Annotated in this window: 45 protein-coding genes (2 of these 45 cut by a window edge); 21 read left to right on the forward strand and 24 right to left on the reverse strand. The window is 66.5% G+C overall.

Annotation, left to right across the window (positions count from 1 at the left end; translation table 11 throughout):
• Positions 1-17 carry the 5' portion of a hypothetical protein gene (locus tag AC3D24_RS01510; RefSeq protein WP_489027557.1) on the reverse strand. Its footprint begins 208 nt before the window's first position, so the window shows 17 of its 225 coding nt (coding positions 1-17); its start codon is at positions 15-17; its stop codon lies beyond the left edge, outside the window.
• A 114-nt stretch (positions 18-131) separates the two neighbouring features.
• A complete protein-coding gene (locus AC3D24_RS01515; RefSeq protein ID WP_489027559.1) occupies positions 132-503 on the reverse strand; it encodes a hypothetical protein in 372 nt (123 codons plus the stop codon).
• A gap of 193 nt (positions 504-696) precedes the next feature.
• Between AC3D24_RS01515 and AC3D24_RS01520 the strand changes: the two genes are divergently transcribed.
• From AC3D24_RS01520 to metH, 4 genes are all read left to right on the forward strand, one after another.
• Positions 697-1,650 carry an ArsR/SmtB family transcription factor gene (locus AC3D24_RS01520; protein ID WP_489027561.1) on the forward strand — a complete coding sequence of 318 codons (954 nt, stop codon included), beginning with the start codon at positions 697-699 and terminating at the stop codon, positions 1,648-1,650.
• Positions 1,647-2,591 carry a methylenetetrahydrofolate reductase gene (gene metF, locus AC3D24_RS01525; protein ID WP_489027563.1) on the forward strand — a complete coding sequence of 315 codons (945 nt, stop codon included), beginning with the start codon at positions 1,647-1,649 and terminating at the stop codon, positions 2,589-2,591. Before AC3D24_RS01520 ends, metF begins: the two co-directional genes overlap by 4 nt.
• Before the next feature lie 127 nt (positions 2,592-2,718).
• Positions 2,719-3,777, forward strand: a complete 1,059-nt coding sequence (locus AC3D24_RS01530) for a homocysteine S-methyltransferase family protein (RefSeq protein WP_489027565.1) — start codon at positions 2,719-2,721, stop codon at positions 3,775-3,777.
• A 143-nt stretch (positions 3,778-3,920) separates the two neighbouring features.
• On the forward strand, positions 3,921-6,644 hold the full coding sequence (gene metH / locus AC3D24_RS01535; protein WP_489027567.1) for a methionine synthase: 2,724 nt from the start codon (positions 3,921-3,923) through the stop codon (positions 6,642-6,644).
• 33 nt (positions 6,645-6,677) lie between these two features.
• On the opposite strand, the gene AC3D24_RS01540 is transcribed toward metH, so the two are convergent.
• Positions 6,678-8,138, reverse strand: a complete 1,461-nt coding sequence (locus AC3D24_RS01540) for an aldehyde dehydrogenase family protein (protein ID WP_489027569.1) — start codon at positions 8,136-8,138, stop codon at positions 6,678-6,680.
• A gap of 106 nt (positions 8,139-8,244) precedes the next feature.
• Between AC3D24_RS01540 and AC3D24_RS01545 the strand changes: the two genes are divergently transcribed.
• From AC3D24_RS01545 to AC3D24_RS01565, 5 genes are all read left to right on the forward strand, one after another.
• Positions 8,245-9,219: a quinone oxidoreductase family protein gene (locus tag AC3D24_RS01545; protein ID WP_489027571.1), complete on the forward strand. Its 975-nt coding sequence runs from the start codon at positions 8,245-8,247 to the stop codon at positions 9,217-9,219.
• Between the two features lie 96 nt (positions 9,220-9,315).
• Positions 9,316-9,660 carry a hypothetical protein gene (locus AC3D24_RS01550; protein WP_489027573.1) on the forward strand — a complete coding sequence of 115 codons (345 nt, stop codon included), beginning with the start codon at positions 9,316-9,318 and terminating at the stop codon, positions 9,658-9,660.
• Positions 9,657-11,186 carry a methyl-accepting chemotaxis protein gene (locus tag AC3D24_RS01555; protein WP_489027575.1) on the forward strand — a complete coding sequence of 510 codons (1,530 nt, stop codon included), beginning with the start codon at positions 9,657-9,659 and terminating at the stop codon, positions 11,184-11,186. The genes AC3D24_RS01550 and AC3D24_RS01555 overlap by 4 nt, the downstream gene beginning before the upstream one ends.
• 66 nt (positions 11,187-11,252) lie before the next feature.
• Entirely contained in the window at positions 11,253-11,933 is a 681-nt protein-coding gene (locus tag AC3D24_RS01560) for a response regulator transcription factor (RefSeq protein ID WP_489027577.1), read from the forward strand.
• Complete coding sequence (locus AC3D24_RS01565; protein WP_489027579.1) at positions 11,930-13,270, forward strand: sensor histidine kinase; 1,341 nt, start codon at positions 11,930-11,932, stop codon at positions 13,268-13,270. Before AC3D24_RS01560 ends, AC3D24_RS01565 begins: the two co-directional genes overlap by 4 nt.
• A gap of 63 nt (positions 13,271-13,333) precedes the next feature.
• Here AC3D24_RS01565 and AC3D24_RS01570 read toward each other — a convergent pair whose 3' ends face one another.
• Positions 13,334-15,937 (reverse strand): TonB-dependent receptor, encoded by a 2,604-nt coding sequence (locus AC3D24_RS01570; RefSeq protein ID WP_489027581.1) that lies wholly within the window; start codon positions 15,935-15,937, stop codon positions 13,334-13,336.
• 251 nt (positions 15,938-16,188) lie between these two features.
• On the opposite strand from AC3D24_RS01570, the gene AC3D24_RS01575 reads away from it, so the two are divergent.
• From AC3D24_RS01575 to AC3D24_RS01585, 3 genes are all read left to right on the forward strand, one after another.
• Positions 16,189-19,251, forward strand: a complete 3,063-nt coding sequence (locus tag AC3D24_RS01575) for a TonB-dependent receptor (protein WP_489027583.1) — start codon at positions 16,189-16,191, stop codon at positions 19,249-19,251.
• The gene (locus AC3D24_RS01580; RefSeq protein WP_489027585.1) at positions 19,251-20,273 is read left to right on the forward strand and encodes a phytase; all 1,023 of its coding nucleotides are present in this window, start codon (positions 19,251-19,253) and stop codon (positions 20,271-20,273) included. The genes AC3D24_RS01575 and AC3D24_RS01580 overlap by 1 nt, the downstream gene beginning before the upstream one ends.
• 149 nt (positions 20,274-20,422) lie before the next feature.
• Positions 20,423-21,124, forward strand: a complete 702-nt coding sequence (locus tag AC3D24_RS01585; protein ID WP_489027587.1) for a hypothetical protein — start codon at positions 20,423-20,425, stop codon at positions 21,122-21,124.
• A 33-nt stretch (positions 21,125-21,157) separates the two neighbouring features.
• Here AC3D24_RS01585 and AC3D24_RS01590 read toward each other — a convergent pair whose 3' ends face one another.
• Positions 21,158-22,066 (reverse strand): hypothetical protein, encoded by a 909-nt coding sequence (locus AC3D24_RS01590; protein WP_489027589.1) that lies wholly within the window; start codon positions 22,064-22,066, stop codon positions 21,158-21,160.
• Positions 22,067-22,380: 314 nt separating this feature from the next.
• On the opposite strand from AC3D24_RS01590, the gene AC3D24_RS01595 reads away from it, so the two are divergent.
• The 3 genes from AC3D24_RS01595 to AC3D24_RS01605 are packed head-to-tail and all read left to right on the forward strand — an operon-like array spanning position 22,381 to position 24,901.
• Entirely contained in the window at positions 22,381-22,818 is a 438-nt protein-coding gene (locus tag AC3D24_RS01595; RefSeq protein ID WP_489027591.1) for a TadE/TadG family type IV pilus assembly protein, read from the forward strand.
• A gap of 16 nt (positions 22,819-22,834) precedes the next feature.
• The gene (locus tag AC3D24_RS01600; RefSeq protein WP_489027593.1) at positions 22,835-24,514 is read left to right on the forward strand and encodes a pilus assembly protein TadG-related protein; all 1,680 of its coding nucleotides are present in this window, start codon (positions 22,835-22,837) and stop codon (positions 24,512-24,514) included.
• Between the two features lie 30 nt (positions 24,515-24,544).
• On the forward strand, positions 24,545-24,901 hold the full coding sequence (locus AC3D24_RS01605; protein ID WP_489027595.1) for a PilZ domain-containing protein: 357 nt from the start codon (positions 24,545-24,547) through the stop codon (positions 24,899-24,901).
• Between the two features lie 108 nt (positions 24,902-25,009).
• On the opposite strand, the gene AC3D24_RS01610 is transcribed toward AC3D24_RS01605, so the two are convergent.
• The 8 genes from AC3D24_RS01610 to aroQ all read right to left on the reverse strand — a co-directional run bounded on the left by AC3D24_RS01610 (position 25,010) and on the right by aroQ (position 33,196).
• Positions 25,010-26,503, reverse strand: a complete 1,494-nt coding sequence (locus AC3D24_RS01610; RefSeq protein WP_489027597.1) for a tryptophan halogenase family protein — start codon at positions 26,501-26,503, stop codon at positions 25,010-25,012.
• Positions 26,504-26,533: 30 nt separating this feature from the next.
• Positions 26,534-27,871 (reverse strand): ABC1 kinase family protein, encoded by a 1,338-nt coding sequence (locus AC3D24_RS01615; protein WP_489027599.1) that lies wholly within the window; start codon positions 27,869-27,871, stop codon positions 26,534-26,536.
• Positions 27,872-28,365: 494 nt separating this feature from the next.
• Positions 28,366-29,778, reverse strand: a complete 1,413-nt coding sequence (glnA, locus tag AC3D24_RS01620) for a type I glutamate--ammonia ligase (RefSeq protein WP_056062965.1) — start codon at positions 29,776-29,778, stop codon at positions 28,366-28,368.
• A 143-nt stretch (positions 29,779-29,921) separates the two neighbouring features.
• The gene (locus AC3D24_RS01625; protein ID WP_055875939.1) at positions 29,922-30,260 is read right to left on the reverse strand and encodes a P-II family nitrogen regulator; all 339 of its coding nucleotides are present in this window, start codon (positions 30,258-30,260) and stop codon (positions 29,922-29,924) included.
• Between the two features lie 184 nt (positions 30,261-30,444).
• Positions 30,445-30,780, reverse strand: a complete 336-nt coding sequence (locus AC3D24_RS01630; protein WP_489027603.1) for an arsenate reductase family protein — start codon at positions 30,778-30,780, stop codon at positions 30,445-30,447.
• 102 nt (positions 30,781-30,882) lie between these two features.
• Positions 30,883-32,235: an acetyl-CoA carboxylase biotin carboxylase subunit gene (gene accC / locus AC3D24_RS01635; protein WP_489027605.1), complete on the reverse strand. Its 1,353-nt coding sequence runs from the start codon at positions 32,233-32,235 to the stop codon at positions 30,883-30,885.
• Positions 32,235-32,723 (reverse strand): acetyl-CoA carboxylase biotin carboxyl carrier protein, encoded by a 489-nt coding sequence (gene accB, locus AC3D24_RS01640; RefSeq protein WP_489027607.1) that lies wholly within the window; start codon positions 32,721-32,723, stop codon positions 32,235-32,237. Before accB ends, accC begins: the two co-directional genes overlap by 1 nt.
• A 14-nt stretch (positions 32,724-32,737) precedes the next feature.
• Positions 32,738-33,196 carry a type II 3-dehydroquinate dehydratase gene (aroQ, locus tag AC3D24_RS01645; RefSeq protein ID WP_489027609.1) on the reverse strand — a complete coding sequence of 153 codons (459 nt, stop codon included), beginning with the start codon at positions 33,194-33,196 and terminating at the stop codon, positions 32,738-32,740.
• A 183-nt stretch (positions 33,197-33,379) separates the two neighbouring features.
• On the opposite strand from aroQ, the gene thiS reads away from it, so the two are divergent.
• From thiS to AC3D24_RS01660, 3 genes are all read left to right on the forward strand, one after another.
• Positions 33,380-34,372 (forward strand): sulfur carrier protein ThiS, encoded by a 993-nt coding sequence (gene thiS / locus AC3D24_RS01650; RefSeq protein WP_489027610.1) that lies wholly within the window; start codon positions 33,380-33,382, stop codon positions 34,370-34,372.
• Positions 34,373-34,495: 123 nt separating this feature from the next.
• Complete coding sequence (locus AC3D24_RS01655; RefSeq protein WP_056050734.1) at positions 34,496-34,678, forward strand: CsbD family protein; 183 nt, start codon at positions 34,496-34,498, stop codon at positions 34,676-34,678.
• A gap of 253 nt (positions 34,679-34,931) precedes the next feature.
• Positions 34,932-35,588: an HAD-IA family hydrolase gene (locus AC3D24_RS01660; protein ID WP_489027613.1), complete on the forward strand. Its 657-nt coding sequence runs from the start codon at positions 34,932-34,934 to the stop codon at positions 35,586-35,588.
• A 198-nt stretch (positions 35,589-35,786) separates the two neighbouring features.
• On the opposite strand, the gene AC3D24_RS01665 is transcribed toward AC3D24_RS01660, so the two are convergent.
• Positions 35,787-37,457 carry a formate--tetrahydrofolate ligase gene (locus AC3D24_RS01665; RefSeq protein WP_489027615.1) on the reverse strand — a complete coding sequence of 557 codons (1,671 nt, stop codon included), beginning with the start codon at positions 37,455-37,457 and terminating at the stop codon, positions 35,787-35,789.
• A gap of 82 nt (positions 37,458-37,539) precedes the next feature.
• On the opposite strand from AC3D24_RS01665, the gene AC3D24_RS01670 reads away from it, so the two are divergent.
• Entirely contained in the window at positions 37,540-38,769 is a 1,230-nt protein-coding gene (locus AC3D24_RS01670; RefSeq protein ID WP_489027617.1) for an MFS transporter, read from the forward strand.
• Here the strand turns inward: AC3D24_RS01670 and AC3D24_RS01675 are convergent.
• The 6 genes from AC3D24_RS01675 to AC3D24_RS01700 all read right to left on the reverse strand — a co-directional run bounded on the left by AC3D24_RS01675 (position 38,745) and on the right by AC3D24_RS01700 (position 50,211).
• Positions 38,745-39,806, reverse strand: coding sequence for a lipocalin-like domain-containing protein (locus AC3D24_RS01675; RefSeq protein WP_489027619.1), 1,062 nt, complete (start codon positions 39,804-39,806; stop codon positions 38,745-38,747). The genes AC3D24_RS01670 and AC3D24_RS01675 overlap by 25 nt on opposite strands.
• Positions 39,806-42,313, reverse strand: a complete 2,508-nt coding sequence (locus AC3D24_RS01680) for an FtsX-like permease family protein (protein ID WP_489027621.1) — start codon at positions 42,311-42,313, stop codon at positions 39,806-39,808. The genes AC3D24_RS01675 and AC3D24_RS01680 overlap by 1 nt, the downstream gene beginning before the upstream one ends.
• Positions 42,310-42,987, reverse strand: a complete 678-nt coding sequence (locus tag AC3D24_RS01685) for an ABC transporter ATP-binding protein (protein WP_489027623.1) — start codon at positions 42,985-42,987, stop codon at positions 42,310-42,312. The genes AC3D24_RS01680 and AC3D24_RS01685 overlap by 4 nt, the downstream gene beginning before the upstream one ends.
• Before the next feature lie 353 nt (positions 42,988-43,340).
• Positions 43,341-44,936, reverse strand: coding sequence for an isocitrate lyase (locus tag AC3D24_RS01690; protein ID WP_489027625.1), 1,596 nt, complete (start codon positions 44,934-44,936; stop codon positions 43,341-43,343).
• Between the two features lie 246 nt (positions 44,937-45,182).
• Positions 45,183-48,317, reverse strand: coding sequence for a response regulator (locus AC3D24_RS01695; protein ID WP_489027627.1), 3,135 nt, complete (start codon positions 48,315-48,317; stop codon positions 45,183-45,185).
• A 340-nt stretch (positions 48,318-48,657) separates the two neighbouring features.
• Positions 48,658-50,211 carry an aldehyde dehydrogenase (NADP(+)) gene (locus AC3D24_RS01700; protein ID WP_489027628.1) on the reverse strand — a complete coding sequence of 518 codons (1,554 nt, stop codon included), beginning with the start codon at positions 50,209-50,211 and terminating at the stop codon, positions 48,658-48,660.
• 193 nt (positions 50,212-50,404) lie between these two features.
• On the opposite strand from AC3D24_RS01700, the gene AC3D24_RS01705 reads away from it, so the two are divergent.
• Both AC3D24_RS01705 and AC3D24_RS01710 read left to right on the forward strand, forming a co-directional pair.
• The gene (locus tag AC3D24_RS01705) at positions 50,405-51,496 is read left to right on the forward strand and encodes a LacI family DNA-binding transcriptional regulator (protein WP_489027630.1); all 1,092 of its coding nucleotides are present in this window, start codon (positions 50,405-50,407) and stop codon (positions 51,494-51,496) included.
• Between the two features lie 64 nt (positions 51,497-51,560).
• Positions 51,561-53,339, forward strand: coding sequence for an IlvD/Edd family dehydratase (locus AC3D24_RS01710; protein WP_489027632.1), 1,779 nt, complete (start codon positions 51,561-51,563; stop codon positions 53,337-53,339).
• 367 nt (positions 53,340-53,706) lie between these two features.
• Here AC3D24_RS01710 and AC3D24_RS01715 read toward each other — a convergent pair whose 3' ends face one another.
• The 4 genes in view from AC3D24_RS01715 to xylB are tightly spaced (at most 48 nt apart) and all read right to left on the reverse strand, a layout consistent with a single transcriptional unit that may run on beyond the window.
• Positions 53,707-54,549: an aldose 1-epimerase gene (locus tag AC3D24_RS01715; RefSeq protein ID WP_489027634.1), complete on the reverse strand. Its 843-nt coding sequence runs from the start codon at positions 54,547-54,549 to the stop codon at positions 53,707-53,709.
• A complete protein-coding gene (locus tag AC3D24_RS01720; protein WP_489027636.1) occupies positions 54,549-55,964 on the reverse strand; it encodes a sugar porter family MFS transporter in 1,416 nt (471 codons plus the stop codon). Before AC3D24_RS01720 ends, AC3D24_RS01715 begins: the two co-directional genes overlap by 1 nt.
• Positions 55,965-56,012: 48 nt before the next feature.
• Positions 56,013-56,891 (reverse strand): SMP-30/gluconolactonase/LRE family protein, encoded by an 879-nt coding sequence (locus tag AC3D24_RS01725; protein ID WP_489027638.1) that lies wholly within the window; start codon positions 56,889-56,891, stop codon positions 56,013-56,015.
• Position 56,892: 1 nt separating this feature from the next.
• Positions 56,893-57,671 carry the 3' portion of a D-xylose 1-dehydrogenase gene (gene xylB / locus AC3D24_RS01730; RefSeq protein ID WP_489027640.1) on the reverse strand. The gene runs 7 nt beyond the window's last position, so 779 of the gene's 786 nt are visible here — the last part of the coding sequence; its start codon lies beyond the right edge, outside the window — the gene reads right to left on this strand; it ends in the stop codon at positions 56,893-56,895.

A 57,671-nucleotide genomic window follows, 5' to 3' on the forward strand; every position in this document is an offset into this window, starting at 1 on the left:
AACAGCGCCCCCACCACCACACCGTCATGCCAGCGAAAGCTGGTATCTTTCCGTGCCGGTCGTCGTGACCTGAACCGGGAGATCCCAGCGTTCGCCGGGATGACGGGGAGGTGGGGGCGCCTTGGCAAGGCTTAGTCCTTGATCGCGTTGCCGGCGCGGGTCAGCGCGTTGCCGGTGGCGTCGGCGGCGCGGTCCGCACCATTGCTGATCGAGGCGCCTGCGCGGTCTGCGCCGGCTTCGATCCGGTCACCGGCGCGGTCGGTCTTGGCACCAAGGTTGTCGGTCGCGCGGTCGAGATGGTCGCCGGCATTGTCCATCGTCGCTTCGGCCGAGCCGAGTGCGCGGTCGCTGGCGGCGCTGACGTCGCTGACGGCGTTCTGCGTGGTCGCGCTGGCATCGGCGGCGATCGCGTTGGCGGCCTGGGCGGTCTGGTCCTGCGCGTTGTTGCTGCACGCTGCCAGGCCGGCGGTCAGGGCCAGGGCGGGGATCAGGAACTTCTTCATGCTTACTACTCCCGTTGAGACTATGGCTTATCCCGGGGGGACATGGCCTTGTGGACCAGCGACAGGCCAGCCCATAGCGCAATCGAACGCGGGTAAAGCGTTTCCGATCCGTCATGGTCGGCCACTATGCGATAAGCCGCAGACGCTCACGCTCGCGTTGACCTCATATAAAGAATTCTTTATATGTCCTGGCATGACGATGGCGCTCGAAATCTTCCGTGCTCTGGCGGACGCGACCCGGTTGCGGATCCTTGCGCTGTTGCGACGGATGGAACTGTCGGTCGGCGAACTCGCTCAGGTGCTCGGGCAGAGCCAGCCACGGGTCTCGCGGCACGTAAAGATCCTGTGCGATGCCGGGCTTGCCGAGCGTCGCAAGGAGGGCAGCTGGGTGTTCGTCGCACTGGGAGCGCCGACTGTGGTCGAACCCGTCGCGGGCGCGCTCGATGCGTGGGCGAAGACCGAGCCGGATCACTGGGCGGTGGCGGATGCAGCACGGCTCGCAGCCGTGCGCGCGGACCGGGCCGCGAGCGCGGCGGCGTGGTTCGAAGGGCATGCCGACGAGTGGGACGCGATCCGGTCGTTGCATGTCGCCGACAGCGAGGTCGAGGCGGCTATGGCGGCTGTGCTGGGTGACGCGTCGATCGGTACGTTGATCGATATCGGCACAGGGACGGGCCGCATGCTCGAACTGTTCGGGGGGCGGGCAACGGTCGCGCTCGGGATCGATCGCAGTTCGGAGATGTTGCGGCTGGCGCGGGCGAAACTGCACGACATGACGCATGCCGAATTGCGGCAGGCGGATCTGTATGCGCTGCCGATGGCGGATGCCGCGGCGGACGTCGCGATCCTGCATCACGTGCTGCATTTCGCGCAGCAGCCGGGTGCGGCGGTGAGTGAAGCGGCGCGAGTGCTGGCTCCAGGCGGACGGTTGCTGATCGCCGACTTCGCCAGCCACGACCGCGAGGAACTGCGGTTGCGCGACGCGCATACGCGCCTCGGCTTTGCGGACGAGCAGATGGCGGCGTGGTTCGAGGCGGCAGGCTTGCAGACGGCACGGGTCGAGACGCTCGAGGGTGGCGAGTTGACGGTGAAATTATGGCTCGGCCGGAAGATCGGCGCGAGCTTGCGTGAGGTGAAGGCGGCATGACGAACATTTCCATTCCCCAGTTGGCCGAAGCGCGCCGCGCGCTCGAAGAACCGCTGTTCGCGGATCTTGCGGGTGATGTCGGGCTGAGCTTCGAATTCTTCCCGCCCAAGAGCGAGAAGATGGAGACTCAGCTCTGGGAAGCGATCCGCACGCTGGAGCCGCTCGCGCCCGATTTCGTGTCGGTGACGTACGGTGCGGGTGGGTCGACGCGCGAGCGGACGCATGCGACGGTGGCGCGGATCCAGCGCGAGACGTCGATGAACGCCGCGGCGCATCTGACGTGTGTCGAGGCAACCAAGGCCGAGATCGACCAGGTGGCGGAGGAATATTGGGCGGCGGGCGTGCGGCATATCGTTGCCCTTCGTGGCGATATGCCTACCTTGGGCCAGCCGTATCAGGCGCATCCGGGCGGGTATGAGAATGCGGCGGCCTTGGTCGCTGGGTTGCGGAAGCTGCATCCGTTCGAGATCTCGGTCGCGGCGTATCCCGAATGCCATCCGGAATCGGGTGGACATGACGCGGATATCGACAATCTGAAGCGCAAGATCGATGCCGGTGCGACCCGCGCGATCACGCAATTCTTCTTCTCGCCCGAAGCATATTTCCGATTTCGTGACCGGGTCGCGGCGGCGGGTATTACCGCGCAGATCCTGCCGGGTATCCTGCCCGTGTCGAACGTCGCGCAGACGCGGAAATTCGCGGGGCTTTGCGGTGCGGAGATTCCGGCGTGGATGGATCGGCTGTTCGAGGGCCTCGACGATCATCCCGCCGCACGACAGCTCGTCGCGGCGACGATCGCGGCCGAGATGTGCCGGCGGTTGTATGCGGGCGGCGTGAAGGATTTCCACTTCTACACGCTCAACCGCGCGGAACTGGCGTACGCGATCTGCCACATGCTGGGCGTGCGCGCGAAGCCTGTCGACAAGGTCGCCGCGGCGTAATTCTGCTCCCCTCCCGTACGCGGGAGGGGCCGGGGGTGGGCTCGCGCTCGCCTCCAACGATACCGCCCGAGGATAGCGGGCGCCCACCCCCAGCCCCTCCCGCTTGCGGGAGGGGGGAGTGAAAACGATGACACCACGTGAACGTTTCAACGCGGAAGCCGCCAAGCGCATCCTGATCACCGACGGCGCGTTCGGCACCGAGATCCAGAACTGGAAGCTCGACGAGGCGGCTTACGCAGGGTCGCTCGGGCTGAGCCACGACCAGAAGGGCAACAACGACATCCTGGCGATCACCAAGCCGGAAGTCCCCGAGACGATTACGCGCGAGTATCTCGACGCAGGCTCGGACATCGTCTCGACCAACACGTTCAGCGCCAACGTGATTAGCCAAGCCGATTACGGCGCCGAGCATCTGGTCCGCGAGATCAACGTCGAATCCGCCCGCATCGCGCGTGCGCTCGCGACCGAGTACGAGGCAAAGGACGGCCGTCCGCGCTTCGTGGCCGGGGCGATCGGGCCGACCAACAAGACGCTGTCGCTGTCGCCCGACGTCAACGATCCCGGCTTTCGCGAGATCGACTTCGATTACCTCAAGGGCGTCTACCGCGAGCAGATCGACGCGCTGCTCGAAGGCGGCGAGGGGGTTGGCGTCGACTTCATCCTGATCGAGACGGTGTTCGACACGCTTAACGCCAAGGCGGGCATCATGGCGGCGATCGAGGCGGGCGACGACCTCGGCCGTGATGTACCGATCATGCTGTCGATGACGCTGACCGATCTCTCGGGCCGCAACCTATCGGGGCATACCGTCGAGGCGTTCTGGCACGCGGTGCGGCATGCCAAGCCGGTGACGATCGGGCTCAACTGCTCGTTCGGCGCGGAGCAGCTTCGGCCGCATGTGAAGACGCTGTCGGCGATCGCGGATACGCTGATCATGATCTACCCGAACGCCGGGCTTCCCAACGAACTCGGTGAGTATGACGAGCAGCCGGCGACGACGGCCGGGTTGGTCGGCGAGTGGGCGGTGGCCAAGCAGGTCAACGTGCTCGGCGGCTGCTGCGGGTCGACCCCGGCGCATATCAAGGCGATGGCCGACGGCGTGCGCGGGCTCGAGCCGCGGGTCGTGGCGCGACCTGAAGTCCGGACCAAGCTCGCCGGTCTCGAACCGTTCACGATGGCGGCGTAAATCCTCCCCGGCACGGGGAGGGGGACTGCGCCTGAAAGGCGTGGTGGAGGGGGCTCTCCACCAGGCGTAACGTTCGTGGAGAGCCCCCTCCACCGCTCTGCGAGCGGTCCCCCTCCCCGTACCGGGGAGGAATTGGAAAACCGATGACCACGACCACCTCCTCCTCCACCTCCTTCGTCAACATCGGCGAGCGCACCAACGTCACCGGCTCGGCGCGCTTCAAGAAGCTGATCATGGCGGGCGACTATCCCGCCGCAGTCGAGGTCGCGCGGCAGCAGGTCGAGAGCGGCGCGCAGGTGCTCGACGTCAACATGGACGAGGGGCTGCTCGACGCGCACCACGCGATGACGACGTTCCTGAAACTGATCGCTGCCGAGCCCGACATCGCGCGCATCCCGTTCATGGTCGACAGCTCGAAATGGAGCGTGATCGAGGCCGGGCTGAAGTGCGTCAGCGGCAAGCCGATCGTCAATTCGATCAGCATGAAGGAAGGCGAGGAGCAGTTCCTGGCGCAGGCGCGCAAGTGCATGGCGTACGGTGCGGCGGTCGTCGTGATGGCGTTCGACGAGGTCGGACAGGCGGACACCAAGGCGCGGAAGGTCGAGATCTGCGAGCGCGCCTACAAGCTGCTCGTCGGGATCGGCTTCCCGCCCGAGGACATCATCTTCGATCCCAACGTCTTCGCGGTCGCGACCGGAATCGAGGAGCACGACAATTACGGCGTCGACTTCATCGAGGCGTGCCGCGAGATCAAGGCGCGCTGCCCGCATGTCCATATCTCGGGCGGGCTGTCCAACTTCAGCTTCTCGTTCCGCGGCAACGAGCCGGTGCGCCGGGCGATGCACAGCGTGTTCCTGTACTACGCGATCCCCGCGGGCATGGACATGGCGATCGTCAACGCCGGCCAGCTCGACATCTACGACGACATCGATCCCGAACTGCGCCAGGCAGTCGAGGACGTCGTGCTCAACAAGGACCCCGAGGCCGGCGACCGCCTCGTCGCGCTCGCCGAACGCTATCGCGGTACCGACGTGGTCGCGGAGAAGGCGGCGGCGGAATGGCGCTCGCTGAGCGTCAACAAGCGGCTCGAGTACGCGCTGGTGAAGGGCATCGACCTCCACGTCGTCGAGGATACCGAGGAAGCGCGGCTGATCATCGACGGCAACAACGGGCGGCCGATCGAGGTCATTGAAGGCCCGCTGATGGATGGCATGAACGTGGTCGGCGACCTGTTCGGATCGGGCAAGATGTTCCTGCCGCAGGTCGTCAAGTCGGCGCGCGTGATGAAGAAGGCGGTCGCGCATCTGCTGCCGTATATCGAGGCGATGAAGGAGCCCGGCGCGCGCGGCAAGGGCAAGATCATCATGGCGACCGTCAAGGGCGACGTGCACGACATCGGCAAGAACATCGTCGGCGTGGTGCTCCAGTGCAACGGCTTCGACGTGGTCGATCTCGGCGTGATGGTCCCGTGGTCGAAGATCCTCGAATCTGCGAATGAGAATGATGCGGACATGATCGGGCTCAGCGGCCTCATTACGCCGTCGCTCGACGAGATGGTGACGGTTGCCGAGGAGATGAAGCGCGCGGGGATGACGATGCCGCTGCTGATCGGCGGTGCGACGACGTCCAAGGTGCACACCGCGCTGCGGATCGCGCCGGCGTATGACGGCCCGGTGGTGCATGTGCTCGATGCGAGCCGCGCGGTGGGTGTCGCGTCGACGTTGGTGTCGGACACCATCCGCGACGAGTTCGTGACGAAGACTGCGGACGAGTATGAGGCGGTACGGATCTCGCGCGCGAACAAGGGGCAGAGCGAGTTGCTGCCGCTGGAAACCGCCCGCGCGCGCGGGTTTGTGGCCGACTTTGCGATGAAGCCGCCCGCACCGGTGAAGCCTGGCGTGCACGTGTTCGCCGACTGGGACCTGTCGGACCTGCGCGACTATATCGACTGGACGCCGTTCTTCCGCGCGTGGGAACTGGCGGGGAACTTCCCGGCGATCCTGACCGACGAGGTCGTCGGCGAGAGTGCGAGTTCGCTGTATGCGGATGCGCAGGCGATGCTCGATACGATCATTGCGGAGAAGTGGCTGACGCCGCGTGGCGTCGCGGGCCTGTGGCCTGCTCGGCGCGAGGGCGATGATGTGGTGGTCATCGCTTCCCCCCTCCCGCAAGCGGGAGGGGCCGGGGGTGGGCGCGCGCTCACCTCCACCGTCACGCCCGAGGATGGCGCGAGCCCACCCCCCAACCCCCTCCCGCAAGCGGGCGGGGGGGAAGCGGTACGTCTCCCGATGCTCCGCCAGCAGATCGCCAAGCGCGAGGGCCGCGCGAACATGTGTCTCGCCGATTTCGTCGACACGCACGACGACTGGTTCGGCGGCTTCGCGGTCGGCATCCACGGGATCGACCCGCATATCGCCCGTTTCAAGGCGGACAACGACGACTATAACGACATCTTGCTGAAGGCGCTCGCCGACCGTTTCGCCGAGGCCTTCGCCGAACGCCTCCACAAACACGTCCGCACCGACCTGTGGGGCTACGCACCCGACGAACAGCTTACCAACGAAGCGATGATCAAGGAACAATATCGCGGGATCCGGCCGGCGCCGGGTTACCCCGCGTGTCCGGACCACAGCCTCAAGCCGATCCTGTTCGATCTACTCGACGCCGAGACCGCGACCGGCCTCGAACTGACCGAGAGCTTCGCGATGTTCCCGACAGCGGCCGTCTCGGGCTTCTATTTCGGCCACCCGCAGGCCGAGTATTTCGGTGTGGCGCGCGTCGGGCGCGACCAGCTCGAGGACTACGCTGCACGCCGTGGCGCGGACCTGAAGACGGCCGAACGCTGGCTTCGCCCCAACCTCGACTAACTCCCTCTCCCGTCGGGAGAGGGAGGGAGAGGTTCAGGCGCCCGCTTCGGCCGGTTTCCCTTCACGCGCGTCACCCGGAAGGCCGGTGATCGTCTTCACCTCCATGAAGTCGGTCAGCCCATAGCGTCCGTTCTCGCGGCCATTGCCCGACTGCTTATACCCCCCGAACGGCGCGCCGATATCCGGGCTCCACGAGTTGATCGTCACCAGCCCCGCGCGCAACCTTGGTGCGACCTTCGCCGCCGCAGCCGGATCGCCCGAGATCGTCGCCGACAGTCCGTATTCGGTCGCATTGGCGATGCGGATACCCTCGTCCTGATCGCTGTACGCGGTGATCGTCGCGACTGGCCCGAAGGTCTCCTCCTGCGCGATCCGCATGTCGGGACGCACGTCGGTGAACAACGTCGGCTGGATGTAGAACCCCGCGTTGCGCCCGTCCGGACGCCCGACGCCGCCGGTCACCAAGGTCGCGCCTTCGTCGATCGCCGACTGGATCAACCCCTGGATCTTGTCGAACTGCGCCTTGTTGACGACCGGGCCGATGTGCTGGCCCATCTCGGCGGGATCGCCGACCTTGGTCTGCTCCATCATCGACTTCACGATCGCGGTCGCCTCCGCGACCTGGCTCGCATGCACCAGCAGTCGCGTCGGCGCGATGCAGCTCTGGCCCGAATTGGCAAGCACGCCCGCGACCGTCGGCGGCAACACGGTGGCGAGATCGGAACCCTCCAGCACGAGGTTCGCCGCCTTGCCGCCAAGCTCCTGGTGCACGCGCTTGACCGTAGCCGCCGCGGCCTGCGCGACCGCGATGCCCGCCCGCGTCGAGCCGGTAAAGCTCACCATGTCGACGTCGCGGTGCGAACACAGCGCCGCACCGACGCCGGGTCCGTCGCCGTTGATCAGGTTGAAGACCCCCGCCGGCACGCCCGCCGCATCCATGATCTCCGCCAGGATCACCGCACACGACGGCGCCTCCTCGGACGGCTTCAGGATCATCGTATCGCCCGCCGCGAGGGCAGGGGCGACCTTCGCGCAGATCTGGTTCAGCGGCCAGTTCCACGGCGTGATCATCGCGACGACGCCGAGTGGTTCATGCACGACGGTTGCCTTGCCGATCGTCTCGGAAAACTCGAACGCCGCCAGCGCCTTCGCGGTCGCCGAGAAATGCGCGAGCCCGGTTGGCGCCTGCGCCATTGAGGCGAGCGCCATCGGTGCACCCATCTCCTGCGACATCGCCTTCGCCAGATCGGGCATTCGCGCCTTGTACTCGGTCATAATCCGGCCGAGCACATCGAGCCGCTCCTGCACGCTCGTCTGGCTCCAGCTTTCGAACGCGGAGCGAGCGGCAGCCACGGCCTTGTCGACGTCGGCGGCGGTGCCGAGCGTGATCTCGGTGCACGGCTGCTCGGTCGACGGGTCGATCACCTGATAGACGGTGCCGCCCTCGCTCTCGACCCACGCGCCATCGATATACTGCTTCAAATAGCTTTTCATCGTGCCTCTCCGCATCTTGTCTCGCCAAGGAATGGGCTCGCCGGAGATCGGTTGCAACCCGAAACGCATGCCGTAGGGTGTCGACGAAACGCATCAGGAGGCCGGCATGGCGAGAGTGGCATTCATCGAGAAGACCGGCGGCCCGGAGGTCATCCAGTGGCGCGACGTCGAGCTGCCGCCACCGGGCGAGGGCGAGGTGTGGATGCGCAACACCGCGGTCGGGCTGAATTATATCGACACCTACCACCGCAGCGGCGTGTACCCGGTCGACCTGCCCTCGGGCCTCGGCAGCGAGGCCGCGGGCGTCGTGATGGCGGTCGGCGAGGGCGTGACCGGCTTTGCACCCGGTGACCGCGTCGGCACGTTTGGCCCGACTCGCGGCGCCTATGCGACCGACCGCAATGTCCCTGCCGCCAACCTGTTCCACTTGCCGGATGCGCTCGACGATCGGACCGCGGCGGCGCTCATGTTGAAGGGCTGCACCGCCGAGTTCCTGGTCGAGCGCTGCGCCAGGGTACAGGCAGGCCAGACCGTCCTCGTCCACGCGGCGGCGGGCGGCGTCGGCCACATCCTCGTAGGCTGGTTGAAGGCGATCGGCGCGATCGTCATCGCCAGCGTCGGGAGCGAGGACAAGGCCGAGCGCACCCGGAAAGCCGGTGCCGATCACGTCATCCTCCACAAGTCCGAGGACATCGCCAAACGCGTCCGCGAGATCACCGACGGCAAGGGCGTGCCAATCATCCTCGACGGCGTCGGCGGTGCGACGTGGAACGCATCGCTCGACAGCGCGGCGAAACGCGGCCTGATCGTCAGCTACGGCAATGCCGGCGGCGTGGTCGATGGCGTCAACATCGGCGTCCTCGCACGCAAGGGCTCGCTGTTCGTCACCCGCCCGACGCTGTTCGACTACTATGTAACGCCGGAGGAGAAACAGGCCGGCATCGACCGCCTGTTTGCAATGCTCGACAGCGGCGCGATCACCCCCGAGATCGGCCAGACCTTCCCGCTCGAACAGGCCGCCGAGGCGCACCGCGCGATCGAGGCGGGGGAGACGTGGGGCAGCACGATCCTGCTTCCCTGAAGGATCGCCGTGAGCCAAATTGGTCCGTAAATTCAATCAAAACGAACTTACCAGACCATTAACTTATGTCTAACGCATTGGGCCGTACGAAAATCCATGGCCCGTCATTCCCAGCTCGCATCGACGCTTTGCATCTTCACGCAGGGGGTTGCGGTCGTCCTCGGGTTTGCGGTGTTGATGACGTGGCCGCCCCGGCAAGGGGAGTTCCTGCTGGTGCCGGTCGGGGCGAACGCGGTCGCCGGTTTGCTGCCAACCGCGATCGCGCGCCATGCGTTGCTGATCGGCGCGGGGCCGCTGCCGCATAGCTACGTCGTCAGGGGTGATCGGTCGCAACTGGCTTGGGCGATGCTGTCGCGCGGCATCGTCCCGCTTTCGGCGTCAGGCGCTGGATGCGGTGAAACCGGCGGCAAGACTGGCTCCGGCGCAGGAGCCGTGGCATGAACCTCACCGATCTGGACATCTTTCGAGCGCGTGGCATCTCGATCCTCGCAATGACCGGTTGGGCCTGCACGCTCTGGCTCGGCGTGATGGGACTGTGGCTCGACGCCGACGGCCTTGTGCCGGTGCTGATCGTCGCGGTGCTCGTCAACCTGGCGCCGACGCTGATGGCACGACACCATCGGCATGACTCCGTCGCGCGGCTCGTCCTGGGGACGCCGGCCGCGGTCTATCCGGCGCTCGCCGTCTATCTGTTGCAGGGGCATCCCTGGCAGATGGATGCGCACATGTATTTCTTCGTCGCGCTCGCGGCGCTCGTGGTGCTGTGCGATTGGCGACCGATCGCGCTCGCCGCGGGATTGATTGCGGTACATCACCTGCTGCTGGAGACCGCTGCGCCGAACTGGGTCTTCACCGGATCGGGCAATATCGGCCGCGTCCTGATTCACGCCGCCGCGGTCGGCCTGCAACTGGCAGTGCTCAGCTACGTCACCACCCGGCTGCGCTCCCTGATGATCCGCCAGGAGGCGGCACGATGCGAGAGCGAGGCGCTGGCCAACGAAGCGATCGACAGCCGCAACCGCATGGAGACCGCGGTCGCCGGCATGCGCGCGGCGGAAGCCAGCGAGGCGCGCGAACGCCAGCATCGCCAGGCGATCGAACGCGAACTCGCCGCGCGCCGCGAGGCGGAGATGATGGCGCTGGCAGAGGCGTTCCAGGCGTCGGTCGCCGACATCGTCGAGTCGGTCGGATCGGCCTCGACCAAGCTCGACGGATCGGCGCGGGCGCTGAACGAACTCGCCCAGGCCGCCACCCGCCAGACCGTCGCGAGCGCCGCGGCCGCCACCCAGTCGTCCGAGAGCGCGGGACGGTTGTCTGTGCAGATCCACGCGCTGACCGAGGCGGTCACGTCGATCGCGAGCGTCGCCGAACAGCAGGTCCGGCTCGGAAGCGAGGCGCGGACGGCGTCGACGTCGAGCCATGCGGCCGTGCTTGCGCTGGTCGAGCGGACACAGACGATCGGCAATTTCGCCAATTCGATCCAGCAGATCGCGGCCCGCACCAATCTGCTCGCGCTCAATGCGACGATCGAAGCGGCGCGCGCGGGTGAGGCGGGCAACGGCTTCAAGGTGGTCGCGAGCGAGGTCAAGCAACTCGCGGGGCAGGCGACCGGGGCGTCGAGCGAGATCCGCGAACTGGCGGGCTCGGCGGAGCAGGGGGCGGGGCTCGCCAACGACGCGCTCGGCCGGATCGCGGCGACGATCGGCCAACTCGCCACCGCGGCGGATACGATCCAGGCGGAGGTCCGGCATCATCACCAGACCGCTGCCTCGATCGAGCGCACCGCAGACAGCACAGCGGCGGGGATCGACATCATGGCCGGCGAGATGCTCGGCGTCGCGCGCGTCGCCGGCGAGACGGCAGGATTGTCCGACATGGTCGCGCGCTCGGCGACCGGTCTGCTCGATACCGCGCGGGCTCTGCGGGCGGCGACCGATCGCTTCGTCGTGCAACTGAAGGCGGCCTGAGCCGCGCGCCGGTTTGCGTTGAGTCCAAAGCACGGTAGGGCGGAGACCCCTTACGGCGAGACGACGATGAGCCTGAACCTGTTGCTGGTCGAGGACGATGCGGTGTTCGCGCAGGCGATGGCGGAGGAACTGCGCGGGTTCGATCATCAGGTGACGGTGGCGGTCGATGGACGCGAGGCGCTGGCCGCGGTCGACAGTGCGCCATTCGATGCGGTGGTGCTCGATCGCATGCTGCCCAGGGTCGACGGCATGTCGGTGCTGGCCCGGCTGCGCGACAACGACATGACGTTGCCGGTGATCATGCTCACCGCGCTGGGTCGGTCGGTCGAGAAGGTCGAGGGGCTGGAGGCGGGCGCCGACGACTATGTGGTCAAGCCGATCGCCGCCGCCGAACTCAACGCACGTCTGCTGGCGATGGTCCGCGGCCGGGGCTGGACCGCGGGCAGCGGCGACACGATCCGTGCCGGCGACATCGTCGTCAGCCCGACCAAGTTCCGCGCCTGGCGTGCCGGCACCGCGATCGATCTCGGCAAGCTCGAATTCAAGCTGCTCGCCGAATTCGTCGCCAATGCCGATGCGGTGCTGACGCGCGCCATGCTGATCGAGCGGGTCTGGGGTTACGACTTCGCGCCGACGACCAACATCGTCGACGTCTATGTTCGTCACCTGCGGGTGAAGCTGGCCGCGGCGGGGGGCGAGGATCCGATCCTGACGGTGCGCGGCGTCGGCTATATGTTGCGCGGGTGAGGCGCTTCCGGTCGCTGCGTGCGCTGACGCTGGCGTTCCTGCTGGCGTTCCTGGTCGCGACGGCCGGCACCGGGTTCGCGATCTATTCGGTGACGATGCGGACGATCGAGCGGCTCGTCGATCGTCGTCTGGTGGTGGTCGCCGACACCGTCGCGGGGCCACCTGACGAGCGCCGCCCCGCCGACCTGTTCCGCCGGATCGACGCCGCGATGCGTCAGCGCGACACCGGCGATATCGGCTTCGAACTGCACAATGCGCAAGGTCTGCGCCTCGACGGTAACGTCATCCTGTCGCGACGCCTGCCGCTCGGTTTCTCGACGCTGCACGCACGCGACGAGATTGCCGGGCTGTCCGCCGGCCGCGCGCTGGTCCGCGATGTCGGCGGCGGCATGACGCTGACCACGATCGCCGAGACCGAACCGTTCGACGACTATAACGCCGCCCGCGCGCGCATCTATCTGATCGGGTTCGGCTCGATCGTGTTGATCGTCGTCGGCGGACTCGTGTTCTTCGTCGTCACGATCGGCCGGCGGATCGGCGAGACGCGGCGGACGGTCGAGGCGATCATCGACGGCGATCTGAAACGCCGGGTGCCGATCGACCGGTCGGGCGGCGAGTTCGCGCAACAGGCGCTTGCGTTCAACCGCATGCTCGACCGAATCTCGGAATTGATGGCGAGCATCAGCAACGTCTCCAACGACATCGCACACGACCTGCGCACGCCGCTCGCGCGGTTGCGCAGCCAGCTCGCACTGGCGTTGCGGCGGGTCGAGACCGAGGCGCAACGCGACGACCTGGAAACCGCGATCGCGATGAGCGACGAGCTGCTCGAGATGTTCGCGGCGATGCTGCGGATTGCCGAGGTAGAGGGCGGTGACCGCCGCGCGGCCTTTGCATCGATCGACCTGGCCGCGCTTGCCGACGAAATTGGGACGATGATGCAGCCGGTCGTCGCGGACGGCGGCCGTACGCTGATCGTCACGGCGTCCACGCCGGCGCCGATCGTCGGCGATCGGCAATTGCTCGGGCAGCTCGTTGTCAACCTCGTCGAGAACGCCATGCGACATACGACGCCGGGCACGCGGGTCGAGATCGGCGTGGACGTGACCAGTGCCGGGGCGGTGCTTACGGTTGCCGACGATGGTCCGGGCATCCCCGCCGATCAGCGCACGCTCGCGCTACGACGGTTCGGGCGTCTCGACATTAGCCGGCACGACAGCGGGCAGGGCCTGGGCCTGGCGCTGGTCGAGGCGATCAGCCGGCTTCACCGCGGCACGATCGCACTGGAAGATGCCGCGCCCGGTCTGCGCGTCGTCGTCACCTTGCCAATGCGCTGAAACGACGAAACCCGGACAGGCGAGGCGCCTGCCCGGGTCCGTCGTCGCCTGCAGTCGGATCGATCAGAACTTGACCGACACGTCCATCCCGTAGGTGCGCGGCGCGTTGAAGTTGCCGTAATCGCCCAGCACGTTGTTGATCGAGCCCGCCGTCAGGCTGCTCGTCGGTGCGCCCGGCAGACTGTTCGATGGGTCGACACGGAAGATATGCTGCTCGTCGAGCAGGTTGCGCGCCCAGATCGAGAAGGTCACGTCGGAGGCCGACCCAACCTTGACGTTCGCGAGTGCGATCCGGCCGTTGACGAGGAACGACGCATCCGCCTTGATCGCGAACTGGTCGAAGGCCTGCGTGGCCTGCGAATAGTTGCCGTCGACGTGGAACTTCACCTTGGTGTCGCCGCCGCCGATGCCAACGGGGATCGCATAGTCGATCGAGCCGCTGGCCGCGTTGCGCGGGGTGAACGGGATGTAGAATTGCTGGTCCACCGTCGACGTGGCGCCGGCGACGGTAAAGCTGACCGGAACCAGCGGCACCTTGGTGTAGGTGTAGGCGTACGACGCGTTCAGCGTCAGGCCCTGAACCGGCTGCACCGTCAGGTCCGCTTCGATACCGCGAATCTTGGTGATGCCCGGTGCATTGACGACCTGCAGCACGTTGACGCTGGTGGAGTTGGCGAAGGTGATGAAGCTCACATCCTCCTGGCTGTTCTTGCGGTCCATGATGTAGCCGGCAAGGTTCAGGCGCGCGCGATGATCCCAGAAATCCGCCTTGAGGCCGATTTCGTACGACTTCAGATCCTCGGGCTTGAACGCCTGATAGCTGGGCGTACGCGAGCTGGCGCCGCCGGCGCGATAGCCGGTCGAATATTTCGCATAGACATGCGTGTCGTCGTTTAGGTCATAGGCCAGCGTGACCATCGGATTGAAGCGGTTCCAGGTCTTGTCGAGCGGCGTGTAGTTGTTGGCCGCGAGCTGCGCCGCGGTGGCGGTGTCGTAGTTCAGATTGTTGAAATAGTGCAGGACGCCGCGCTTATGGTCCTTGGTGTAGCGGCCGCCGACGGTGAGGTGCAGCACGTCGGTCGCGTTCCACGTCGCCTGGGCATAGGCGGCGTAGCTCTTCGACCAGACTTCCGAAGCGCGATCGATCGAGCAGCCGTTGACAGCGGTGCCGACGAACGCCGGCGTGCTGGCGGTGCAGAACGGGATCGACACGATGTTCGCGCCGGTCACGACGCCGTTGGTGAGCGTCGCCACCGCACCGAGCGAGCTCGGCGTCGCGGCGTCGTCGCTGACATGCTCGTTGAAGTAATAGAGACCGCCGACGTAATCGACCGAACCGATCGTGCCGACCGCCTGAAATTCTTGGCTGAACTGGCGCTGGCGCAGATCGGCGAGGCTGTAGCGGCTGAACGCGCACGGTGCGGCCGCGGTGCAGGCGGCCGTCAGGTTGACCACGGGCGGGCGATGCGCGCCGCCGCTATTGTCATACTGCTCGACATCGACGCCGCGCCATGCGGTGATCGAGCGCAGCTCGAGCTCGGAGCCGAGGTTCCACTTCAGGGTGTTGCTGAAGCCGTGCGTCTTGTCGACGCTGACCTGCTGCGGCACGCCGATATCGGCGGTCTTCATGCGGCTGTCGCCATTGACGACCACGCCCGGCAAGAGCGACTTTACCGTGCCGGTGAGCGAGGTGTAGTTGATGCTCGGCAGCACGCAGGTGGTGGACGCGGTGACCGCGCCGGCTGCGCAACCATTGGGGTTGGCGTTCAGCAGCTGGCTGTAGAACGGGGTGTTCTTGTCCTTGGCGACATCGACGGCAAAATCGTTCGTGATGTTGCTGGTCGGCTGCCAGCGCACCGCGAGGCGACCGCCCTTGCGGTCGTAATAGTTGAAGCCGGCGGCGCCCTCGTATGGGTTCTTGGTGGTCGCGTCCTGATGCTGCATCACGCCGTCCAGCTTGATGCTGAAACCGGCGAATTTCGGCAGATCGAGGTGGAAGTCGCCATTATAGCCGCCGTAGTTGGCGATGCCGCCATCAGCGCGGCCTTCGAGCTTGCCGCTGGGCGCGCGGCTGACGAGGCTAAGCGCGCCGCCTTCGGTGTTGCGCCCGAACAACGTGCCCTGCGGACCTTTCAGCACTTCGACGCGCTGGACGTCGAACAAGGCAGCGTTCAGGCCGTGCTGGCGGCCGAGATAGACGCCGTCGACATAGATGCCGACGCCCTGTTCGCGCGCGGGCTGGTTGGCGTCGAGCGGCACGATGCCGCGGATGCCGACGGTCAGCGCGCTCTGGCGTGCTTCGAAGGTGGCGATGCGCAGGCTCGGCACCGCGCCGTCGGCGAGGTCGTAGAGGCTCTGCACGTGGCGATCCTGAAGGTTCGCCGCGGTCAGCACGCTGATCGCGATCGGCGTCTTCTGTAGATTGGTCTCGCGCTTCGTCGCGGTCACGACGATATCGCCAAGCCCTGTCTGGTCGGCAGGATCGGCCGCGGCGGGCTGGGCTGTCGTCGGATCGGCGGAGACGGGCGCCGGGTCGGTCGCAACGGCGGTCGGCGCCGTGTCCTTCGCAGCGGTCGGCGTGGCAGCAGCGAAAGCTGGCGACGCGAGCGCGACCGTCAGGGCGGCGCCGGCCAGCAGCCGCAAGCGCAGGCTTGCTGAATTCAACATCGAGGATTTCCCTTTTCAGGCAGTCTTTGCCTTGAAGGGCGCGATAATCCGCGGTCGTGGCACGCTCGTTACGAATATAAGAATCGCGTGTACGGTGTTTTTAATGTTGGCTTAATGTGCGACCGGCGAGGTCTCTCACATGACGGCTGTGTCATGAACCTGTCATGCGCGCGTAACGCCCATGCCATGCGTGCGCGCTAACGCGCCTCCCAAGCCGGCACGACAACGCCGGGACTTTCCGGGGGACTATCATGAAATCCACTCTGTCGCGCCGCGTTCGCGGTCGTGTTTTCGCGCATGTGCTGCTCGCCGGCTGCGCGCTGACGCCGATGAGCGTCGCGGCCGCGCACGCCGGGCCCGCCGATGCGGCGCCGGTCGGCGCACCGCGTGCAGCCGGGTCGGTCGTCGGCACGGTGACGCAGGTCGGCAGCGGCGAGTATCTCGATGGCGCATCGGTCTCGATCCCCGCGCTGGACCTGTCGAGCGTGGTCGACCGGACCGGACGCTTCACGCTGTTCGGCGTCCCTGCCGGCGCGCATGACGTCGTGATCCGCTATGTCGGCTATCCCGATGCGCTACGGACCGTGACGGTCGCCGACTCCGTCGTGACGCTCGACGTCGCGATGGCCGAGGCCGGGGCCGGCGCCGGCGAGGGCGACGAGATCGTCGTTTCCGGTTCGCGACCCATCGCCGAGTCCGAGGCCGCCGCGCTCCAGATCCAGCGGACCAGCCCGTCACTCGTCTCGGTGATCGCATCGGATTCGATCGGTCGCCTGCCCGATCAGAACGTCGCGCAAGCGGTCAGCCGTCTCCCCGGCGTCGGCGTCCAGCGCGACCAGGGCCAGGCGCGCTACATCACCCTGCGCGGGTCGCCGATCAACTGGACCACCTTGTCGATCGACGGCATCAACGTCGTCAGCCCCGAAGGGCGCGATGCCCGGTTCGACTCCATTCCCTCGGCGATCGCCTCGCAGATCGTCGTGCGCAAGGCCGTCACCCCCGACATGACCGGCGAGACGATCGCCGGCAATGTCGACATCATCACCCGCTCGGCATTCGATTATCCGGGCATGAAGGTGCAGGCCAAGGGCGGGCTCGGCCATGTCGAGCTCGGCAAGAAGACGGAATATGAAGGCTCGCTGGTACTGTCCGACCGGATCGACACCGGCATCGGCGAGTTCGGTATCGTCTCGTCGGCCAGCCTGTATCGCCGCGGCATGGTCACCGACAATTTCGAGACCGATTTCGAGGCGGTGGATCAGGATCGCCGCCCCGGATCGCAGGACCGCATCTGGGCGCGCGAGACCGAGAACAAGCTGTATCGCCTGACGCGCAAGAACTATTCGCTCTCGACCCGGCTCGACTGGCGCCCGGCACGGGGTCACAAGCTGTTCGCGGAGACGATCTACTCGGCGTTCCAGGACGACGAGCTGCGCAGCAACTACATCTTCGATCTCGACGATCAGCAGTCGCGTACGCCGACCGGTACGGCGGCGTGCACCGTCAACGCGCGGCCGGCATCGGGCACGACCGGCTATGCCGACGTCTGCACCGGCAACACGCCGCTGCTTGGCACGGTGTACGGCGTCGATCTCAATTCCAACTTCACGGTCCGCAAATACAAGCAGTCGGTGTTCACAAACACGATCGGCGGCGATCACGAGCTGGGCGAGTGGAAGGTCGCATGGCGCGGCAATTTCACGCGCTCGATCGACGACCGCACGCAGCCTGCGCAGCTGAACTATGACAGCCCGGCGTTCGGCACCAATGGCGCGAATGCGGCGAACCGCCTGACCGTCGGCTATGACCTGACCGATCCGCAGCTCGCCAAGGTCGCGCTTTACCGCACCATCCGCAACGCCGACGGGACGTTCTCGCGCGGCGCCCAGGTCACCGCGATCGAGGATTTCCCGCGCACGCTGAACCGCCTGCGCTCGCTCCATGCCCAGGACGTCACCGAGGCCTATACCGCCAAGCTCGACATCAGCCGCGAGGCGTCGCTGTTCGGCGCGCAGACGGTGTTCGCCGCCGGCGTCCGCTACGACGATCGCACCAAGACCGCGAACGAGAGCCTGCTCGAGCTGAGCACCCCCGCACAATTCGCTGCGGCCGGCATCTCGACCGATTATTCAGCGATCGCCAAGTCCGGCGCATTCCAGGGCGAGATCCCGCTCGGCTACACCTTCCAGTATTTCGACCGCGACAAGATTCTTGGACTGGTCGACCAGGCGAAGAGCGTCGCCCGTTATCAGCCGGTCGACGCCAATTTCTACGCGGTCGGCGAGAAGGTTTATTCCGCGTACGGCATGGCAACCGCGACGACCAACTGGGGCAGCATCATCGGCGGCGCGCGCGTCGAGCATATCCGCAACGACGCCCGCGCCTTCTCGATCAACGCGGCGAACAACGTCGCGACGCCGGTCGAGGTGAAGTCTAGCCAGACGCTCGTCTATCCGAGCCTGCATCTGAACTGGGATATCGATGACCGGATGAAGGCACGGCTGTCGTTCAACACCGGTGCAGCGCGCCCCGATTACGACCAGCTTCGTCCGAACCTGACCTTCAACGATGCGAACCAGACCATCTCGGGCGGCAACCCCGACGCCAAGCCCGAAAAGGCCAAGGGCGTCGATCTCTACGTCGAATATTACACGATGCCGCGTGGCTTCCTGTCGATCGGCGCCTTCTACAAGGACGTCAGCGACGTGCTGTTCGACACCGTCGGCACGTTCGGTCGGACCACGCTCAACACCACTGGCAACGATCGCTCGCAATATCTCTATTCGACGATCGCCAACGGCGGCGATGGCTATGTGATGGGTATCGAGGCGGCGATCCAGCAGCAACTGGAGCCGTTCGCCGCCGATCTCGGCCTGCCCGACTGGATGGGCGGGTTCGGCGTGCAGCTCAACGCGACTCTCAACAAGAGCCGCTCCGAGACGCCGGATGGACGGAAGATCCGCCTGCCGGGTGCGTCGGATGCGGTCTACAATCTGATCGGCTATTACGAGAAATACGGCTTCTCCGCGCGTGTATCCTACCAGAACCGCTCGCCCTGGATCGATGCGATCGGCGCGTTCGGTGCGGTCAACGGCGTCACTCGCGGCATCGACGGCGGCGATTTCTCCTGGGCACAGGACGACGAGCTCGATGCCTCGCTCCGCTATGCCATCACTGACAATGTCGAGATCTATGCCGATTTCGCGAACCTGCTGAACGGTCCGGGTCGCCGTTACGTCGGTTCGTCGGCGTACACGATCGAGCACGAGACGTTCGGCCGACGCTATACCGGCGGCTTCCGGGTGACGTTCTGATGCGCGCGCTCCCCATCGTCGGCCTGCTGCTCGCCGGTTGCGTCACGCATGCGGCCCCGCCGATGGTCGAGGCGCCGACGATTGCCGCGACGGCCGAGACCGATCCGGTCGACACCGCCGCGGACGCTGCCGACGATCCCGCGATCTGGAGGAACGCTGCCGATCTGTCGAAAAGCCTCGTCATCGGCACCGACAAGAAAGCCGGCATCCATGTCTACAGCCTGACCGGCAAGCGCCTGAGCTTCACGCCGGCCGCGCGCCTGAACAATGTCGACCTGCGCGATCGTGGCGGGCGCGTCATCGCCGCCGCCAGCGACCGCGCCGATATAGATACCGCACACGTCTCGCTGTTCACGCTCGACACCGCGGCGGCAAAGCTCGTGCCGTTGGGTCGCTTTCCGGTCGGTCCCGGCGAGGCTTACGGCATGTGCCTGTGGACGCGGGCGCGCGACAAAGCCCTGTTCGGCTTCATCGTCCTGAAGGACGGCCGCATCGATCAGGTCGCGATCGACGTTTCGGGCGCGGTGCCCAAGGTCGCGACGGTCCGCTCGATGAAGCTCGGCACCCAGTCCGAAGGCTGCGTCGTCGACGACCGCACCGGGCAGCTCTATGTCGCGGAGGAAGACGTCGGCCTGTGGCGGTTCGATGCCGAGCCGAGCGCCGCGATCACGCCGACGCCGATTGCGAAGGTCGACGGTACGACGCTGGTCGCGGACGCGGAGGGTTTGGCCCTCGCGCCATCCGGCAGGACCGGCGGCTATCTGGTCGTGTCGAGCCAGGGCGACAACGCCTACACGCTCTACCGCCTGCCCGGCATCACCTATGCCGGCCGCTTCCGCATCGGCGGCGGTCCGATCGACGGGACCAGCGATACCGATGGCATCGAGCTTATGCTCGGCGACTTCGGGCCGGCCTATCCCCGAGGGCTGTTCGTCGCGCAGGACGGCGACAACGCACCCGCTACGCAGAACTTCAAATATGTCAGCTGGGACGCCGTCCGTCGCGCCCTGCGATTGCGCTGAATGCACGTAAGACAAGTGGCTGCAATTGGACGGAAAAGGCGGCGAGCTACGTAAGAGCGTGCCGCTTTCCCCTACGGCATGCGTGCATTCGTCGAGCAAATCTTAACCCTGCTCGGGCATCTTTCACCGGTTCCGGCGAAAGGACTTACATGCGCGCCAGTACACGATACGACGCCGCGTTCGACGGACCGGGCAGGATCGCAGCGACCCTCGGCATGATCGAACTGGTCGTCGGTGGCGTCCTGCTGGCAAGACTGTCTCGCTTGAGCATGACGCTGTCGGTGATCGTCCTCATCGTCCTTCTCGTATCGATCGTGGTGCTGTGCGTGGTCACGGTGCCGCGCCGCATCCAGGTACCGATGATCGCGGGCCTGATGATCCTGTTCGTCATAACCGGCGCGCAACTGGACCTGTTCGACGAGGTGAACGGCGCGATTGCCGAGCATCAGGCGGGGCCAGAAGGCGCCCGCCTGATCGCGCCGACGCGGGCGCTCGATCCTACCGCAGCCGCGATCGACAAGGCGTCGGGCGGAGGAACCTCACCGGGAGGAGGGCAGGGCGGCGGCGGGTCGGGCGATGGCGGCTGGGCCTCCGATCTCGCCGTCGCGACGGCATCGGTCGGACCGGACGGCGGCGTGCGTGCGATCGTCAGCAGCATGGTCGTCGATCGCGCCGTCGAGCCGAACCGGGTGAGTTTCGACTGGACGATCGTCGCGGGCGCCAGCCGCAAATATTGTGGTTCGATCACGATGGCCGCGGCGGATCGCCAGGTCGCGCTCGACCATGTCGCTGCGACCGTGCGGACCGCGATCGACAGGTCCCGTGCGACCGGTACTGCCATCTGCTACTGACGCTCAAGCCGCCGCGGTTCCGACTGTCGCCCGTCAGGCTGCCGCCGTGCACCCCGCCGCCGTGCACAACACCATCGCGCCGCCGATCGCGAACCCGTCGGCGATCGGTGCGAGTGCGATCGTCACGCAGCGTTCCTCGCCCCCGTTCGTCAGGATCGCACTTTCGAAAGCGGTCGCGTCCGCCGCGCCGCTCAGCACCGCCTCGATCGCGTCACGCGCCTCGGCGCGGGCGGAGAGCGCAAGCAGATCGACGAAGCGCGCCTGAAGGATGCGCTCGCGGGTAAGGCCGAGCAGCGCCACCGCCTTGTCGTCCACCATCGCGACGGTGCCGCGAACGCTCAACCGCAATACGAACACGCCGCCATGTTCGTTACGGGCTTTTTCCAGCGCGCGTTGTTCGCCGAGCCACAGATCGGCCTGCGTCTCGTAATAGGGCGTCAGGCTCAGCGCGACGCCCGTCACCCACGGATAGACGTGGCCGCGCAGACGCCGGTTGTGATCGCCCGGCAATGGCAGGTCGAACCGCGAATCCTCACCCGACTGAAGCACGCGCCGTATCTCCGCGACCGCGACACCAATGCCCAGCCGGTCGAGTAGCGGCGCGATCGGTGAACCGCGTGCCGTGTCGACCGGACACCCGATCAATACCGCCGCCGCTGTCGACATCTCGCGCACCGCCAGCGCCTCGTCGAGGATCACGAAGCCACCCGCCATCCGTTCGACCAGCGCCTTGTACTCCGCGTCGCGTTCGGTCGCAGGCGCCACCGGTGGCGCGGTCCGATCGTCGCTGGTCTGCCATTGATCGAACGACACCAGGACATAGCGCGGGCGACCGCGGTTCGTGACCACCACGGGTGCATGCGATGCACGATCCTGCCATAAACCGAAATTCCGAACGATGTCGGCCGAACTGACCATCTCGGTTTTGTGCAAGTTCGCCACCCGTCCATTCTATCGCGATCGACGCCTGCAGGATCAGGCGGCGCCCGATCCGACCGTACCCACCAGAACCCCCGATCGCGACCGAGGCCACAATTGATTTATCCGTAAAGGTGTACGGCGTGTAAAATCGACCGTTACGACGGTGATAACCACTTACCGTGCGGTGCTCTATAGTAAAATACAGATCAAAACGGTTTGATCTAAACTCGTAACGGTTGTGTGTAGTATGCGTCGAAGCGGTGTCCGCGTATCTAACCTGTGTTTTACCAAGTCTGTTCCAAATGAGGAGCATGATTACCAACCGAGCATCGACAATGCGCTGGCGGCGGGACAGAATCCTCCGCTCGTTGCTGCGATGCGCGGGCGATCGCCGCGGTGTGGCGCTGATCGAGATGGCGATCACCCTGCCCATGCTGCTGACGCTGTTGTTCGGGATCATGGCCTATGGTGAATGGTTTTTCGTCTCGCATACGGTTCAGCAGACTGCGAACGACGCTGCGCGCTCGGCGATATCGGGGCTGACCAAGGACGAGCGCTACGCGATCGTGGCGAAGTCGGTGAGTGCCGGGTTCGCGCGTGGCAGCACGCTCGATGGATCGAAGGTCACGATCATGGTCGAGGACGACGGCGCGACGATCGTCGTCCGCCTGTCGTACAATGCTGCCGCGGATCCGTTGCTCTCGATCGGGCTGGTGCCGATGCCGAGCAAGACGATCAGCCGCAGCGCCGCGGTCCTGCTGGGCGGAGTCTGAGCGCGTGGGCGGCGGCATGATCGGGTGGGCGGCCGGACGAACGGTCGGATCAACGGGGCGGCTCGCGGCGGATCGCCGCGGCTATGTCACGGTGCTGACGGCGGGTGCGATGGCGATGCTGATCGGGGCGGCCGCGCTGGGGGTCGACATGGGATCGATGTACGTCGCCAAGCGGCAGTTGCAGGGGGTCGCCGATGCCGCGGCGCTGGGCGCGACCAGCAACGTCGCCGATCCCATGCAGGGCGCGCGCGCCGCGGTTGCACTCGGCGGAACTGCCAACACGACGATCGCCAGCCTCGTGCGCGGAAAGTACACGCGCGATCCGAGCATGGCGGCAAGCGCGCGGTTCGTCGCCGATCCGTCGCCCGACGCGGTCGGTGCGAATGCCGCGAAGGTGACGTTGAACCAGGACGTGCCGCTGTTCTTCGGACGGCTGATCGTCGGTCGGCCGACGACGCGCGTGACCGCGACGGCAATGGCGGCGCGCACCGACATGGCGGCGTTCTCGCTCGGTACGCGGCTGGCCGGAGTTTCGGGCGGGCTGCCGGGTGCGCTGCTGTCGGGGCTTGCCGGGACCAGCCTGAACCTGTCGCTGATGGACTATAACGCGCTGCTGTCGACGGATGTCGATGCGCTCGCCTTCGCGGGCGCGTTGCGGACCCAGCTTAATCTCGATGCCGCGACGTTCGGGGAGACGCTGGCGACGACGGTAACGCTGCCCAAGGCGGTCGAGGCGCTGGCGGCGGCGGCCACCAATCCGACTGCGGCGGCGGCGCTGCGGTCGATCGCCGTGAAGCTGCCGCCGACGACCGTCCAATTGTCGAAACTGATCGATCTCGGGCCGTTATCGGGGCAGCGCGAGGTGGATCCCGCCAATGTCTTCTCGTTCGACAGTTATTCGGGCCTTCGCGAAATCCTCCAGCTTGCCAACGGACAGCGCACCGTGGCGCTCGGGGCGGGACTGGCCGTTCCGGGGCTGCTCTCGACGCAGGTGATGATGGCCAGCGGGCAACGCACCACGAGTTCGCCATGGCTCGGGATCGCGAAGGACAATGCGGTCATCGTGCGGACCGCGCAGACCAGGCTGTATATCGACACGCAGATCGCCGGTCCGGCAACGCTGGGATTGGTATCGCTGCGCCTGCCGATTTTCGTCGAGCTGGCATCGGCGCAGGCATCGCTCGGACGAATCTCGTGCGCGCAGGGCGTATCCTCCGCGACTGTCGGTCTCGACGTCACGCCCAGCGTCGGCAACGTCATGGTCGCCGATATCACGACCAGCCGATTGAACGACTTCACCCAGCCGATCGTCGGACAGCGCGCGACGATCGCGCACGTCCTGCTGGTCGACGTCAGCGGCTATGTCGACGTGAAGCTCGGCGGCGTGACGGCACAGCGGGTGACGTTCAGCCCGGACGACATCGCCCAGAACCGCATCAAATCGGTGTCTACCGGCGATCTGACCCAAGGGCTTGCTGCATCGCTGGTCCGCGGTCTCGATCTCAGGGTGAATCTTCTCGGGCTCGGCCTGAACCTGTCGGCGATCTCCGCGGCAGTCGGCAGCGCTCTGGCGGTCGCGGCTCCCGCACTCGATTCGCTGATCACCGAGCTTACCAGCCTGCTGGGCGTGCGCGTCGGCCAGGCCGACGTCCAGATCAACGGCGTGCGGTGCGGCAAGTCCGTGCTGGTCGCCTGACTTCCCCCCCTTCGACGACGGATCCCGACAGTGCGCCAGTTGCCCAAGCCGACCACCGATCGCCGCACGCTGAACCGCTACCAAGTGGCGATGCCCGTAACCCTCCGCGAAGGTCGCGCGTGCGATTTCGCCGTGACGATCCTCGACATATCCTGCCAGGGCTGCCGACTCGATCTCGGTTATTACGCCGTGCCGGGGCAGGTCGTTACGCTGCGTTTTGCCGGGTTGCAGCCGATGCGTGCGACGATCATGTGGTCGGCCGATCGCCAGGCCGGGCTGAAGTTCGCCAGCGCGTTTCATTATTCGGTGCTGCGTCACCTCATGGCGATGATCGGCCAGCCGGTCGCGACGATCGCCGAACCCGTCGACGATCCGCAGTTCGTATGACCGCCGTGCCGACAACCGGCGCGATCGATGCCGAACGGGCATTGGCCGGCTACGAAGCGGCTCTCGAGACGCCGTTGCGGGCGCTGGACTTGGCAACCGCGCATCTGATCATGCGGGCTTTGCCGCACAATGCCGCGCCACCGTCTCCGCATGGCGAGGCAGTGCTTCGACGATAGCGGCGCTTCGCGCCTGAATGCCCGCCAGGAATTGCGTGAGATGCGCAACTGGCATGGCTTCGGCGAGCGGAGACCACGTCTCGGGCTCGACTCCCTGTCCGATCATTACCTGCAACCACGCCGGTTCGGTGAACAGGTCGCCGGGATCGGGCGCCAGGATCGCACCGCTGCGGAACTGCGCGATCTTGTCGGCCAGCGTATCGGGGAGCGCAGCCTCGCGGCACTGGCGCCAGAACGGCTCGTCGCGCTGGTTGGCATGATAGTGCAGGATCAGGAAGTCGCGGATCAGGTCATATTCGGCATGGGTCTGCCGATTATAGATGGCGCGCGCGTGCCCGGTGTCACCCGCCGCAGGGAACAGCCCGAGCAATCGCGCGACTGCCGACTGGACCATATGGATGCTGGTCGATTCGAGCGGCTCCATGAACCCGGACGCGAGCCCCAGAGCAATCACGTTGTGATCCCAGAACCGCGCGCGTTTGCCGGTGGCGAAACGCAGCGGGCGCGGTTCCCCGATGACGTCGCCGTCGAGATTGGCCAGCAGGCGCACCGCCGCCTCGTCGTCGGACAGATGCGCCGCCGCGTATACCAGGCCGTTGCCGGTCCGGTGCTGGAGCGGAATGCGCCATTGCCAGCCGACCGGTCGCGCCGTCGCGCGGGTGTAGGGCAACAGCGGCGCGGTCGATCGACAAGCGACCGCCATCGCCCGGTCGCAGGGAAGCCAGCGCCCCCAGTCCTCGAAGGGAACCGCCAACGTCTCGCCGAGCAGCAGCGAACGGAAGCCCGAGCAGTCGAGGAAGAAATCGGCTTCGACGCTCCTGCCGTCGTCGAGCGTGACGCTGGTGACGTCGCCGCTTTGCGCATCACGCGACGCGGCGACGATGCGGCCTTCGATCCGGTCGACGCCGCCGGCTTCCGCGGTCCGGCGCAGGAAGCCGGCCAGCAGCGTCGCGTCGAAATGATAGGCGTAGGCGAGCTCGGGATGGCGATCGAACTTGGCTTGGGCGGACGCCATCGCGGTCGGCATATAGTCGCCGAGCGGCCCGGCGATCCCCGCCGCGCGGCCGCGAAGCCAGTGATGGTGGAACGGAACGACGCCCAAGCCGCGCCCGACCGCGCCGAACGCGTGCAGATAGCGGCTGCCGGGTTTGGTCCAGTCGACGAACTCGATCCCGAGCTTGAACGTGCCTTGCGTGGCGGCGAGCATCGCGTTCTCATCGATGCCGAGCGCGGTGGTGAGCAGGCGGATCTGCGGGATCGTCGCCTCGCCGACGCCGACCGTGCCGATCGCATCCGACTCGACCAGCCGAATCTTCGTCGCGCGCGGCACGAACCGTGCGAGCATCGCCGCCGCGATCCAGCCCGCGGTGCCGCCGCCGACGATGACGATGGTTTTGAGCGGGATGGGGGCGGTCGGACTGGTCATGCCGCCTTATACGGAAGGTTGGGCGGCGGCCTAGAGCGTTGCTTCGCCGAAGGAATGCTGGATCAATGCGCGCACATCGACGCGCGCTTTCAGGCGGGCGGCGAGCAGGGCGGTACCGCTGATCTTGCGCTGGACGAACAGCGTGTCGATCGGCGGCAAATGCCACGTGTCGCGGTCGCGCGCGATCTCGGTACCTTGTTCGCGAAGCACGCCGACGAACGCGCGGTCGCCGAAGTCGAATGGGCCGGGCTTGGCGAGCTCGGCGAGGATCACGTCGATCATCCGGTCGACCAATGCGCGGTGCTGGAGCACGGCTGCTTCGCCGAGGAAACCCGCCGCAATCGCGGCTTCGCGCACCGCGTCACGGTCGCCGGCGAGGGCTGCGGTAAGCAGGCGACGATAGCCTTCTCCGGTTTCGGCGGGGAGGGGGCGGGCAGCGCCGAAATCGAGCAGGACGAGCTTTTCCGTCTCGGGCTGCCAGCGGTAGTTGGCGAAGTTCGGATCGGTCTGCATCAGACGCCAGTCGAACAACTCGCGCAGCACAAGCGAGATCAGGTCGTGCATCACGCGGTCGCGGACGTCTTGCGGCGCGGTCTCCAGCGTCTCGACGGGCACGCCGGTGACGAAGCTCATCGCAAGGACGCGCGGCGTGGTCAGCTCGGAATAGAGTGTGGGGACGACGAACTGCGGCTGGTCGGCCAGCAGGTCGCCGTAGCGCGCCAGCATCTGCGCCTCGCGAAGGTAGTCGGCTTCCTCGTGGAGTTGCTTCTTCGCCTCGTCGAGCAGCGGCGCAATGTCGAGCGACTTGGGGAGCATGCCCGACACGCGCAGCAGCGTCGCGACGTTGTCGACGTCCGCGTCGATGCTCTCCTTCACGCCGGGATACTGGACCTTGATCGCCAGTTCGGTGCCGTCGGGCAGCCGCGCGCGGTGGACCTGGCCGATCGAGGCGGCGGCGACCGGGTGCGCCTGGAAATGCGCGAAGCGGCGGCGCCAGTCCTTGCCCCATTCGGCGGCGAGCACGCGGTCGAGCTGCTGCGGCGGCATGTGGTGCGCGTTGTTGCGCAGCCGCGCGAGGATGGTCGCGAGCTCGGGCGAGAGCATGTCCCCCGCGTCCATCGAGATCATTTGCCCTAGCTTCATCGCGGCGCCGCGGAGGTGAGAGAGCTGGTCGGCGACGCGCGTGGCGTTGGCGGGGGTGAGGAGCAGGTCGCCGATCCTGGGACGTTCTCCGTTGGCGAGGCGGCGGGCGCCTTCTGCGACGACTCCGCCTGCCACGCCGCCCGCGAGTTTGCCGAAGACGCCAAGGCGGGCGAGGCGGCCGCTAGGGATCGCGCGTCCGGCGCTGTTGCCGCTGTCTTCGGTCACGGGTGTTCCTTGGGTTTTGGGGGCGGTGCGTTGCGATTGGGATATGGGTGGCTCTAGCGGTCGATCAATCGGACCCAACGCGCGAAGTTAACCGAGGCTACCCCCCCCGTGTCCTCCCGCGAAGGCGGGAGCCCAGACTGGGTCCCCGCCTTCGCGGGGAAACATGGTTGGCGTGGATGCACTCCGGCCCACACCCTACCGTCATTCCAGCGAAAGCTGGGATATCAGCGTGAGTCAGACGTCTCGCCCCACAAGGGAGACCCCAGCTTACGCTGGGGTGACGGGATAGCTGAGGTCACCGGATCGTGGTTCAGCTGCCACACGGCTCAAGGAGTTTGGCGTAACAACAGAAAAAGGGCGCCCGGATTGCTCCGCGCGCCCTCTTCCTATTCAGCGACGTGGCAAAGCCACGCCGTCGGTCGTCGCGGTTCGCGACGCCGGCCGGGCTTCGGCATCTCGCGGTCAGCTTGCGCTGGCCGCGTGCGCCGAGCGCCTCAGCCGCTGTAATACATATCATATTCAACCGGGCTAGGCGTCATCTCCCAACGCGCAACCTCGGCGTACTTGATCTCGACATAGCTCTCGATCTGATCCTTCGAGAACACGTCGCCCTTCAGCAGGAAGTCGTGATCCGCGAGCAGGCATTCGAGCGCCTCGCGGAGCGAACCCGCGACGGTCGGGACCTGGGCGAGCTCTGCCGGCGGCAGGTCGTACAGGTTCTTGTCCATCGCCTCGCCCGGATGGATCTTGTTCAGGATGCCATCCATGCCGGCCATCATCAGCGCCGCGTAAGCGAGATACGGGTTGGCCAGCGCGTCGGGGAACCGCACTTCGACGCGCTTCGCCTTGGGGCCGGTGCCGTAAGGAATGCGGCACGAGGCCGAGCGGTTGCGTGCCGAATACGCCAGCAGCACCGGTGCCTCGTAGCCGGGGACAAGGCGCTTGTAGCTGTTGGTCGACGGGTTGGTGAACGCGTTGACCGCCTTGGCATGCTTGATGATGCCGCCGATGAAATACAGGCACATGTCGCTGAGACCCGCATAGCCGTTGCCGGCGAACAGCGGCGTCTTGCCTTCCCAGATCGAGAAATGCGTGTGCATCCCCGAACCGTTGTCCTCCTTGATCGGCTTCGGCATGAACGTCGCGGTCTTGCCGTACGCATGCGCGACCTGGTGGACGACGTACTTGTAGATCTGCATGCGATCCGCGGTCTGCGTCAGCGTGCCGAAGGTCAGGCCCAGCTCATGCTGCGCGGCCGCGACTTCGTGGTGATGCTTGTCGCAGGGCAAGCCCATCTCGATCATCGTCGAGACCATCTCGCCGCGGATGTCGACGGCCGAGTCGACCGGCGCGACCGGGAAGTAACCGCCCTTGGCGCGTGGACGGTGGCCGAGGTTGCCGCCCTCATATTCGCGACCTGAATTGCCCGGCAGCTCGATGTCGTCGATCTTGTAGTAGCTGGTCGAATAGCTGTTCTCGAAGCGGACGTCGTCGAACATGAAGAATTCGGCTTCGGGGCCGACATACACGGTGTCGCCGACGCCGGTGGTCAGCAGATACGCCTCGGCGCGCTTGGCGGTCGAGCGCGGATCGCGGGCGTACAGCTCGCCGGTCGACGGATCGCTGATGTCGCAGATCAGGATCATCATCGGCGTCGCCGAGAACGGATCGACATAGACCGCGTCGAGATCGGGCTTGAGCGTCATGTCGCTCTCGTTGATCGCCTTCCAGCCCTCGATCGACGAGCCGTCGAACATCAGGCCGTCGGTCAGCTCGTCTTCGCCGATCAGGCTGGCGACCATCGTCAGATGCTGCCACTTGCCCTTGGGATCGGTGAACCGCAGATCGACCCACTCGATCTCCTGGTCCTTGATCATATTGAGAACGTCGGAGGCCGAATTCGCCATGATGCTTGCCCTTCGTTTTGAGATTTCCGCCGCGCCATGCGAGGAATCTAATTGCGGTATGGATTGAGATTTCCACACAATGTTGCGCCGCGTCAAATGACGATCTCATCACTCTTCGTCAACGCAATATGCGGGACTAAGACCTAGATTGCGTCATCGTCGCGCTCGCCGGTGCGGATGCGAAGCGCACTCTCAACCGGAATGACGAAGATCTTGCCGTCGCCGATCCGGCCGGTCTGTGCGGCCGCGGCGATCGCCTCGACGACGCGTTGCGCGAGCCCGTCTTCGACGACGACCTCGAGCTTCACCTTGGGCAGGAAGTCGACGACATATTCCGCGCCGCGGTACAGTTCGGTGTGGCCTTTCTGTCGGCCGAAACCCTTGGCCTCGGTCACGGTGATGCCGCTCACGCCGATCTCGTGCAGCGCTTCCTTCACCTCATCCAGCTTGAACGGCTTGATGATGGCTTCGATCTTTTTCACAGGTACGCCCCCGATTGTCGTTGAAACCCTCGCCCTTGCGAGCGAGCCGTCCGCCCTGAAGGGCGCCTTGCACCAAGCGTGCCAGCCGCGGCGCCCTCGGGCAACCGCGGAATATCATTGATTTCACTGCCCGAAATTGCGGCACCTTGGCGGTGCGTGCGCAATCCAAGGGCAGGGGAGGCGATCACAGGATTTCGTGCAGCCGCGCGATTGGGCGGCCGAGCCGGACGCCCTTGTCAGTCTCGACCAGCGGGCGCTCGATCAGCAGCGGATCGGTCATCATCGCGTCGAGGATTGCTTCGGCATCGCCATGCTTGACCGCCTTGGCGCCGTCCTCGGCCATGCGGAGCCCCTGGCGCGGCGTCATGCTCGCGCGGTCATAGAGGCGGACGAGTTCCGCGCGGGAGGGCGGGGTCTTCAGGTATTCGACGATCGTGACGTCCGCTCCGGCCTCTTGCAGCAGGGCGAGCGCCTCGCGGGACTTGGAGCAGCGCGGGTTGTGGTAGATCGTCGCCTTCACGAATGCTCCGTCATCTCGAACTAGCCCCGGCCTGAACGGAGGTCTTACCCACTTCTTGTTCTCCCGCGAAGGCGGGAGAACAAGCTTAGTACCGTGGGGAAGTCACGCCCCCTGCTTGGCCAACCACTCTTCCAGCCACTTGATCGTGTACGCACCTTCCTGGAACTCGGGATCGTCGAGCAGCGCACGGTGCAGCGGGATCGTCGTCGTGACGCCCTCGATCACCATCTCCTCGAGCGCACGCCGCAATCGGCGCAACGCACCCTGACGAGTCGTCCCATAGACGATCAGCTTGGCGATCATCGAGTCGTAGTAAGGTGGTACGCGATACCCCGCATACAGCCCGCTATCGACACGCACGTGCATCCCGCCCGGCGCGTGATACACCTTCACCAGCCCCGGCGACGGCGCGAACGTGCGCGGGTCCTCGGCGTTGATGCGGCATTCGATCGCGTGGCCGCGGAACTGGACGTCTTCCTGACGGAGCGTCAGCGGATGCCCCTCGGCCACGCGGATCTGCTCGCGCACGAGGTCCAGCCCGGTGATCATCTCGGTCACCGGATGCTCGACCTGAAGCCGGGTGTTCATCTCGATGAAGTAGAATTCGCCCGCTTCCCACAGGAACTCGATCGTCCCGGCGCCGCGATAGCCCATGTCGGCCATCGCCTTGGCGACGATCCCGCCCATCCGCTCGCGCTCTTCGGCGGTGATGATCGGCGAGGGGGCTTCCTCGAGCACCTTCTGGTGGCGACGCTGCAACGAGCAGTCGCGCTCACCGAGATGAATCGCATTGCCTTCACCGTCGCCGAAGATCTGGAATTCGATATGCCGCGGATTGCCGAGGTATTTTTCCATGTAGACGGTAGCGTCGCCGAACGCGGCCTTCGCCTCGCTGCCGGCCTGCTGCATCTGCGTTTCGAGTTCGTCGGCGTCGTTGACGACCTTCATCCCGCGACCGCCGCCGCCCGAGGCCGCCTTGATGATCACCGGATAGCCGATGTCCTCGGCGATCCGCTTGGCCTCGGCGATATCGCTGATCGCGCCGTCCGAACCGGGGACGAGCGGAAGCCCGAGAGCGCCCGCGGTGCGCTTGGCCTGGACCTTGTCGCCCATCGTCCGGATGTGCTCGGGCTTGGGGCCAACGAACAAGATGTTGTGCAGCTCGACGATCTCGGCGAACTGCGCGTTCTCGCTGAGGAAGCCGTAGCCCGGATGGATCGCGTCCGCGCCCGAGATTTCGGCGGCCGAGATGATGTTCGGGATGTTCAGATAGCTGTCGGCGGCGGACGGCGGTCCGATGCAGATCGCCTCGTCTGCGAGCCGGACGTGCATCGCGTCGGCGTCGGCAGTCGAATGCACCGCCACCGTCTTGATGCCCATCTCGTGGCAGGCACGGTGAATCCGCAGCGCGATCTCGCCGCGATTCGCAATGAGCAGCTTCTTGATTTGCGGCATTATTCCACCACGACCAGCGGCTGGTCGAACTCGACCGGCTGGCCGTTCTCGACCAGGATCGCGGTCACGGTGCCGGCCGAAGGCGCGACGATCGTGTTCATCACCTTCATAGCCTCGATGATCAGCAGCGTGTCGCCCGCATTGACCTTCTGGCCGACGGTCGAGAATGGCTTCGCCTCGGGGTTGGCGGCGAGATAGACGGTGCCGACCATCGGCGACTTGACTGCGCCTGCGCTGATCGCGGGGGCGGACGCGCCGACCTCGGCCTGCGGGATCGACAATGGTGCCGAGACGGGGGCCGGAGCGGGCGCCGGCGCGTAATGCGCGACGGGGGCAGCCTGGGCGGCCTTGCGCGCGACGCGGATGCGGCGCGAGCCGTCCTCGACTTCGATCTCGGTCAGCTGCGTGGTGTCGAGCAGTTCGGCGAGCTGGCGCACCAGGGTCACATCGACCTGCATCGCACCGGTGTTTTCGGTTGTATCGTTCATGGCGGGGCCTCCTGTCAGAACCGTGCGACGGCTTCAAGCGCGAGCAGATACGAAAGCGCGCCGAAACCCGCGATCGTACCCTTCGCCGCTTGCCCGACCAGGCTCACATGCCTGAACGATTCACGCGTATGGGGATTGGAAAGATGCACTTCGATCACCGGCGTCTTCACGCCCTTGATCGCGTCGTGCACCGCGACCGAGGTATGCGTGAACGCACCCGCGTTGAGGATCACGGCCTTGGCACCACGCGCCTGCGCTTCCTGGATCCAGTCGACGAGGTGTCCCTCGTGATTCGACTGGCGCATGTCGATCTCCAGGTCGAGCTCGCGCGCGCGGTCCTCCAGCATCCCGGCGATATCGTCGAGCGTCTCGTCGCCATAGATCTCCGGCTCGCGCGTTCCCAGCAGGTTGAGGTTGGGGCCGTTCAGGACGAACACTGTCGCAGTGACGGTATCTCGGACGGTATCGGGCAAGAGGATCTCCGGTTCGGGTCTCGGCGGTTGCGGGCGTCGATGCCGCGCGACTATATGTGTCGTCCCACCCTTACCCGTTCGTGTCGAGCGAAGTCGAGACATGAGACCAGCGGCGGACGGGTGGTTTCTCGAACAGCCTGCCGGAGCCATGTCGAGGGCTCGAAACGAACGGAAAGTTTTTGCATGCCCCACACTGACGGCACAGTCTCCATCACCGTGAACGGCGAACACAAGCGCGTCTCCGCCGGGCTCTCGCTGGCAGGACTCGCGACCGAACTCGGCCTCGTACCGGAGAAGATCGCGGTTGAGCGCAACATGGAGGTCGTGCCGCGCTCGACCTTGGCCGACGTGATGGTCGAGGACGGCGACGACCTCGAGATCGTGCATTTCGTCGGTGGCGGGGACCACGAGGACAGCTGGACGGTCGCGGGCCAGACCTTCAAGTCGAGGCTGATCGTCGGCACCGGCAAGTACAAGGACTTCGCGCAGAATGCGGCGGCAGTCGAGGCTTCCGGCGCGGAGATCGTCACCGTCGCCGTCCGCCGCGTCAACGTGTCCGATCGCAACGCGCCGATGCTGACCGACTTCATCGACCCCAAGAAGATCACCTACCTCCCCAACACCGCCGGCTGCTTCGACGCCGAATCGGCGATTCGCACGCTGCGACTGGCGCGCGAGGCGGGCGGCTGGGAGCTGGTGAAGCTCGAAGTGCTCGGCGAGGCGAAGACGCTGTATCCCGACATGGTCGAGACGCTCCGCGCGACCGAGATCCTCGCGAACGAGGGCTTCAAGCCGATGGTCTATTGCGTCGACGATCCGATCGCCACCAAGCGCCTCGAGAACGCCGGCGCGGTCGCGATCATGCCGCTGGGCGCGCCGATCGGCTCGGGGCTCGGCATCCAGAACCGCGTGACGATCCGGCTGATCGTCGAGGGGGCAGGGGTGCCCGTGCTGGTCGACGCCGGCGTCGGCACCGCGTCGGATGCGGCGGTGGCGATGGAACTCGGCTGCGACGGCGTGCTGATGAACACGGCCATCGCCGAGGCGAAGGACCCGCTGATGATGGCGGCGGCAATGAAGGCCGCGGTCGAATCGGGGCGGCTCGCCTATCGCGCCGGGCGGATGGGCCAGCGCCGCTATGCCGATCCGTCGAGTCCGCTTGCCGGCCTGATCTGAAACGCCTGAGCGCAAACGGGGTCATGACGCAAACGTCACGGAACCCACGGTAAAGACGGCCGTTATACCTTCGCAAGTTCAAGCGGCCCGGTTGGCGGGCCCGCACAACAAGTGGAGGCTCTGATGGGCGAGTTCACCGACAAGGTCGCAGCAGCAGGCAACAAGGTTGCAGGCAACGTCAAGGAAGCCGTCGGCAAGGCGACCGACAACGAGAAGCTGGTCGCCGAAGGCGAAGCGCAGCAGGCCAAGGGCACTGCGCAGAACGTCAAGGGCAGCGTCAAGGGCGCACTCGGCGACGACATCTAAGCTTTGGCTTGATGTAGGAATACAGGCCGCTCCGGGAAACCGGGGCGGCCTTTTCTTTGTGCAGTCGATCCCCGGTACCACGACCACTGCCACCCCGGCGAGGGCCGGGGCCCAATTGGGCAACGATCGTGATCAGCTGTATCGCGTCGTTACCTCCGACATCCCAATTGGGCCCCGGCCTTCGCCGGGGTGGTGCGGAGCACAGAATCAAACCGCCTTGCCCAACCCACCAAACCCCATCACGAGCACTCGAATGACCCTCCCCACCCGCAGCTACGCCGCGTTCCTATTCGACATGGACGGCACGATCCTCACCTCGATCGCGTCGGCCGAGCGCACCTGGACCAAATGGGCGATCGCACACGGCCTCGACGCCGCGACGTTCGTGCCGACCATCCACGGCGTGCAATCCGTGGAGACGGTTCGACGCCTGAACCTCCCCGGCATCGACCCGGTCGCCGAAGCCGCCGCGATCACCGCCGCCGAGATGGAAGACGTCGATGACATCGAACCGATCGCCGGCGCCGCGGCGTTCCTGGCCAGCCTGTCGCCCGAACGTTGGACGATCGTCACCTCCGCCCCCCGCGCACTCGCCGAAGTCCGGCTCAAGGCCGCCGGCCTGCCAATCCCCGCAACGATGATCGCCGCCGACGACATCCCCAACGGCAAACCCGCGCCCGACTGTTTCCTGGTCGCAGCCGAACGCCTCGGTGTGGCGGCTGGTGATTGCCTGGTGTTCGAGGACGCCGCCGCCGGGATCGCGGCGGGCGAGGCGGCCGGCGCTGACGTGCTGGTGATCACGGCCACGCATTCACACGGAGTGAAGACGTCGCATCCTACGATCGTAGATTATCGCGGGGTATCGGTTGTTGTCGACGAGAGCCGATCGTTGCAGCTGCGCGAGGCCTGAGCCATCGGTTGTGGCGCACCATTAGGGTCCGCTCGGGTCCAGGCATATCCTCATGGACCGACGAAAGCGTGTTTCCCCGCGAAGGCGGGGACCCAGTCTGGGCTCCCGCCTTCGCGGGAGAACACGGAAGTGCGAACTGCGTTAGGTATCAGCTCCCCTATATCCGGCTTGATGGGGGCTGCTGCGCTAGAGCCGCAATCAGAACAGCCCCTCGATCAGCCCCTCGCCATTCAGATGGATCGCCTCCGCCGCCGGCACGCGGGGCAAGCCCGGCATCGTCATGATCTCGCCGCAGATCGCCACCACGAACCCCGCGCCGGCGGCGAGGCGGACTTCGCGGACCGGCACGATGTGCCCGGTCGGCGCGCCCAACAAGGCCGGGTCCGTCGAGAAGCTGTACTGCGTCTTGGCAAGGCACACGGGCAGGTGGCCATACCCCGCATCCTCCCAGCGCTTGAGTTGCGCCAGCACGCTAGGCTCCGCCACCGCATGCTCCGCGCGATAAATCCGCCTCGCGACGGTATCGATCTTGTCGAACAGCGACAGCTCGTCGCCATAGATCGGCGCGAACCCGCCGCCATGAGTCTCGCAGATATCGGCGACCGCATCGGCCAACTCGACCGCGCCCGCGCCGCCCTCGGCCCAATGCCGGCACAGGATCGCACGTGAACCGTGCTGCGCCGCGGCCTCGACGATCGCGGCGATCTCCGCATCACTGTCGGTGTAAAAATGGTTGATCGCGACGATCGCGGGAACGCCGAACTGGCGGATGTTCTCGATATGGCGGACGAGATTGACCGCACCCTTGCGCACCGCCTCGACATTCTCCTGCGCGAGATCGGCCTTCGCAACGCCGCCGTTCATCTTGAGCGCGCGTGCGGTAGCGACGATCACGACCGCATCGGGAGCGAGCCCCGCCTGGCGGCACTTGATGTCGAAGAACTTCTCCGCACCCAGGTCCGCGCCGAACCCCGCTTCGGTGACGACATAATCGCCGAGCGACAACGCCGCCCGCGTCGCGATCACCGAGTTGCAACCATGCGCGATGTTGGCGAACGGGCCACCGTGGAGGAACGCCGGCGTGCCTTCGAGCGACTGGACGAGGTTGGGCTTGATCGCCTCCGCCAGCAGCACCGCCATCGCGCCGTCGGCCTTCAGGTCGCGCGCGGTGATCGGCGTACGGTCGCGCGTGTAGGCGACGACGATATCGCCCAACCGGCGCTCCATGTCGGCCAGGTCGTTGGCAAGACACAGGATCGCCATGACCTCCGACGCGACGGTGATGTCGAACCCCGACTCCCGCGGATACCCATTGGCGACACCGCCGATCGACTGGACGATATCGCGTAGCGCCCGGTCGTTCATGTCGAGCACCCGCCGCCAGACCACGCGCCGCACGTCGATCTGGAGCGCGTTGCCCCAGTGGATATGGTTGTCGATCATCGCCGCAAGCAGATTGTGCGCCGCGGTTATCGCGTGGAAATCGCCGGTGAAGTGGAGGTTTATGTCCTCCATCGGCGCGACCTGCGCGCGGCCGCCCCCGGTCGCGCCGCCCTTGGTGCCGAAGCACGGGCCGAGCGAGGGTTCGCGGAGCGCGAGGACCGCTTTCCGTCCGGTATGACGCAGCGCATCGGCCAGCCCGATCGAGGTGGTGGTCTTTCCTTCGCCCGCGGGAGTCGGATTGATCGCGGTGACGAGAATCAGCCGTCCTTTAGCGCCGCTCTTACGCGTTTCGAGCCAGTCGAGCGCGATCTTCGCCTTGTAGCGACCATAGGGCTCGATCGCCGCGTCCGGGATGCCCAGGCTATCCGCGATGGTGGCGATGGGGCGCAGCGCGACGCTGCGGGCGATGGCGATATCGGTGTCCATCCGATTGGCCTAGCGAGGGTAACGCGCAGTTTCCAGATGCTAAGCTGGCGCGCGCGATGCCATCGCCGTAAACGCCGCAGCAATGATCGATACCGATAGCAAGACGCCCGAAGCTTCCCACGCGACGACGCCAGTCCTGACACCTGCGCTGACGACCATATTCGCGGTCGCCTGCGGAATGATGGTCGCAAACCTCTATTACGCGCAGGCGTTGATCGGCGAGATCGCGCCGGCGCTGGGTCTGCACGGCAGCACCGCGGGGCTGATCGTGACCCTGACGCAACTTGGCTACGGCGCCGGGCTGTTGCTGATCGTGTCGCTCGCCGACCTCGTCGAGAACCGCCGGCTGATCCTGACGATGGTCGCAGGGACGACGGTCGGGCTGATCGGCGTGGCGTTCTCGACCGGTGCGACGAGCTTTCTCGTTTTCTCGTTCGTCACCGGCTTCTGTTCGGTCGGCGCGCAGATCATGGTGCCGCTCGCCGCCCATCTCGCCCCCGATGCGAAGCGCGGCCAGGTGATCGGCAATATCATGGCGGGTCTGATCACCGGCATCATGCTCGCGCGGCCGCTGGCAAGTGGGCTGGCGTCGATTGCCGGGTGGCGTGCAATCTTTGTGGTGTCGGCGGTAGCGATGGTCGCGCTCGCGGCGCTGCTGGCGCGGATGCTGCCCGAGCGTCGGCCGAGCCCCGGTCTGGGCTATGCGCAGATCCTCGCGTCGAGTTTCCGGTTGCTCGTGCGCACGCCCGCGATCCGCAGGCGGACTGCGTACCAGGCGACGATGTTCGCGATCTTCAACCTGTTCTGGACCGCGGTGCCGCTGGTGCTGGCGGCGCAGTTCGGTCTGGGACAGGGCGGCATCGCGTTGTTCGCCTTGGCCGGGGCGGGCGGCGCGCTGACGGCGCCTGTTGCCGGACGGCTTGGCGATCGTGGTCATATCAGGATGGGAACCGGGATAGCGCTGGGCAGTGCGATCCTCGCATGCCTAGTCGCGGGCTGGGCAGGCGCGGCGCATATGCTGATCCTGCTCGCACTGGCCGCCGTGCTGCTCGATGCGGCGACGCAGTTGAACCAGGTGCTCGGCCAGCGCGTGATCTACTCGATCGCACCTGAGGCACGCGGGCGGATCAACGCCATCTATATGACGATCGTGTTCCTCGGCGGTGCGGCCGGGTCGATGCTGGCATCGTTCAGCCTGTACCATGGCGGCTGGACGGCGACGATGGCGGTCGGCGGCGTGTTCGCCGCGGCGGCGTTCGCGCTGTTCCTGACCGAACCGCGCGGCGATCACATCTTGAGCGGATCCGCATAACCGGTGAGTTCGAGATACCCACTGCCGCCGTTGGTGCGGACCGCACCCTCCCAATAAACCGGCATCCCGCTGCGTCGTGCATCGAGTTCCTGGTCGGCGAAGAGCGGGGCCAGCTCGAACCGGCGAATGCCCTCGGGCAGGCGGATGCTGAGACGCTGCGTGACCGGGTACAGCGCCCCCGTGCGCGGCGAGCGCCACCGCATACGTGGATCGAACCGCACGTCGCCCGGGGCGAACCGGACGATACGCCCGTCCGCGCGGCGCAACGAGCCGCCCGCCCAGATCTGCTTGCCGCCAGCCCCTCGGATACGGAACGCCATCAGCGCGCCACCATCGTCGAGATTAAGCCCGGTCCAGTCCCAGCCGACCGCATCGCCACCGAGATAGTCCGACGACCATTCGCGGTCGAGCCACGCCTGGCCGGTGACCGATTGCGCCTGCCGGTTGCGCGTGAGGCGTCCCGTGACGGCGAGGTGCGGGACCGAGTAATAATAGCTCGCCTGTTCGGGACGAGGGCCCTTCCGGCTGTAACCGTCCTTGCCCTCGAGCAACGGCGGCTGGCGCGGGGTAAGCGTCAGCGCGAGCGCGAACCCGGAGGTTGAGACGGTCGTGACGAAGCGGCCATCGGCAAGGCGGCGGATGCGCCAGTCGCGAATCTGTACGTCGGTGTCGCCGATCCGCGCCTGGGCGATGCCGAAACCGGCGCGCGCGGCGCGTTCGCCGTGCAGAAGGTGACCGATGCCCGGGTCGGACAGCGCGGCATGCGCGAACAGGACCTGTCTGGGCGCGAACTTGCTCGGGTTGGCCGGGTTCGTCCCTGGCGTGGTGCGGAAGAAGGTGATCTGGAAGCCGAGGTCGCGGCCTTCACGGGTTTTCAGCAGGCCGGTGACGTACCACCATTCGGTGCGGAACGCAGGATGCGCTCCGTGTTCGCGCGGGAAGACGAAGCGCGCGCCGGGGCGGACGACCGGATAGTCGGTCGCGGCAGGCGTTGCGGCCGTCAGCGCAAGGGCGGCGAAGGCGAGTATCCGGCGCATCACCAATCCTCCCTGACCATGCGCACCGCGTCGGCGGCGATCGCACGTCGGCCCGCCAGCGTCGCGGTTCCGGCGGCGGCAATCACCAGCGCGCCGGCAACGCTCGCAACGATGCTCCAAGGAACTCGCGTCGCCATCGTCCAGTTGAACGATTGCGGATTGATGACGTGGACGAGGACCTGCGCCATGATCCCGCCAAGCGCGATGCCGGCGATGCCGCCAACCAGCCCGAGCAGCGCGCCCTCGCTTGCCAGCATCGCGACGATCTGGCGTTTCGACATGCCGATGTGGCGGAGCATGCCGAACTCGCGGGTCCGGGCGATGGTCTGCGCCGACATCGTCGCAGCCACCCCAGCGAGCCCGACGAGGATCGCAACGCCTTCCAGCAGATAGGTGACGGCAAAGCTGCGATCGAACAGTTCGAGCGCGTAGCGGCGGAGCGTAGCCGGCCGCGCGGTCGTCACGAAGCTGGCGAGCGCACGCGGCGTGTGGGCGATCAGCGCACGTTCGACTTTTTGTGGGTCGGCGCCGGGCTGGACGGTGATCGCGGCCTCGGTGCGGGTGAGGTCGCCCGTCGCCGTCGCGTAGTCGGTGTCGCGCATGACGATCGCGCCCTGCTGCCGGGCATAGTCGCGCCAAATTCCGGCCACGGCATAGCGGCCGGCGAGCGGTAACGCGACCGACGCGCCGACCTTCCAGCCATACAGTCGCGCGGCGGGTTCGGAGATCCAGATCGGCACGCTGCCGGGCATAGGCGCGTCGGCAGCATCGAGCAGCACCAGCGTCGGATCGCGTCCTTGCGCGACCGGGCGGGCGATCAGCGTCACCGGCGGGCGATCCGCAACCAGCGTGAGCGGAACCTGGCGGCTGAACGCGATCGCCGCAACGCCGGGCGTCGTACGCAACCCGGCTTGGGCCGCAGGATCGAAGCCGGTGCTGCCGTCGATGCGCAGATACAGATCGTCTGACAGGATCTGGCCGAGCCATTCGTCGACTGCGCCGCGGAAACTGGTCACCATCACCGCCATCGCGATCATCAGCGCGGTGCTCGCGACGATTCCGCATAACGCCGTCGCGGCCTGACCCGGCGCGCCGTGGAGATGACGGATTGCAAGGTCGGTCGCGACCGTCCGTCCGGCGCGGCGCGCGAGGGGGGCGAGCAGCGTTCGCGCGAGCCACGGCATGCCGGCGATGCCCCCTGCCAGGATCAGCGCCATGCTCGCGAACCCGAACAGCGGAAGTCCGCCGATCGCCGGCAGCAGTGCCGCACCGCCGCCGAGAACCATCAGAACTGCCGCAGGGCGCCATGGGACGGGCATGCGCGGATCGATCACGTCGCCGGCATTGCGCAGTGCTGCGGCGGGCGCGGCACGGGCGGCGATCCGCGCGGGAAGAACGCTGCCAGCGACCGCTGCGAGCAGGCCGAGCGCGAAGAAGCCGATCGCTGCGGCGGGGGCGAAGGTCAGGCTGACGCTGCCATTGGCGAAATAGCCGGCTCCCAAGTCTCCGCCGAACGTGGTGAGGGCGACATAGGCAAGCCCATAGCCGAGCAGCAGGCCGAGGCTGGCGCCGATCACCCCGATCGCGAGCCCCTCCAGCGCGACGGTGGCAATGATCCCGCCTCGCGGCAGGCCAAGCGTCCGGATCAGCGCGAATGCACGGAGCCGTCGAGCGACCGACAGCGACTGCGCGGAGAAGACGAGGAAGCCGCCGGTCAGCAGCGCGACGAGTGCCAGCATATCAAGATTGACGCGGTAGGCGTGCGACAGCGCGTCGCTGCGCGCGGCGTCGCTGGCGCTCGTCCCGATCGTCGCGTCGCGCGGCAGGATCGCGGCGAGCGCCGCGGTGGCGGCGTCGTCGTGCTGCTTGACGTCGATGCGGTCGAGCCGGCCGAGCCGCGCGAACCGCCACTGCGCGGTGGCGATGTCGACGACGCCGATCATCTGCCCCTCGGCGACTCCGGGCAGCGTACCGGCGATGGTCAGGGGCACGGTCCGGCCATTGGCTGCGACCTCGATCGTGGCACCTGTCCTGGTGCGGAGCGCGCGCAACGCGGCGGACGACAGGAACAGCGCCTGGCCGTCGAACGCGGCATCGGTGCGGCGATCGACGCCAGCGGGCGCTATACCGACAAGCGACGGCGTCACCTCCGCGGCGCGGATGACATCGAGTCCGAGCAGCGCGAAGCGGATCTTGCCGACGGTCGCGCGCAGCACGACGACCGGGCTGGCGTCGGCGACACCGCGGGCGCTGCTGACTTTAGGGTAGAGCGCTTCATCGAAGCCCAGCGGGGAGGTCGCGGTGACCTGAATATCCGCACTGCCGTTGACGGTGCGGAGAGCGCCTTCGAACGACGACAGCGCCGAGCCATTGACGAGGTGCACCGCGAAGCCGAGCGAGACGCCGATTGCGATCGCGACGGCGGTCAGCGCGAGCCGGGCAGGATGCGCACGCCATTCGCCACCGATCAGCCAGCCCAGGGCAAGCCGTGCGGAGAGGATGCTCACCCTCGGCGTTCCAATCCGGTCGCTGTCAGGGTGAGGACCACGTCCGCGATCGCGGCGGCGGCTTCGGAGTGGGTGACGATGATCGCCGCGACGCGGTCCTGGCGGACCGCGTCGGAGAACAGGGCCAGGATCTTGGCGGCCGTCTCGGGATCGAGATTGCCGGTGGGTTCGTCAGCGAGGATGAGTGCGGGGCGGTGGACGAGTGCGCGGGCGATCGCGACGCGCTGCAGTTCGCCGCCCGACAGGTCGCGGGCATACCCATCGCCGCGGGTGCCTAGGCCGACGCGGTCGAGCATGGCATCGGCGCGTGCGGCGATCTCGCGACGGTTGGCGGAGACGAGCGCAAGCGGTAGCGCGACGTTCTGGCGCAGCGTCAGATACGGCAGGACATGGAATGCCTGGAAGACGAAGCCGATACGCGTCGCGCGCAGGTGGGTCAGTGCGGCTTCATCGAGCGTGCCGAGCGCGATATCCTCGATCGCGATCTCACCCGTATCTGCCGTGTCCAGCCCGGCGAGGATGTTGAGCAGCGTGGATTTGCCGACGCCGCTTTCACCGACGATTGCGATGAGTTGGCCCGGGGCGGCGGTTAGGGTCAGGTCGCGGAACAGTTCGCGCCCGCCGGGGACCGATTTTGCGAGCGTGGTGACGCGGAGAAGGGCGCGGTCTGGCATAGGCAAGTCATGCCACGGGGTGCGGGCGGAAGACAGCGGCGCTGTGTTGCCGTGTGTTGCTTTGTAGGTGTTCTTCTCTGCAGCGATACCGGAAAAGTGAGCGACAGAGCGGACACCTGACCATTGTCCCTGGCCCTCGTCATTCCGGGCTCGTTCCAGCATCCACCGCTCTGCGTATCCGAGGAGATCGAATATGCGGAGCGGTGGCCCCGAAACAGGTCCGGGGTGACGGAGTGGCAGGGTCGTAAACGGAGACGCGCCGCGGCAAAGCCGCGTCGTCGTACCGGGCGGCTAGCCCCGCTGGCCGCGCCTGTCGCTGGTCCCGCGCCGGAGCTTGCGCTCCGGCTTGGGCATCATGCCGCGAACTGGTTCATCGTATTTTGCGCGCCGCCCGCCTTCAGCGCCGCCTCGCCCGCAAAATATTCCTTGTGGTCGTCGCCCAGATCCGAGCCGGACATGTTCTGATGCTTCACGCAGGCGATACCATCGCGGATTTCCTTGCGCTGGACGCCCTTCACATAGCCGAGCATTCCGGCATCGCCGAAATACTCCTTGGCGAGATTGTCGGTCGACAGCGCGGCCGTGTGGTAGGTCGGCAGCGTGATCAGGTGATGGAAGATCCCCGCGCGCTTGGCCGAATCCGCCTGGAAGGTGCGGATGCGTTCGTCGGCTTCGTCGGCCAGCGCGGTGCCGTCGTAATCAACGCTCATCAGACGCGCGCGATCATAGGCCAAGACGTCATCCCCCGCCGCCGACCACGCGTCGAACACCTGCTGGCGGAAGTTCAGCGTCCAATTGAAGCTCGGCGAGTTGTTGTAGACGAGCTTCGCGTTCGGCACGACCTCGCGAATACGGTCGACCATGCCCGCGATCTGTTCGATGTGCGGCTTCTCGGTCTCGATCCAGAGCAGGTCTGCGCCGTTCTGCAGACTTGCGATGCAGTCCATCACGCAGCGATCTTCCCCAGTTCCCGCGCGGAACTGGAACAGGTTGGAGGGCAGGCGCTTCGGGCGGAGCAGTTTGCCGTCGCGGTTGAGGATCACGTCGCCGTTCCGCGCGGTCGTCGGGTCGATCTCCTCGCAATCCAGGTACGAGTTATACTGATCGCCGAGATCACCCGCTTCCTTGCTGACCGCGATCTGCTTGGTGAGACCAGCGCCCAGCGAGTCGGTGCGGGTGACGATGATGCCGTCTTCGACGCCGAGTTCTAGGAATGCGTAGCGGCAGGCGCGGACCTTGGCCAAAAAGTCCTCGTGCGGCACGGTGACCTTGCCGTCCTGATGCCCGCACTGCTTTTCGTCGCTGACCTGGTTCTCGATCTGGAGCGCGCAGGCGCCCGCCTCGATCATCTTCCGCGCGAGCAGGTACGTCGCCTCGGCGTTGCCGAAGCCCGCGTCGATGTCGGCGATGATCGGCACGACGTGCGTCTGGTGGTTCTCGATCGCGTTGAGCAGGCGCTGTTCCTCGATCGCGTTCCCCGCGGCGCGCGCGGCATCGACCTCGCGAAACATCATGCCGAGTTCACGCGCGTCGGCCTGCCGGAGGAACGTGTAGAGTTCCTCGATCAGCGCGGGGACGCTCGTCTTCTCGTGCATCGACTGGTCGGGCAGCGGCCCGAACTCGCTGCGCATCGCTGCGACCATCCAGCCAGACAGGTACAGATAGCGGCGATCGGTGGTGCCGAAATGCTTCTTGATGCTGATCATCTTCTGCTGCGCGATGAAGCCGTGCCAGCAACCGAGCGACTGAGTGTAGTTGGCGGGGTCCGCGTCGTAGGCGGCCATGTCCTTGCGCATGATCGCGGCGGTGTAGCGGGCGATGTCGAGGCCGGTAGCGAAGCGGTTCTGGAGCCGCATGCGCGCGACCGATTCGGGTGAAATCGCATCCCAGGTGCCGTTCTGGTCGGCGATGAGGTTGGTCAACTGGGCGATGTGCGTCTGGTAGGTCACGGGCGATCCTTCGCTGCTGCGTTGATCGTCGTGTACGGTTGTTGACAGGGTTTTAGCGGGGAATACGGCGCGACGGTGGGTGTTGGTGTCGGTCGTGCGCGCGCCGAGAGTGTCGGGTTGTGAAGAATGTGACACGCTCCTCCGTCATGCCGGGCTTGTTCCGGCATCCACGGCTCCGCGCGCTCGCCGATCATGAGTCCGCGGCACGGTGGACCCCGGAACAAGTCGGGGTGACGGGAGGGGGCGTCAGTCCGCTTCGGTCACCTGGTCGGCGGAGGCTGGCGCCGCGAGCGGATCCGCCAGCACCGTCTCGCCGAGCGACGCCAGCACTGCCGCCGCGAGCGCGTCCAACCCGTACGGCTTCTCCAGCATGATCGCATCGGTCTGATCCGCGACCGATGCGGTATCGCCGGTCGCAAAGACGATCCCCACCCCCGGCCGCACCGCGCGCGCCGTTCGCGCAAAGTCCGGCCCGGACACGCCAGGCAAGTTCACATCTGTCACCAGCGCATCAATCGGCACGGTCTGAAGCGCGGTCATCGCATCCTCCGCGCTCGCCGCATCGACCACGACGAACCCGCTGCGTCCCAGCATCTCGGCGGTGTTGGCGCGGATCAGCGCGTCGTCCTCGACCAGCAGCACGGTACGGCGAGCGGGCGTGTCGAGACGTCGGTCGGCGTCGATCCGGGCGTCGCGCGCCGCCTTTGCGGCCGAATTCCCCGAGCGCTGGCGGTTCGCGAGAACTTGACGGAATTTCCGCGCCAGCGCCTCGCGCGTGTACGGCTTCGACAGCAGATCGAGGCCCGCATCGAGCTTGCCGCCATGGACGATCGAGTTCTCGGTATAGCCCGAGGTGAACAGCACCGCGATGTCGGGCAGGCGTTCCTTCGCCTTTCGCGCCAGCTCGGGGCTTTTCAACGTGCCGGGCATGACGACGTCGGTGAAGAGCATGTCGATCGGCACACCGCTCTCGATGACGTTCAGCGCGCTCGCGGCGTCGACCGCCTTTAACACGCTATAGCCGAGATCGGTGAGCAGCTCGACGACCGTGCTGCGCACTTCATCGTCGTCCTCGACCACCAGCACGGTCTCGGTGCCGCCGGAGATCGGGCTGGCATCCGCGACGACTTCGACATCCTCGCTCTCCATCGCACGCGGGAGATAGAGCTTGATCGTCGTGCCTTCGCCGACCTCGGAATAAATTTTCACGTGGCCGCCGGACTGTTTGACGAAGCCGTAGACCATCGACAGGCCGAGGCCGGAGCCCTTGCCTTCGCCCTTGGTCGAGAAGAACGGTTCGAAGACCTTTTCGATGATCTCCGGGCTCATGCCGGTACCGGTGTCGGACACGGCGAGCATCACATATTGGCCGGCCTCGACCTCGTCGTGACCCTGCGCATAGGTGTCGTCGAGATGCGCGTTGCCGAGTTCGATGGTCAGTTTGCCCTGGCCGTCCATCGCGTCGCGCGCGTTGATCGCCAGGTTGAGCAGCGCGTTCTCGATCTGCGCGGGATCGATGAACGTGTTCCACAGGCCGCCGCCGACCACCGTCTCGATCTCGATGCCTTCGCCGATCGCGCGGCGCAGCATGTCGTCCATCCCGCGGACGAACCGCGTGACGTTGACGACCTTCGGTTCGAGCGCCTGGCGACGCCCGAACGCGAGCAATTGCGCCGCGAGCTTCGAGCCGCGGGTAACGCCGGCCATTGCATTGGCGACCCAGCGTTCCGCGCGTTCGTTGCCGGCGAGGTTCTTGCCAAGCAGCTGGAGATTGCCCGAAACGACCTGCAGCAGATTGTTGAAGTCGTGGGCGACGCCGCCGGTGAGCTTGCCGACCGTCTCCATCTTCTGGGACTGGGCGAGCTTGGATTCGGCCTGGCGGCGTTCGTCGATCTCGCGAATCACGCGCGCTTCGAGCGTCTCGTTGAGCTGGCGAAGCTGGTCTTCGGCGCGCTCGCGGTGACGAACCTGGCGGGCGAGCGCCTCGGCCTGTTCGCGCAAGGCGGCTTCGGCGGCGCGCTGATGGGTGATGTCGGTGTGGACGCCGACCCATTCGAGCACCTCGCCGACCTCGTCTAGGATCGGCAGGCCGCGCACCGCGAACGTACGCCACGTGCCGCAATGCCGGCGGACACGGTGCTCGAACACGAACATCGACTTGCCGAGCACCGCAGCGGTCCAGGCCTTGATAGTCGCGGCGACGTCGTCGGGGTGGATCGCGTCGGCCCAGCCGAAATTCTGATATTCGTCGATCGACTGGCCGGTCAGCGTCGCCCAGCCGGGCTGTTCGCCCATCATCCGGCCGTCCGGGCTATTGGTCCAGAGCACGCCGTGGACCGCGTCCATCGCGGTGCGGAAGCGGCCGTTGCTGATACCGAGAGCAGCTTCGCGTTCGGCGCGCTCCTCGACGTCGATGCCGAGGATATAGATGCCGGGGATCGAGCCGTCAGCCGCGATGTGCGGGACGTAGCGGAACTCGGAACGCCGCGAGCGGCCATCCTTGTGTGGGAAGATCGCCTGCGTTGTGAAGCTCTCGCCGGCAAAAGCGCGGTCGAACGACGGGCAGCGATCCGCATAGGCCGCGTCGCCGAGCACCTCGCGAACCGGCTTGCCGATCATCGCCTGCGGATCGGCGCCGAGCCATTCCTCGTACTGCGCATTGGCGAGACAGTAGACGTGATCGCGGTCGACGTACGAGATCAGCATCGGCACGGCGTCGGTGACGCGGCGCAGCTCGGCTTCGCTGGCGGCCAAGCGGTGTTCGGCTTCGACACGGCCGGTGTTGTCGACCATCGTGCAGAGTACGCCGCCGACGCCGGCATGCGGGCGGTAAACGGGCGTGTAGAACAGGTCGAGCGTCAGCGTCTCGGGGCCGTCGGAGCGCTGGAAGACGATCGGCTGGTCGCGATAGGCGATGGTTTCACCGCGGAAGCCCGCCTCCAGGACCGTGCGGTTCCAGTCCCAGACCTCGGGAAACGCGGTCGCTACCGGGCTTCCCAGCGCGGCCGGATGGCGGTCGCCGGCGACGGCGCGGTAGCTGTCATTGTAAAGCATGATGTGCTCGGGGCCCCACATCACGACCTTGGCGACCGGTGAGTTGAGAATATTGGCAAGCGTCACGCGGAGTTCGGCAGGCCAGGATTCGATCGGCCCGAGCGGGGTCGCGCTCCAGTCGCGCTGGCGGACCAACATGCCGCATTCGCCGCCGCCGATCAGGCTTTCGGCGGAGAATGCCGCGGGCGTACCGCGGTCGCGCATCTGTTCGAGCGCCGTGCGGATGATGGCGGCGGCGTCGCCACGCCCTCCTGCGATCAATTCGTCGATGTAGCTGCCGAGATCGGATGGCAGGGAAATAGTGCGCGACGAGTCAGGCGTTGTCATGCCGGACTAGTGAGTATGCGGCGCGCGCGTGTCAATGAATACGCGTGGCCTTTGAGGGGTGGAAGGCTGATAGCGCATGCAACGATCTATACCCTAGCGCCACCCCGGCGAAGGCCGGGGCCAATTGGGGGACGTTGCTGGCGGAGCGTTGCCCTTCGTTATTGCCACCTCCCCAACTGGGCCCCGGCTTTCGCCGGGTGGTGGCCAGTAAAAAGCCTTCGAACCTAAGCATGTTTCCCCGCGAAGGCGGGGGCCCAGACTGGGCTCCCGCCTTCGCGGGAGAACAAGGAAGAGGGGGCCGCCCTGCGACGGCGCCACCTTCCTCATCACTCCAACTCGATCATCCCTCGGTGCGCGGCAGGCCCAGTGGGTTGTCGTGCTTGACCGCCTTAGGGAGAAGCATATCCGGCAGGTCCTGGTAGCAGACCGGGCGCAGGAAGCGCTCGATCGCCGCGGTGCCGACCGAGGTCGTGCGCGGGTCCGAGGTGGCGGGGAAGGGGCCGCCATGCACCATCGCCGGCGCGACCTCGACACCCGTAGGCCAGCCATTGGCCAGGATGCGGCCGGCCTTGCGCTCGAGCACCGGCAACAGCGCCGCCGCGTCGGCATAGTCATCTTCGTCGATCTGCAGCGTGATCGTCAGCTGACCCTCGATTTTCTCGAGCACGCTGTGAACCTCAGCGAGATCGGTGCAGCGGACGATGATCGAGGCCGCCCCGAACACTTCATGCGACAGCGCGGGGTCGGCGATAAACGCCTTGCCGGTCGTCGAGAACAGCGCAGCGCGACCGCGGTTTGCGCCTTCGATTTCGGTGCCACGGGCCAGCGTCTCGACCGCGTCATGGCCAGCGAGCGCCGCGACGCCCTTGTCGTAGCTGGCGTGGATGCCGGGGGTGAGCATCACCTGCGGCGCAGCTTCGCCAAGGGCAGTGGCAGCGGCGTCGACGAACACGTCGAGGTCCGGGCCATCGACCGCGATGACGATGCCGGGGTTGGTGCAGAATTGCCCCGAGCCCATCGTCAGCGAACCGATATACGCCTTGCCGAGCGCCTCGCCGCGCGCCGCCAGGGCGGCAGGGAATGCGATCACCGGATTGACGCTGCTCATCTCGGCATAGACCGGAATCGGCTCGGGGCGGGCTGCGGCGAGTGCCACCAGCGCAAGGCCACCGCCGCGCGAACCGGTGAAGCCGACCGCCTTGATCCGCGCGTCCTTGACCAGCGCAGCACCAAGTTCGTTGGCGGGACCCTGGACGAGCGAGAACACGCCTTCGGGCAGGCCGCACTTGGCGACCGCGGCCTGGATCGCCTTGCCGACCATCAGCGAGGTGCCGGGATGGGCGGGGTGGCCCTTGACCACGACCGGGCAGCCGGCGGCGAGCGCGGAGGCGGTGTCGCCACCCGCGACCGAGAAGGCGAGCGGGAAGTTCGATGCACCGAACACCGCGACCGGGCCGACCGCGATGCGACGCTGGCGAAGGTCGGAACGGGGGGCGGGTTTACGATCGGGCTGGGCCTTGTCGATGATGACGGACGCCCAAGCGCCGGCGCGGAGATGCTTGGCGAACAGGCGGAGCTGACCGGTGGTGCGGCCACGCTCGCCTTCGAGGCGCGGGCGGGGCAGGCCGCTTTCCTGGATCGCGCGGGCGACGAGCGGCTCGTGGATCGCCTCGATCTCGTCGGCGATCGTCTCGAGGAATACCGCGCGGGCTTCCGGATCGATCTCGCGGAAATTGTCGAACGCGGCGTCGGCAAGCCTGCACGCCTCGGCGACGTCGGCCTCGCTCGATACAGCGAAGGCCGGCTCGATCTTCGCGTCGGTCGACGGATCGATCGCGAGGAAGGTGACGTCGCTGGTAACGGCGCGCGCGCCGATCGGGAAGGTGCCGTCCATGTCTAATCTCCAAGATCGTTCGCGGGCCGCGCCGATGGCGCACGGAGGAACCGCTGAGGATGCTGACCGCGAGGTAAGGTTGGGAGCGATAACACGCAAGCGCGCGAATGCCGTGAACCGCACGGAAAGCCTCATATCGGGTGATATCGATTGCAGGCTGATTCTGTTGCGATCCCCTGCTAGACCTCCCGGCATGGGGACAGAGACGCGCAAGCCGCGCACCGCAACCGGACGCCGGAGCGGTGCACCGACAATATCCGATGTGGCGACGCTGGCCGGCGTATCGCCGATGACCGTGTCGCGGGTCATCAACGGCGAGGCGAAGGTCCGCGAAACGACGCGTGAGGCCGTGAACGCCGCGATCGCAACGCTCCATTATGCTCCCAACCGCGCCGCACGCAGTCTTGCGGGCGGCGGCCAGATGCGGATCGGGCTGCTCTACAGCAATCCGAGTTCGGCCTATCTCAGCGAATTCCTGGTCGGCAGCCTCGAACAGGCGAGCCGCAGCGACGTGCAGCTGGTGGTCGAGAAATGCGACATCGGCGATCACGAGATCGAGGTGGCGGAGCACCTGATCCGCAGTGGCGTCGACGGCGTGATCCTGCCGCCGCCGCTGTGCGACTCGCGCGGCGTGCTCGACGTGCTGATCGCGGCGGGCGTGCCCAGCGTCGTGGTAGCGACCGGATCGCCACCTTCCGATACCGCGGCGGTGACGATCGACGATTTCGAGGCGGCGCGGGCGATGACCCGGCACCTGATCGGGCTTGGCCATGCGCGCGTCGGCTTCATCATCGGCAACCCGAACCAGACCGCCAGCCGGCAGCGGCACGAGGGATATCTGGCGGCGCTCGCGGATGCAGGGTTGGCGGAGGATCCCGCGCTGATCGTCGGCGGGCTGTTCACGTACCGATCGGGGCTGGATGCCGCCGAGCAGTTGCTCGATGCGAAGGACCCGCCATCTGCGATCTTCGCCAGCAACGACGACATGGCGGCGGCAAGCGTCGCGGTCGCGCATCGCCGCGGGCTCGACGTGCCGGGGGACCTGACGGTGTGCGGGTTCGATGACAGCGCGCTGGCGACGACGATCTGGCCCGAGCTGACGACGATCCACCAGCCGATCGCGGACATGTCGCGCGCCGCGGTCGACCTGCTGGTGTCGGCGATCGTGCATCGGCGCGGCGGTGGGAAGGATGCCAACCGGCACGTCGTGCTCGATTATACTCTGGTGCGGCGGCAATCGGACGCGGCACCGCGGCGGCGGCCGCCCGCGCGGGTGCGTGCTTGACCTGATCCCGTCGGCCACGGTAGCGCTCCCATAGGTAAATCAGCCGCGTTTGGGAGAGTTTGCAGTGGACCGTGTACCGGTGAAGCCGTTCCGATCGCGCGACTGGTTCGCCGATCCCGCGCGGTCCGACATGACCGCGCTCTATCTCGAACGCTTCATGAATTACGGGCTGACCCCGGCGGAGTTGCGCTCGGGGCGACCTATCATCGGCATCGCGCAGTCGGGCAGCGACCTGAGCCCGTGCAACCGCATCCACATCGAGCTTGCCAAGCGCACGCGGGACGGGATTCGCGATGCGGGCGGTATCGCGATGGAGTTTCCGGTTCACCCGATCTTCGAGAATTGCCGTCGGCCGACTGCGGCGCTCGACCGCAACCTGGCGTATCTGGGGCTGGTCGAGACGTTGTATGGCTATCCGATCGATGCGGTCGTGCTGACGACGGGGTGCGACAAGACCACGCCGTCGGGAATCATGGCGGCGTCGACCGTCGATATCCCGGCGATCGTGTTGTCGGGTGGACCGATGCTCGACGGCTGGCACGACGGTGAGCTGGTCGGGTCCGGTACGGTAATCTGGCGCAGCCGGCGCAAGCTGGCCGCGGGCGAGATCGACGAGGAGGAGTTCCTCAACCGCGCAACCGACAGCGCGCCGTCCGCCGGGCACTGCAACACGATGGGCACGGCCTCGACGATGAACGCGGTTGCCGAGGTGCTTGGGTTGTCGCTGACCGGATGCGCAGCGATCCCGGCACCCTACCGCGAGCGCGGGCAAATGGCATACGAAACCGGCCGACGCATCGTCGAGATGGCGTACGAGGATCTGCGTCCGTCGAAAATCCTCACGCGCGAGAGCTTCCTCAACGCGATCCGCGTGGTCAGTGCGATCGGCGGGTCGAGCAACGCGCAGCCGCACATCATGGCGATGGCGCAGCATGCCGGGGTGACTTTGTACCCGGAGGACTGGTCGGATCACGGCTACGACCTGCCGCTGCTGGTCAACATGCAGCCGGCGGGCAAGTATCTCGGCGAGCGGTTTCACCGGGCGGGCGGCGTGCCGGCGGTGCTGCACGAACTGATCGCGGGCGGGAAGCTCGACACGTCTTGCATGACGGTAACGGGCCGGTCGATTGGCGAGAACATCGCCGGGCGCGAGACGCGCGACCGGGAGATGATCAAGCCGTTCGATGCGCCGATGATGGAGCGAGCGGGCTTCCTGGTGCTGAAGGGTAATCTGTTCGACTTCGGGATCATGAAGACCTCGGTGATCTCGCCGGCATTCCGTGCGCGATACCTGTCGACGCCTGGCGCGGAAGATCGGTTCGAGGCACGCGCGATCGTGTTCGAGGGGTCAGACGATTATCACCACCGGATCAACGATCCTGCGCTGAAGATCGACGAGGGTTGTATCCTGGTCATCCGCGGCGCGGGGCCGATCGGCTGGCCGGGCTCGGCGGAAGTCGTCAACATGCAGCCACCCGACGCACTGATCCAGCGCGGCGTGCTGGCGCTGCCGACGCTCGGCGACGGGCGGCAGTCGGGAACCTCGGACAGCCCCTCGATCCTGAACGTGTCGCCTGAGAGCGCAGTCGGCGGTGGCCTTTCGTGGATCCGGACCGGCGACATGGTGCGGATCGACCTGGTCGCTGGGACCTGCGACGCGCTGGTCTCCGACGACGAGATCGCACGGCGGCGGGGCAAGGGGCTCCCACCGGTACCCGAGAGCGACACGCCCTGGGAGGAACTGTACCGCGAGAAGACCGGGCAGCTCGCCGAGGGCGGCGTACTCGACTTCGCGGTGAAGTATCGCGGGATATCGGCGAAGACACCTCGCCATAATCACTGAGGGTTGGGCTTTAGGGGGAGGGCGGTGCTCGCTCTCTTCACTGCCCCCACCCGTTAAGTCCCGGCGCTCTCCGCCGTCATTCCACCATCCCGCCGTCATCCCAGCGAAAGCTGGGATCTCCCCGTGCGGCGAGCGTCATCTGCCTCGCGGGATACCCCAGCTTCCGCTGGGGTGACGGACTTTGGAGGCGGGATTGCGCGTAACTGACCCGGTTAAGCAACTGCATGTAGCTCGCTCGGCACGTCCAAAACGCACCACCCCGGCGTAGGCCGGGGCCCAATTGGAAAGGTCGCAGTAACGAAGCGCTGCCCTCAGTTAGCAACGTCCCCCAATTGGGCCCCGGCCTTCGCCGGGGTGGTGCTGATTATCAGCCTCGAGCGATCGTTAGCCCCATCGCGATCGTCCGCGTCTCCCCCGGCGCCAGGATCGTCGGGTCCGCCAGGTTCAGCGCGTTCGGCATATCGCTCACCGGTTCGACGCAGAAAAATCCCAAACCCGGCGGCGTGAAGACGTGGAGATACGGCGTGCCCTCGCCGGTCAGCGTGATCGTGTCGTCGGGCGTCGCGATCGTCGCCTCCTTGTCCCAACCCTCATACGCGTTGTCGATCAGCGACGACCGCACCACGCCGTCCCCGCGCGACCAGTCCGCGAAGTGCGTCGCCCCGGTCCGCTCGGTCGGCAGCATCGCGTCGTCGGCCAGCCACACGGACCCCGCATCGAAGCTCAGGCGCGTCTCGTCGCCGGCGAGAAAATACGGATGGAACCCAAGCCCCGCCGGCATCGCCCGGTCGCTGTCGTTCCGAACCGACAGCGACACGCGCAGCCCGGTTTCGTCCAGCATTACGAGCTGCTCGGCGCGATAGGACCACGGCCAGTTCGCATCGGCTTCGTGCGTGTGGACCAGCACCGCCGAGCCCGCATCCGACGCCTGCACGTCCCAGCCACGCAGCCAGCCGACACCGTGGAGCGGATGATCCTGCCCCTCCATGTTGCTGGGGATCGCATACGCCTCCCCCGCAAACACGAATCGGCCGTCGGCGATGCGGTTGGCATATGGCACCAGCGGGAAGCACGCGGTCTCCAGCGGGTTGGTCGCGCCTGCTGGAGACGGGCGCAACACATTGCGGCCCTGGTGGGTGAGGGCGGCGATCGTGCCGCCCAGTTCCGGCTGGAGCGCGACCTGCCAGTCGCCCGCTTCGAGGTGCAGCATCAGCCCTCCATGTCCTCGAGCTCGCGACCACGCGTTTCGGAGACCATCTTCCAGACGAAGAAGAACGAGACGAACGCCGACAGCGCGTAGAAGCCGTAGGTGAGCGACAGGCCGAGCGAGATCGCCATCGTCGGGAAACTCACCGAGATCGCGAAATTAGCGAACCACTGCGCAAAGCCCGCGACCGCGAGACCCGAACCGCGGATCTGCGTCGGGAACATCTCGCCGAGCATCACCCACATGATCGGGCCCCAGCTCAGGTTGAAGAACACGACATACGCATTGGCCGCGATCAGCGCGATCAGGCCGTTCTGGTCGGACAGCCGCAGCGACCCCTCGACGATCGCGCCGCTGGCAAAGCAGATGCCGACGATCGCAAGCGTCACGGTCATCCCCGCCGAACCGATCAGCAGGAGTGGCTTGCGACCGACCTTGTCGACCAGCGCGACGGTGAGCAGGCAGGCGATGATCGACAGCGAACCCGACAGGATGTTGATGAGCAGCGCGTCGCTCTCGCTGAAGCCGACCGACTGCCACAGCACCGAACCATAATAGAACACGATGTTGATGCCGACGAACTGCTGGAAGATCGCGAGGCCGATGCCGGTCCAGACGATCGGGCGGATCTTGCCGCTCGCCTTGTCGATCAGGTCGGACAGCTTGGGACGGTGCGGATCGCCCGACAGCGAGGCGCGGATTTCGGCGACCTTGCGCTTGGCTTCAACCGCACCGAACAGGCGGGTGAGGACGGTTTCGGCTTCGTCGAAGCGGCCCTTGAGGACCAGAAAGCGCGGGCTCTCCGGGATCAGGAACAGCGTCACGAGATAGATCGCGGCGGGGATCACCTGCATCCAGAACATCCAACGCCACGCCGGATAGTCGAGCCAGAAGAGTGCGGTCGACGAGCCGGCGATCCGCGCGAGATACCAGTTGGCGACGAACGCCCCGGTCAGGCCGGTGATGATCATGATCTGCTGCACGCTCGAAAGCCGACCGCGGACGTTGGCGGGGACGACTTCGGAGATGTAGACCGGCGCGAGCACGCTGGCGGCACCGATGCCGAGCCCGCCGATGATCCGCGCGAGGACGAACATGGTGGCCGAGGTGGCGGCACCCGCGGCGAGTGCGCTGATGATGAAGAGCACCGCGGCGATCATCATGACGTTGCGGCGGCCCAAATTGTCGGCGAGCCGCCCGGCCATGAACGCGCCGACCGACGAGCCGATCAGGATCGCGCCGACGGTGAAGCCGGTGCCGAGCGACGACAGCGCGAACGTGCTCTCGAGCCCCGCCTGCGTGCCGTTGATGACGCCCGAATCATAGCCGAACATGAACCCGCCGATCGTCGCGACGATGACGATCATCGCGATAAGCGCTCGGTTCACATGTTGGCCGGAATCTGCCGCAATGGTCATTGGTTTTCCTCTCCGAAGCGACGCTCTGACGGCATCGTTCGTGTGTATTTACAGAGTGACGGGTTCGACGGGCACGCCGGGGACCGCGACGCGGAAGGTGAACAGGTTGCCGGCGAGCGGCTGGGCCGCGCGCGCGTCGTCGTCGAGGCCCTTGGCGGCGGTCGTCGCATAGGCCGTCCGGCCATCGGGACCGCCGAGTGCGATCTTGGTGATGTTCGCGACCGGGAAACGGACGGTGTCGGTAAGGGTGCCGTCGGGTGCAAACCGACGTGCCGCCCAGCCACCGAAGAACCCGACCCACACGCCGCCCTCGGAATCGCAGATCGCGCCGTCGGGATGGCCGTCGTCCGGGCCGACCGTCAGGAACACGCGCGGCTCGCCGAGGTTGCCGTCGGCATCGATCGGATACGCATCGATCTGCTTCCCGAGCGTGTCGACGGTGTAAAGCGTACGGCCATCGGGCGCGATCGCGGGGCCGTTGGTGATCGGCACCGCCGGGATGTCCGTCTTGGTCAGTGCACCCTCATGCCAATGATAGACATGGCCGGTCGTGTCGGACTCGGCGTTGTCCATCGTCCCGAACCAGACGCGGCCCGAGGGATCGCGCGCGGCGTCGTTGAGGCGGTTGCCGGGCGTTTCCGCATGGACCGTCGCGATCTTGTCGAACGTACCCGTCGCCGGATCGAAGCGGTGGAGGCCGCCGCGAACGCCGGCGAGGAAGCCGCCGTCATCGGCCGGGATCACCCAGCCGGTCTGGTCGGGCGCGTCCCAGCTGTCGAGTTTGCCGCTTGCTGGATCGAAGCGGTGCACGCACGGCGCCTTGATGTCGACGAACCAGAGTGCTGCATCGCGCTCCACCCAGATCGGGCCTTCGCCGAGCGTCGCTCCGACCTTGCAGATGCTTTCTGCGGTGATGTCCGTGGCCATGTCAGCGCCACCCCGCATCGACGAAATAATCATGCCCGGTGCACATCCGCGCATCGTCCGACGCGAGGAACAGCACGAGAGCCGCAACGTCCGCAGGCTGGACCCGGGTCTTGAGGCACTGTGCGGCGATGATCTCGGCCTCGCCTTCCGGCGTGTACCATTTGAGCTGTCGCGGCGTCTCGACGTTGCCGGGTACGATCGTGTTCACGCGAATGCCATCCCCTCCAAGGTCTCGAGCCATCGCGCGCGTCATGCCCTCGATGCCGGCCTTTGCGGTTTGGTACAGCAGCAGTTCGGGCAGCGCGAGATGCCACGAGATCGAGCCGAAGTTGAGGATGACGCCGCCGCCCGCGCGCTTCATCGAAGGCACCACGGCCTGGCCTGCGAAGAACAAGTGGCGCAAGTTGGTCGCCATCCGCTCGTCCCAATATTCGGGCGTGATCTCTTCGATGGTATGGCGATCGTCGTTGGCGGCGTTGTTGATCAGGACATCGATCCCACCGAGACTGTCCTCGATGCCTGCGATCGTCGTCTTCAGCGCATCGATATCGCGCAGGTCGAGGGGCGCGAAGATCGGCGCGGTCGACACGTCGGGCGTCAGCGTCTCGATCAGCGCATGCGCCGCGTCCTCGGCCATGTCGACGAACGCGACGTGCGAACCCTGGCGCGCGAACGCCTCGACCAGGCCGGCGCCGATCCCCGACGCGCCGCCGGTGATCAGGACGCGCTTGCCCTTCAGGCTGGGATAGATCGCCGTCTGGTCGGCGGTTTCGGTCTTCT

The sequence above is a fragment of the Sphingomonas sp. SL1004 genome, assembly GCF_057815015.1.

Excerpts from the sequence above, each read along its gene's own strand:
- AC3D24_RS01515 (WP_489027559.1), bottom strand. The coding sequence starts at position 503 with ATGAAGAAGTTCCTGATCCCCGCCCTGGCCCTGACCGCCGGCCTGGCA.
- AC3D24_RS01520 (WP_489027561.1), top strand. The coding sequence starts at position 697 with ATGACGATGGCGCTCGAAATCTTCCGTGCTCTGGCGGACGCGACCCGG.
- metF (WP_489027563.1), top strand. The coding sequence starts at position 1,647 with ATGACGAACATTTCCATTCCCCAGTTGGCCGAAGCGCGCCGCGCGCTC.
- AC3D24_RS01530 (WP_489027565.1), top strand. The coding sequence starts at position 2,719 with ATGACACCACGTGAACGTTTCAACGCGGAAGCCGCCAAGCGCATCCTG.
- metH (WP_489027567.1), top strand. The coding sequence starts at position 3,921 with ATGACCACGACCACCTCCTCCTCCACCTCCTTCGTCAACATCGGCGAG.
- AC3D24_RS01540 (WP_489027569.1), bottom strand. The coding sequence starts at position 8,138 with ATGAAAAGCTATTTGAAGCAGTATATCGATGGCGCGTGGGTCGAGAGC.
- AC3D24_RS01545 (WP_489027571.1), top strand. The coding sequence starts at position 8,245 with ATGGCGAGAGTGGCATTCATCGAGAAGACCGGCGGCCCGGAGGTCATC.
- AC3D24_RS01550 (WP_489027573.1), top strand. The coding sequence starts at position 9,316 with ATGGCCCGTCATTCCCAGCTCGCATCGACGCTTTGCATCTTCACGCAG.
- AC3D24_RS01555 (WP_489027575.1), top strand. The coding sequence starts at position 9,657 with ATGAACCTCACCGATCTGGACATCTTTCGAGCGCGTGGCATCTCGATC.
- AC3D24_RS01560 (WP_489027577.1), top strand. The coding sequence starts at position 11,253 with ATGAGCCTGAACCTGTTGCTGGTCGAGGACGATGCGGTGTTCGCGCAG.
- AC3D24_RS01570 (WP_489027581.1), bottom strand. The coding sequence starts at position 15,937 with ATGTTGAATTCAGCAAGCCTGCGCTTGCGGCTGCTGGCCGGCGCCGCC.
- AC3D24_RS01575 (WP_489027583.1), top strand. The coding sequence starts at position 16,189 with ATGAAATCCACTCTGTCGCGCCGCGTTCGCGGTCGTGTTTTCGCGCAT.
- AC3D24_RS01580 (WP_489027585.1), top strand. The coding sequence starts at position 19,251 with ATGCGCGCGCTCCCCATCGTCGGCCTGCTGCTCGCCGGTTGCGTCACG.
- AC3D24_RS01585 (WP_489027587.1), top strand. The coding sequence starts at position 20,423 with ATGCGCGCCAGTACACGATACGACGCCGCGTTCGACGGACCGGGCAGG.
- AC3D24_RS01595 (WP_489027591.1), top strand. The coding sequence starts at position 22,381 with ATGCGCTGGCGGCGGGACAGAATCCTCCGCTCGTTGCTGCGATGCGCG.
- AC3D24_RS01600 (WP_489027593.1), top strand. The coding sequence starts at position 22,835 with ATGATCGGGTGGGCGGCCGGACGAACGGTCGGATCAACGGGGCGGCTC.
- AC3D24_RS01610 (WP_489027597.1), bottom strand. The coding sequence starts at position 26,503 with ATGACCAGTCCGACCGCCCCCATCCCGCTCAAAACCATCGTCATCGTC.
- glnA (WP_056062965.1), bottom strand. The coding sequence starts at position 29,778 with ATGGCGAATTCGGCCTCCGACGTTCTCAATATGATCAAGGACCAGGAG.
- accC (WP_489027605.1), bottom strand. The coding sequence starts at position 32,235 with ATGCCGCAAATCAAGAAGCTGCTCATTGCGAATCGCGGCGAGATCGCG.
- accB (WP_489027607.1), bottom strand. The coding sequence starts at position 32,723 with ATGAACGATACAACCGAAAACACCGGTGCGATGCAGGTCGATGTGACC.
- thiS (WP_489027610.1), top strand. The coding sequence starts at position 33,380 with ATGCCCCACACTGACGGCACAGTCTCCATCACCGTGAACGGCGAACAC.
- AC3D24_RS01655 (WP_056050734.1), top strand. The coding sequence starts at position 34,496 with ATGGGCGAGTTCACCGACAAGGTCGCAGCAGCAGGCAACAAGGTTGCA.
- AC3D24_RS01660 (WP_489027613.1), top strand. The coding sequence starts at position 34,932 with ATGACCCTCCCCACCCGCAGCTACGCCGCGTTCCTATTCGACATGGAC.
- AC3D24_RS01665 (WP_489027615.1), bottom strand. The coding sequence starts at position 37,457 with ATGGACACCGATATCGCCATCGCCCGCAGCGTCGCGCTGCGCCCCATC.
- AC3D24_RS01670 (WP_489027617.1), top strand. The coding sequence starts at position 37,540 with ATGATCGATACCGATAGCAAGACGCCCGAAGCTTCCCACGCGACGACG.
- AC3D24_RS01675 (WP_489027619.1), bottom strand. The coding sequence starts at position 39,806 with ATGCGCCGGATACTCGCCTTCGCCGCCCTTGCGCTGACGGCCGCAACG.
- AC3D24_RS01685 (WP_489027623.1), bottom strand. The coding sequence starts at position 42,987 with ATGCCAGACCGCGCCCTTCTCCGCGTCACCACGCTCGCAAAATCGGTC.
- AC3D24_RS01695 (WP_489027627.1), bottom strand. The coding sequence starts at position 48,317 with ATGACAACGCCTGACTCGTCGCGCACTATTTCCCTGCCATCCGATCTC.
- AC3D24_RS01700 (WP_489027628.1), bottom strand. The coding sequence starts at position 50,211 with ATGGACGGCACCTTCCCGATCGGCGCGCGCGCCGTTACCAGCGACGTC.
- AC3D24_RS01705 (WP_489027630.1), top strand. The coding sequence starts at position 50,405 with ATGGGGACAGAGACGCGCAAGCCGCGCACCGCAACCGGACGCCGGAGC.
- AC3D24_RS01715 (WP_489027634.1), bottom strand. The coding sequence starts at position 54,549 with ATGCTGCACCTCGAAGCGGGCGACTGGCAGGTCGCGCTCCAGCCGGAA.
- AC3D24_RS01720 (WP_489027636.1), bottom strand. The coding sequence starts at position 55,964 with ATGACCATTGCGGCAGATTCCGGCCAACATGTGAACCGAGCGCTTATC.
- AC3D24_RS01725 (WP_489027638.1), bottom strand. The coding sequence starts at position 56,891 with ATGGCCACGGACATCACCGCAGAAAGCATCTGCAAGGTCGGAGCGACG.